Genomic DNA, 57,671 nt, shown 5'->3' on the forward strand with positions numbered 1-57,671 from the left:
AAGTGGCGCAGATTGCGCGCTCGATCGCGCGGGTTTTGGGGCTGGATGAGGATTTGGCCGAATGCCTTGCGCTGGCCCATGATTTGGGCCACCCGCCGTTCGGCCATAGCGGCGAAGAAGCGCTGCAAGAGGTGATGGCGCCCTATGGCGGCTTTGACCATAACGCGCAGACCCTGCGCATTGTTGAGGAGCTGGAGCGGCGCTATGCCGGGTTTAACGGGTTGAACCTGACATGGGAGACGCTGGAGGGGATTGCCAAGCATAACGGGCCGATTGTCGGTGAAGGGATTGATGCAGAGCTGCCGTGGGCGCTGACCGCGCTGGATGATTATCAGCGCCTCGAGCTGTCGACCTTTGCCGGGCCGGAGGCGCAGGTTGCCGCGCTCGCCGATGATATTGCCTATAATAACCATGATATTGATGACGGGCTACGCGCCGGGCTGTTCACGATAGATGATATAACGCGCGACGTGCCGTTTGTGGCGGCGGCGTTTGAGGCCGCGCGGGCGCGCTATCCGGATATATCGGAGAACCGCCTGATCCACGAGGCTGTGCGCGATATGATCGGCATTATGGTGGCGGACGTGCTGTCTGAGAGCCGCACGCGGCTGCAGAGATATAAGCCGCAAAGCGCGCAGGCGGTGCGCGAGCTGTCTGCGCCTGTGATCGCGTTCTCAGCGGGCTTTAAGGCGCACGAGGCGCCGTTGCGCAGTTTCCTGTTTGAAAATATGTACCGTCATTACAAGGTTAACCGTATGATGGGACAGGCGCGGCGCGTTGTGGCGGAGCTGTTCGGGCTGTATATTCAAAGCCCCAACCTGCTGCCCACGGCTATAGCGCGCCAGTGCAGCGGGCCGGAGACGGCAGGCAGTGCGCGCGTGATCTGTGACTATATTGCCGGCATGACCGACCAATATGCTGTGACCGAGCATGGAAAACTGTTTAGCGTAACTGGATATTTACGCGGTAATTGATAAAAGCGGTCTTGGCCGTCATGATAGCACTTATGGGGCAATGATTCGCGCGCGCTTAGCGCTGCCGAGCAGGGGACAGAGATGATGATAACAGAGCAGAACGGCGCGGATGACAGAGGCGGCTTTCCTGAAGATGACAGCAGCCCGATCTATTCGCCTGCCATGGAAGAACCGCAATTTGACGCGCGTCAGGCCGATAACCGCCGCGCTTTTATGCTGTTTGGCGGGGCGATTGCGGTTTTATTGATCATCGCCTTTCTGGTGCTGAAGGCTTACGGCTCCGGCACGCGCGGAGACGGCGAAGTGCCGCGCATTATCGCTGATACCTCGCCGTATAAATCCCAGCCGGATGATCCGGGCGGTAAGCAAACTCCTAATCAGGATATCAGCGTCTATGACCGCGTGAACGGCGAGCCTGCGCGCGAAGACGTCACCATTATCAAAGACAGCGAAGAGCCGGTGCAAATGCCCGCCAGATCCGACGCGCCCGGCATTAAAATCGGGATCCGCGGACAGGATGAGCCTGACGTACCGGCCTCCACACCCGAAGCCAAACCTGCCGCCAAGCCCGCCGCGACGCCGACGCCGACGCCTGCAGCTACCGCCAGCGGAGATTACGCCGTACAAGTGGCAGCGCTGCGCAGTCAGGCTGATGCCGAGACGCTCTGGACCGGGTTTACCGCCAAACACAGCGCGATCCTGCCGTCCGGCTATGCCCGCGATATTAACCGCGTTGACCGCGGCGAACGGGGTATTTTCTATCAGCTCCGCGTAGCCGGATTTAGCGCGCGTGATGAGGCCAAACGGTTCTGCGAACAGCTTAAAACACGCGGGCAAGACTGTCTTGTTGTGCGCCGCTAGATGTGGCCCGGACGCTGATGGGGCCGCGCGCCGTTATATTAGGGCTTGAAGGCTCGCGCCTGTCGGCGAATGAAGCGGCATTTTTCCGTGACGCCGATCCGTGGGCGTTCATCCTCTTTGCGCGCAATATCGAAACGCCTGCGCAAATGCGCCGCCTCTGCGCGGATCTGCGCGCTTCGGTAGGACGCGACGCGCTGATCTTTATCGACCAGGAAGGCGGGCGCGTACAGCGCATGGGCCCGCCGCATTGGCCAAAATATCCCGCCGCCAGCCGGTTTGCGGCGCTCGGACAAGACGCGCCGCGCGCGGCCTATCTGGGCGCGCGTCTGATCGCCCATGATCTACGCGATGTCGGCGTGACAGCCAATTGCGCGCCGGTTTTAGATATCCCTGTTGCAGACGCCGACCCGATTATTTCCGACCGCGCTTACGGCGACACGCCCGAAGGCGTGATTGCGCTCGCCCATGCGGTAATGGCAGGTTATATGTCCGGCGGCGTCGCGCCCGTGATTAAACATATTCCCGGTCATGGCCGGGCGACGGTGGACAGTCATAAGGCCTTGCCGCTGATTGAAACTGACCTCGCCACGCTGAAAAAAACAGATTTTGTACCGTTTAAAGCGCTCAATATGGCGCCGATGGCCATGACGGCTCATGTTACATTGGCGGCCATAGACAGCGCCGCCCCGCTGACATTATCTCCGGACGGAATGTCGCAAATCGTGCGCGGCGCGCTGGGCTATGACGGCCTTATCATGACCGATGATCTGGAGATGAAAGCGCTGTCGGGGAGTCTGACCAAATTGTCGTCCCGCGCTTTGTCTGCGGGCTGTGATATCGCGCTGCATTGCTCAGGCAATATGGCCAATATGGTAAAGGTCGTCTCCGGCGTGTCGCGTCTTCGCGGTAAATCGTTAGAGCGCGCCTGCATTGCTGATCTGAGCGCGTATAAACCTGATGCATTTGATGTGGAGTCCGGGCGGGCGGAATTTAACCGCTTGATGGGCGGGGCGGCCTGATGGCCGAGGTTTTCCAAGATGATCTGGACTTTCAAACTGCTGACGAGGCTTACGAGTCCGGCGAAGCGCTGATCCTCGATATTGACGGTTATGAAGGCCCGCTGCATTTGCTGCTGGAGCTGGCGCGAAAGCAAAAAGTCGATCTTGCGCGGCTATCGATATTAGAGCTGGCCGAGCAATATATCGCCTTTATCAAGGCCGCGCAAAATATGCGCATCGAACTGGCTGCTGATTATTTGGTCATGGCCGCGTGGCTGGCCTATTTAAAATCGCGTCTGATCCTGCCCAAAGACGACACAGATGCAGAACCTTTAGAAGAAGAGGTTTTGGCTGCGCATCTGGCCTTTCGCCTGCAACGCCTCGACGCGATGCGCCGCGCTGCGGACGCATTGTTTTCACTCCCGCAAATCGGGCAGAATATTCATTCGCGCGGCGCGCCGGAAGGCCTGCGCTCGCGCACCAGCCCGCTTTATGAAGCTGAGATATTTGATCTGCTCAAAGCTTATGGCGAGATTCGAAGCCAGAATGCGATCAAGAAAGTTACGCTGCGTAAACCTATCGTTTTTGCCCTTGAAGAAGCCCGTTCGCGCCTGTCGCGGGCTATCGGCAAAACGTTGGAATGGTTATCTCTGGACGCGCTATTGCCGACCGGCATTATGATAGGCGACGAGACCGTGCCGCGCCGCAGCGTGATGGCCAGTTCCTTTCTCGCCGGACTTGAACTTGCCAAAGAAGGCGAAATCGATATCCGGCAGAGCGGGGAATTCGCTCCTATATTTGTTCGTGCGCGCGTTAAATCGCCCGGGAAAGACGAGAGTTAAGTTATGGATCGAAATACGTCTGACCGCGTTAAACGCGCCGCCGATGCCATGGATGATGATGTTGTCCGTCTGGCTGACCGCCTGAAAGTCGAAGGCGATGGCGATGCTATGGACGCAGAGCTGCGCCTTCTCGAAGCGTTGATGTTTGCTGCCGCAGAGCCGATTGATGTCGAAACATTGCGCGAGCGCATGCCCGAAGACGCCGATGTTGGCGTATTAATCGCGCGCTTGGCCCGCAATTATGCGGGGCGGGGGATCAACCTTGTTAATGTGGCCGGCCGCTGGCGTTTTCAGACGGCGCCGGATTTGGAACATCATCTGGTCGATATCAAAGAGACCCCGCGAAAGCTGTCTCGCGCGGCGCTCGAGACCCTCTCCATCATCGCCTATCATCAACCCGTAACCCGCGCAGAGATCGAAGATGTACGCGGCGTAGCCGTGTCCAAAGGCACTCTGGATGTGTTGATGGAACTGAGCTGGATCCGTCTGCGTGGCCGCCGCCGCACGCCCGGTCGTCCCGTCACCTATGGCACAACAGAGGACTTCCTCGCCCATTTCAACCTGGAACAGATCACCGACCTTCCGGGCCGCGACGAGCTCAAGGCCGCAGGCCTTCTCGATAGCCGCCTGCCTAAAGATTTCGAAGTCCCGACGCCGATGATTTCCATGGCCACCGATGAAGACCCCTATGAGGACGAGTTTGAGGACCGTGAATTTGTTATGGACTTTCTGGCGGATGATGAGCGTGAGGATTAAATTTTTATATGCACTGTGACATTTAGAAGTTTACGATAATTACGTAGCCTTGAATGTTGAGGAGAAATGCTCGGCGTTTTATATATTTAAGGTTGTATTCATATACTAAATTAAAACCTCGTGAACTTTCGTGTTTTAAAAATAATATTACTCACATTTTACTCTTTTTGAATTCATTAAACTTAATTAATGTCTGCTTATTTGACATTGTGCGCCTCTCTTACAAATAATAAGGGGTTAACATAAGTTAACATATAATAAGTGTGGGGAAAGACTATGAGTAAAATATATACAGTTGAGGTATATACGGCAGATGAAAAAAATGCCGGTACAAATGCTGACGTCAAAATTAAACTTGTTGGCAAAGCAGGGCAATCTGGGCCGCTACATTTGGACCACCCCGATGGGACTCGTACTTGGTTTATGCCTTTTAAAGTCGGCGGCACCAATGATCACGAGCGAGATTCAGACTCAACATACTATTTTAACTTAGATGAAGATTTAGGGGGGGTCACAAAGATTCTCATTGGGCATAACAACAAGCGTAGCGCTGCAGGATGGAAAGTCGCTAAAGTAGTGATCACGTCCGGGGATTATGTCAGTAAAACTATTAAAATGGGATTGCCGCCTAAAGATTTTACATTTGATGATTTTGTTGTAACGGAGACTAATGTTTTCACCATGAACCAGTGGATCGCAAATGATGAACCCCCTTTCAAGGATACAGAAGCAGGATCGTCGAGTGCCTTACTCCTTCTGTGTTCTCCGAGCGCGGTGTTGGAATTTCGTCATGGACATCGCGAATGGTTTGATGATGAAGATAATCCGTTTTGGAAAGTCATGAGCAGCTAGACTATTGACCGCTAACCGTCATTTAACGGAGCCTCTGGCTCCGTTTTTTTATGGGATAACTGCGTGATTTGCCCAACCTGCTATTGCTGCGCGGCGGCCAAGGGGCTATCTATGAAAAAAATTTAAGAGGAGCGGGCTATGCCGCATTGGACCGGAATATTAATCGTTGTCGTGCTCATCCTGATTTTCTTCGGGGGCAAGGGCCGTATTTCAAACATTATGGGCGATTTGGGCAAGGGGATTACCTCTTTCCGGAAAGGTCTGAAAGAAGACCTTAAGGACTTGAAAGACGATACTGACGCTGCAGACGAGGCGATCGATATCACCCCGCCTAAAGAGACAGAAAAACCAAAAACCAAATCTAAAAAGTAAGGCCGGCTCCGCCATGTTACCTTCGCTCGGCATGTTCGAAATGCTGATTATCGGCCTTATCGCGATTATCGTGGTAGGGCCAAAAGACCTTCCGGCTATGATGCGCAAGATCGGTCAGTTTACACGCAAAATCCGTGAACTGGGCAATGAGTTTAAATCCGCATTTGACGATATTGGCCGCGAGACGGATTTGGACGATCTGCGTAAGGAGATCGCCGATCTGCGTTCGCTGGGCAAAATTGGAGAGCTGTCCGATAAAGCGTTTGAGTCCGAAATGCGCGCGCTGGATGCCGATATCCGCGAGGGCACATCGTTAAGCCATCCGCGTACGGCGCCGGCAAAACCTGCCGAGAGCGCCCCGCTAAAAGCTCAAACGCCCGTCATAGACACGCCCGATCCGGCTAAAGTCAAAGCCGCCTCAAAACCAAAGGCCAAACCTAAAACCAAGACGAGCGCAAAACCGAAAGCGAAGACTGCGGCGAAAGCTACAGCCAAGCCAAAGCCTAAATCTACTGGGACAGAGAAGACCGCGGCGAAACCCAAGCCTAAGCCTAAGCCTGAGGCCGGGTAATGGGACAGCCAAAGATCGGGCCGGACGCGGATAAGCTTAAGGCGCTCAAGAAAATTAAAACTAAAAAGGCGGTTAAACCCGCTGATGACGAAGAGGTTATGGAGGCCAGCCGCGCGCCGCTCCTGGACCATTTGCTGGAACTGCGCACGCGCCTGATTAAAATGGTTATTGCGGTTGCGATTACATTTTTGTTCTGTCTATTTTTCTCCGAGTTTCTCTTCAAACTTCTGCTGATCCCCTATGAAAAAGCGGTGTTTGAGCTACAAAAAGACGGCTTCGTCCCGACGGATTTAATCTTCACGCAGGCGCTCGGCGCATTTTTTGTAAAGCTCAAAATCGCTCTGTTCGGGGCCTTTGTGATCTCGTTTCCCATTATCGCGCACCAGCTTTACCGCTTCATCGCCCCCGGGCTTTATAAAAATGAGCGTATGGCCTTTTTGCCTTATCTGATTGCTTCTCCGGTTCTGTTTTTAGCCGGGGCGTCACTGGTGTTTTTCTTCGTCTTTCCGGTCGTTCTGACCTTCGGTTTGAAACAGCAATTTGCGACGGACACGACGGCGGTTGCGCCGTTGCTGAATGTCACTGACTATCTCTCGCTCGCCATGACCTTGTTCATCGTCTTCGGTCTTGCGTTTCAGTTGCCTGTCCTGCTGAGCCTGATGGGACGGGTCGGGATTGTCAGCGCGAAGGGCCTGCGTAAAGCGCGCCGCTACGCGATTGTCGGCATTGCCGCTTTCGGCGCAATCGCGACGCCGCCTGACCCGTTTAGCCAGCTTGGCTTGGGTCTGGCGCTATATATGCTATATGAGATTTCAATTATCTGCGTTAGCTTTGTCGAGCCGAAATTGAGCGCGGATAAAGACGACAAAGACGAGGACGACAACGAGGATAAGAAAACCGGCGGGGAGACCACATCATGAGACAGCTTCTATTCATTGGCGTAGCGATTACTTTAGCAGCTTGCGGATCCAAAGACGCCCCGACGGACGCGGTTGAGTCGCAGATAAAGCTACAGGCCTCGATCGAAGATCCGGCAAATCCTTACATCACGCAGGAAGCGGATTGCCCCGCCCCCAATCCGGACATTAAATCATCTGATGATATGGTCAAAAAGATTGAGTGTGGCGCAGATAAGACGTCGGAAATCCCTATCACCTTAGAGGCGGATTGCCCCGTGCCTAATCCCGCGATTAAATCCGCTGATGATATGGCGGTCGATATTAAATGTGACGCCAATAAAGGGTCTAGCGCAGCCATGATACTCACGCCGGAATTGTCGGACCGCTTTGCCCGTCTCGCGCTGGATTGCGTGCAGCGTGAATATCCTAATAAAATATCGCACACCATGAATGGCGACGCAGATGCCAAAACGCCGCGCGAGTTGCATCCGGCCTTTTACGGCTGTTTTGATTGGCACAGCTCCGTCCACGGGCATTGGCTGCTTGTGCGCCTGCTTAATGTCGGGTCGCAGGACGCGCCGTGGCGTGACGAAGCTGTGGCGAAATTGCAGGCCAATCTGACGCCGGAAAATATGGCCGCCGAGCGCACCTATCTTATGACCGAAGGGCGCGGCTCATTTGAGCGGCCTTATGGTTTGGCGTGGTTGCTCCAGCTCGGCGCTGAATTACGTCAGTGGGACGATCCGCGCGCAGCGGATATGCTTGACGCGCTGACGCCGTTAGAAGACGCCGTCATTGCCAAGACGCAAAGCTGGCTGCCAAATCTGGCTTATCCCATCCGTCTCGGTACGCATAACCAAAGCGCCTTTGGCTTTGCGCTGATGTATGATTACGCGGGTGTGGCGGGCCATGATGAGTTTGCCGCGCAGATCAAAGCCAAGAGCCTTGAGTTTCACAAGGGTGATGTGAATTGCCCGATCAATTATGAGCCGAGCGGGGAGGATTTCCTCTCGCCGTGCTTGCAGACCGCCGATCTCATGCGCCGTTTTATGAGCGCGGATGCGTATTCAAAATGGCTGGCCGCATTTCTACCCAATATTCCGCGGGACGGGGCTGGCGACTGGCTTGCGCCGGGCGTGGTCAAAGACGCGACCGACGGGAAGCTCGTGCATCTAGACGGGGTCAACCTGTCGCGCGCCTGGAATTTGGACGGCATGATAGCGGGCCTGCCCAAAGGCGATCCGCGTATTGCGTCACTCAAAGCGTCGCGGGACTTGCATTTATCGACCGGCACAGCCGCCGTGTCCGACGCGCATTATTCCGGCTCTCACTGGCTCGCCAGCTTTGCAGTTTACGCGGTGACGAAGCGGGGTGTGGAGTAGGCGAACTCTAGGGTGCGATATCGCCTTTATCGACCTTCTCCCTAATGGGAGAGGGTGCCCGAAGGGTGGGTGAGGGGAAAATAACTCACATTGCGCGCTATGAAATTGATAAAGATAGGTGAACAATATTTCATCCCATCAAGGTTTTCCCCCAACCGATTATTTAGCGCATTATATCCCCTCATCCGGCCTTCGGCCACCTTCTCCCGGCGGGAGAAGGCCGTTTCTTAGAATGTGTAATAAAAGTATAGTTTTCGGATATGCTAATAGTTTGGAATTGCCTTAGACCGTATTCACAGCTTTACCCAAATCCGTTGGCCCGCTATAGCGCGGCCAAAGCAAATTAAGGCGCTAAAATGCACGATATCAAAGCCATTCGCGAAAACCCGGACGCGTTCGATAAAGGCCTCGCTATGCGCGGCCTCGCGCCGATGGCCAAGTCCATTCTCGACCGTGACGCGATCATCCGCAAAGGCGTGCAGGTTCAGCAAGAGGCCGAAGCGGCGCGCAATGCCGCGTCCAAGAAAATCGGTCAGGCTATGGCCAAAGGTGATCGCGAGGAGGCTGAGCGCCTGAAAACCGAAGTCTCGGGCGCGAAAAACGTGATTGCCGCTATGGGCGCGCAGCTGGACGGCGAACGCGCTATTCAGGATAAAAAACTCGCTGAAATACCGAATATTCCGTTTGATGATGTTCCTGAAGGCGCGTCTGAGGACGATAATGTCGAGCTGCGCACCCACGGCACGCCGCGCACATTTGATTTTGCCCCCAAAGACCATGCCGATCTGGGCGAAGCGCTCGGCCTGATGGATTTTGAAACCGCCGCCAAAATGTCCGGCGCGCGCTTTGTGATTTTGAGCGGAAAACTTGCGCGCCTTGAACGCGCACTGGGCGATTTCATGCTCGACCAGCAAACGGAAGAGGGTGGGTTTACGGAGGTGAGTCCGCCATTGATGGTTCGTGAGAATGCCTTGTTTGGTACTGGGCAACTTCCGAAATTCGAAGAGGATTTGTACTCTACAGTTAGAAGTGAGCCTAAATCTGGTAGCGGTCAAAATGGTAAGTTTACTATCGATGACTTTTTGGAAAACACAGCCAACGATTTCATATTCCCAATGTCTGCTGTTACTATGAGCCCTGACGGTAATATGCCCAATGGTTCTTGGGACGTCGATGTTTCACAAGTTCAAGAAATTATACCAGGCAATTACCTTATCCCAACCGCCGAAGTGTCCCTCACCAATATCGTCCGCGAATCCATTGTCGAAGAGGCTAGCCTGCCGCGCCGCTACGTGGCGCGCACGCCGTGTTTTCGCAGCGAGGCGGGTAGTGCGGGGCAGGACACGAAGGGCATGATCCGGCAGCATCAATTTATCAAAGTCGAGCTGGTCAGTATTTCGAAGCCCGAGGAGTCAGAGGCCGAGCATACGCATATGCTAGGCTGCGCGGAAAATATTCTGCGCAAGCTCGATCTGCCTTACCGCGTGATTGAGCTATGCACAGGGGATCTGGGCTTTGGCGCGCGCCGCACATTCGATCTTGAAGTCTGGCTGCCCAGCCAAGACCGTTACCGCGAGATTAGCAGCGTCAGCAATTGCGGTGATTTCCAAGCCCGCCGCATGAATGCGCGCTATAAACACGGCCCCAAAGATAACCGCTTCGTCCATACGCTAAACGGCTCCGGCCTCGCGGTCGGCCGCGCGCTCGTTGCCGTGCTGGAGAATTATCAAAACGCCGATGGCAGCATTACCGTGCCGGACGCGCTCATCCCTTATATGGGCGGGATTACAACAATTGGATAGGGGAGCACCCCCTCCGTCATCTTCGCGCGGCTCAGATGACACCTCCCCCGCTAAGCAGGGGAGGAAAATCCGCATCGACACGAAACGGTCAAGACAATTTGCGAAGCATTTACGTAAAAATTTAACGGATGCAGAAGTGATATTATGGGGTGAACTAAAAAGCCGACGATTACAGAAGCACAGGTTTCGACGCCAACATCCCATTGGGCCTTATATTACTGATTTTGCCCATATGAAATCGAGATTAGTTATAGAGATTGACGGCGCGACACATTCCACGGACGCCGAACTCGCGCATGATTTGAAGCGAACGGACTATATGGAAGGCAAAGGCTGGCGCGTCATCAGGGTGCAGAATGATGACGTGTATAATCACATTGATGGCGTTTGCGACTTCATCTTGCAAAATATAGAGTGAACTTTCCTCCCCTGCTTGCGGGGGAGGTGACTTGCGACCTTACGGAGCAAGTCGGAGGGGGTGAGCCCAAGGCAATAGGAATTAATAATGAGTGCAGAAATTGAAAATCTATCCGCGCAAATCGAGCAGTCACTGGCGCTGCTGAGGAGGCGTCTTTGACCCTGAGCAATCCCGGCGGCGTTTGGCCGAATTAACGGCCCTTTCTGAACGCCAAGACTTTTGGGATGACCCCCAGGAAGCGCAAAAGCTGATGCAGGAACGCCAGCGTCTCTCCGACAGTTTTACCGTGATTGACGAGCTGCAAACCGAACTTAATGACGGACGCGAACTGGCCGAGATGGCCGAGATGGAAGACGCGCCCGGCGTTCTCGCTGACGCGGTGGCCACGATGAGCGCGGCGGCGCGGCGCGCGGCCAAAGCCGAAACCGCGGCGCTGCTCTCGGGCGAAGCCGACGCAAATAACGCTTTTGTTGAGATCAATCCAGGCGCAGGCGGAACGGAGGCGCAGGACTGGGCAGAAATGCTGCTGCGCATGTATACGCGTTGGGCCAATAGCGCGGGCATGAAAGTTGATATCATTGAAGAACAAGCGGGAGACGGCGCGGGCATAAAATCGGCAACGATCCATGTCAAAGGCGAGAATGCTTTTGGCTATCTGAAGACAGAATCCGGCGTGCATCGCCTCGTGCGCATCAGCCCGTTTGACAGCTCGGCTCGCCGCCATACATCATTTAGCTCCGTTTGGGTCTATCCTGAAATCGACGATACAATTGATGTTGATATTCCCGAGAGCGATGTGCGCACAGACACCTACCGCGCCAGCGGGGCCGGCGGGCAGCACATCAACAAAACTGACAGCGCCGTGCGCCTGACCTATACCCCGCCAGGCGAAACCGAGACTATCGTTGTCCAGTGCCAGAATGACCGTAGCCAGCACAAAAACCGCAAGCAAGCCTGGGATATGCTGCGCGCGCGGGTCTATGAGCTGGAGATGCGCAAACGCGAAGAGGCGGCGCAAAGCGTAAGCGATAATAAAGGCGAGATCGGCTGGGGCCACCAAATCCGCTCTTATGTCCTGCAGCCCTACCAGATGGTCAAAGATTTGCGCACAGGCGTCGAAACCTCGCAAACCGACGCCGTGCTGGACGGTGATCTGGACGCGTTCATGGCGGCCGCGCTCGCGCTGCAACTGGGTGAGGACGGGTAGGGCTGGTTATCTTTGACCGCGCGGCCTAGGCTACCCCTCAACCCGTCCGGAGATCCCTATGCCGCTTATCGTTACTGCCCATATCCATGCCATCCCTGAACAGCGCGACCTTGTTTTAGCTGAGCTAAAAAAGCTGCTGTCTCCGACACGCGCGGAAAATGGCTGCGAGAGTTACGTGCTTCATACCAATAAAACTGACCCCAACCACTTTGTCTTTATTGAGCGCTGGGCGGATAAGCCGTCTATGGATGCCCATATGAAACAGCCCCATATGGCGGCCTGTCAGAAAGCGATTTCTACTGCGGTCAAAAGCGTTGATATATTCGAGCTAAGCCCGTGTGACTAAGCCGTAGCGCGCGCCGCCCCTAACGTGTAGATGTCGCCAGGGAATTAATGAGTCGGCGCATGGCGCTGTTTGGGGATGAAGCCATTATGCCAATGATACCGGATATGCCCGGCGCGCTGCGTCCACAAACGCCTGATAAAGCGGCCCGGCCCTTTGCCCTGTCGCCGCGGCAAGTCTTGACTGTCGCGGTTGGCCTTTTGATGTTCGGCCTCGCCATCGCTTTCATTCATAATGAGATCAAAGCTTTTTCATTCGATCATATTGCGGGCGCGCTGTCGTCAATTTCACCGATACATATTGCATTTGCCCTTGTGATGACTCTGGTCAGTTTCAGCGCCGTCGCCTTTTATGATTTCTTTGCCTTAAAATATACAGAACGCGGCTTGCCACTGCGCCAAACGGCGATGGCCTCCGTGCTGGCCTACGCGATTTCCAACAGTCTCGGGTTTAGCGCGCTAACCGGAAACGCTGTGCGCTACCGCCTTTATACGGCGTGGGGACTGGCCGCCGTCGATGTGGCGGTTATTGCGCTGATTACCGCGCTGTTTATGGGGCTGAGCGGGCTGAGCCTGGCCTCGGCGGGACTGCTCCTGGAGCCTGGCGTCTTCGAGCGTGTGTTCCATTTATCACCCGCACTGACATATGCTCTGGGAATAGCCGGCGCGGCCAGCATCGCCGCTGCATTGGTTTATTTGCGCGCCGGAGGGGAGACCCGCAGCGTCTTTAACATTAGCTTTAACCGTCCGCCGGCCAGTCTGATGGCCCGTCAATGGGCGGCGGGTATCGTCGACTGGGCCGCAGCGGCAGCTGTGCTCTATATCTTATTGCTACCGTCTAATCCTGAATTTTCATTTGTCGCATTCGTTCCGTTATTCGTAGCGGCCCATTACGCCGGAGCGGCCAGTGGATTGCCGGGCGGTATCGGGGTTTTCGAAGCGATAATTTTGCTGCTTATCCCAACAGGCGATGTCGTTTTTGTTGCGGCGGCGCTGATCGCTTATCGGGCTATTTATTACTTTCTGCCGCTTCTGATCGCTGCGCTTGTGCTGGGCTTTCGCAGCACGGCAAAATCCAAAGACAGGCTGCTCAAGGGCGGCGAGCGCACGATTGATTTCTTCGAAGGCGTGGCCCCGATTACTTACGCGCTGCTCAGCTTTATGACCGGCGCGGCCCTGCTCATCGGCGCGGCGCTGCCCTTGACGCTGGCGCCGTTGGACTGGGCGAGCCGGCTGCTTCCTCCTGCCATAATGAGCCTATCGCATATATTGGCGAGCGCTGCCGGTACGATGCTGCTCCTTAGCTCTTTCGGACTGCGCCGCCGCCTGCAAAGCGCGTGGCTGACGACGGTCATTATGCTCATATTGGGCGCACTGTTCACATTCCTCAAAGGCGGAGATTTGCGCGGCGCGCTCATCTTGCTGCTGCTCAGCGCGGCGCTATTTTTATCGCGGGCCGCGTTTTACCGGAAAGGCCAGCTTGGCGCGGTGCGGCTTACTTTGCCGCGTTTAGGCGCGCTGCTTGCGGCAGGTGGATTTGCGCTTTGGATTGGATTTTATGCCAATATGGACAGTGTTTATTCGCACAAGCTTTGGCTGAATTTCAATGCGGACGCGGATGCTTCGCGGTTTTTGCGCGCCGCCCTTATTGCCGGACTGATATTTGCGGCTTATTTTGTCCGCCGCCTCTTCGCGCCCGCACCGCGTCTCGATAGCGCCGAACCGCCAGCGCAGATTATGGCGCGCGTTCAAGAGATTATCGCTAAGGCCCAAGGGGCAGGAGCCGAAGCTAATCTGGCCCTGATGGGGGATAAACAGTTTCTGTTTTCTGAGTCCGGTAACTCCTTCATCATGTATGGCATTAAAGGCCGTAACTGGGTCGCGATGGGCGAGCCTGTCGGATTGGCCGCAGAGCGTAAAGACCTGATCTGGACGTTTCGCCAACTCGCTGACAGCTGGGATGGATGGCCGAGTTTTTATTCGGTGCGCGACGATAATCTGACTGATTTTATCGACGTCGGATTGACGGTTCAGAAAATCGGCGAACTGGCCCTGGTGCCGATTGAGGGCTATACTTTGGACGGGCCAGCCAAGGCGCGGTTCAGACAGGCGAAAAGCCGGGCTGTGCGCGAAGGCTGCAGTTTCGAAATCATTTATCCGGCCAGAGACAGCGCGGATATGGAGAGTCTTAGGGCCGTATCTGATGCGTGGCTGGACATGCATCAAGGCCGGGAGAAAGGCTTCTCGCTCGGGCGCTTTGACGCAAATGTGTTTGACGGCAAGCCTGTCGCAGTTGTGCGAAAGGACGGCGATATTGTCGCCTTTGCCAATTTGTGGACGACAGCTGATAAACGCGAATTATCGCTGGATTTGATGCGCTATAAAGATGTCGGCGTGAACGCGATGATGGAGTTTTTATTTGCCGAAGTCATGTTGTGGGGGGCGGCTGAGGGCTACCGCTATTTCAGTTTGGGTATGGCGCCGTTAGCTGGACTGGACGCGCGTAAGTTAGCGCCCTTCATGTCCAAACTTGGCGCTATGGTCTATAAATATGGCGGACGGTTTTACGGTTTTGAGGGCTTGAGGGCGTTTAAATCGAAATTCAATCCCCAATGGGAGCCGGTCTATCTGGCCGCGCCGAGCCGAATGGTCATGCCGCTGGCACTGGGAAATCTGGCGCTGTTGAGCGGCGGCGGAATTCTGGGAATTATCCAGCGGGGCTAGGTCAACATCGTTCTGACGCGCCCCTAAAATGTTCAAACCCCGGGGTTTTGTAAGGCGTCTAAACGCTCACATATAAGCCGGGCGATTGTGTCATAATCCCCGTTGAGATCATGCCCGCCCGGCAAAGTGGTCAGCTTCAATTTATCATGCGGCGCTATAACTTCGCTGGGGCCGATATAGTCATCCTGTCCGCGCAGATAAAGCACAGGCAGCTTGTCTGAAAGCGCGGCAATTTGCGGCGCGACGGGCCGTGCATCGGGCGAAGATTTATTGAGCCAGCTTCGCAAAAGAAATTTGAAATCTGCATGGGCGGGCGGCGCGATCAGCACGGCCAGATCGACAGCGCCGATCATAGCGGGGCCCAGCAGATTGGCCGCAAAGGGGAGCGTTCCTGCGCCGAATGAATAGCCAATGAGTATGAAACGGCATTTGGGGCGCCGGGCGCGGCGCAGTTTCATCATCGCGGCAAGGTCTAGCATGAGCGTTTTGGGGGATTGCGCGGACCAAAAATAATGCAGAGATTTTATCCGGGTGCTTTTAATTCCGGCTAGCCCCAAGCCTTCTGATACGGCGGTCGCCAATGGCGTCCACAGTCCGTCACCGGTCAGGATGATCGCGAATGTGGGCGGAGGGCTCTTGAGCGCCCCGCTCTGTGGTGTGTGTGATTTAGACATAAGACTGATATTTGGAGACCCCGGGAACACTAAACTTCATAGACTATACCGCGCAAATACCGCCGAAAGATGTCCGGTGATTAAAAACTAGCCGGTTTTTATACATATACAATTTAATTTCGCGCTCTGCCCGGCCTGATGCAGTTTTGAGACTTCCGGCCGTGAGCGCGACATTTAAAGTCTCCTGAAAAGAGAAGGGGCTAGGCTTTTCATACAAGGTAAGGTAGATTGCATGAAACAGCTCTGCTGATCCACTCCGGATTTGCTCTATCGATTTGGTAATACCGGACAGCGCGTTAAGCGCAAAATAAAGCGTTTTGGCAAAAGCTTATGGATACCTGTAGACTTCATTCGAGAGAGGATGAAACTGCAGTGTGGGGCGCCATCGCGGTAATAGGGTTGACCTAGGTTGGACCTGTTACCGCGATGAGCCATAATCCCCGTTTTAAAATCATGAAATTTTTCGGCGTGACCTTTCCCTCTATTGTTAAGAACCATCTAATGCGTCATAATCAGCGTTATATAATAACGGAGACACATCCATGCGTATGACACCCCACACTTTACTCTTCAGTACGGCCCTCATGAGCGGCTTGATAATCACGCCTTTGGCCGCCGCAACAGAGGGAATGTATACCCCTGACCAATTACCGGAAATTGCTAAGGATCTGCGCAAAAAAGGTCTGAAATTAAATCCGAATCAAATTTCCGATTTGACCGGATTTCCGATGGGAGCAGTGGTGTCATTAGGCGGATGTACAGCGTCATTTGTATCCCCGCAGGGATTGGTTGTGACCAATCATCACTGCGCTTACGGGTCGATCCAATATAATTCGACCGAGGACAATAATTATCTGGATAACGGGTTTCTGGCTCAGGCGATGGACGACGAACTTCCAGCTGCGCCGGGCTCGCGTATTTATGTGACCACCGATCTGACGGATGTGACCCTGCGCGTGACAGGCGGTTTATCAGACGACCTAACCGGCGCGGATCGCTACGCGGCCATTGATGATAACCGCAAAGCTATCGTCGCCGAATGCGAAGCCGATGAAGGCCATCGTTGTAACGTGTCGTCATTTTATGGCGGCCTGCAATATAAATTGATTAAGAGCCTCGAAATTAAGGATGTGCGCCTCGTTTACGCGCCTGCCGGCCCGATCGGGAAATATGGCGGCGATATCGATAACTGGCAATGGCCGCGGCACACAGGCGATTTTTCATTCTATCGCGGCTATGTTTCGCCCGAAGGCAAGTCTGCTGATTTTGCCGAAGAAAATGTGCCTTACACACCGCCGCATATGCTCAAAGTGTCTGCGGGCGGTCTTGACGAGGGCGACTTTGTTATGGTGGCGGGTTATCCGGGACGCACGTCACGCTATGCCCGCTTAACCGAAGTCGAAAATACATTCGGATGGGAATATCCGACATGGATCACCATGCTCGAAGACTGGATTGGCGCGATTAAAGATACATCCGCCGAAGGCAGTGATGCCCGTATTAAATACGAATCACGTTTGGCGGGTTTAAATAATTATATGAAAAACTTGGGCGGCCAGATCGAAGGCGCGCGCCGCGTCGGACTTGTTGACCGCCGCAGGGCCCGTGAAGCCGCGCTCAATAGCTGGATTGCCGCAGAGGCTCCGGACGCCGGTTACGCCGAAGCGATTGCCGATCTGGATATACTGACGCGGGAAACAGCTTTTGCTAACCGCCAAAACCATTGGTACCGCAATGCAACGCGTCCGCAAATGCTGGGCGCAGCCAAGCGTCTCTACCGTTTGTCAAAAGAGAGCCAAAAGCCGGATGCCCAGCGCGAAACCGGATATCAAGAGCGTGATCTGGATCGTATCAAAGAAAGTCTAACCGCGATTGACCGCCGCTATGACGCTGCTGTGGACAAAGCCGAGTGGATGATGTTCCTCAAAGGCTATATGGCGCAGCCCGCTGAGCAGCGCGTGGCCGCATTTGACACCGCTTTAGGATTGAACGACGGGATGAGCGCGCAGGCCATATCGGATAAACTCGATATGTATTACGCCAATACAGCACTTTCGGATAAAGAGACGCGCCTCTCTTTGATGACAGCCACGCCTGAAGAGCTTGAGGCCAGCGCCGACCCGTTTATGACATTGGCAGTGGCTCTGTTCGAGCAGAATAAAGCCATGGAAGACGCGTCTAAAGCGCGCTCGGGCCGTTACGCCGTATTAGAGCCAAAATATATGGAAGCGATTATTGCATGGCAGAAATCGCAGGGCATGACAGCCTATCCTGATGCTAACTCTACATTGCGCGTAACTTACGGCAATGTGATGGGCGGTTCCCCTAAGGACGGGATGAGCTATATGCCTTTCACGACCGTTGAAGGTATTGTGGAGAAAGATACGACAGAGGATCCGTTCAATTCTCCGCAAAAGCAGCTCGATCTGATTAAGGCCCAAGATTACGGACGTTATGCGCTTAAGTCTATCGGGTCTGTTCCGGTCAATTTTCTCACAGATCTGGACTCGACCGGCGGCAATTCCGGTTCGGCGACGCTGAATGCCCGCGGTGAATTGGTTGGCCTGCTGTTTGACGGTACGATTGAGAGCGTGAATTCGGACTGGGATTTTGATCCGCGCACGACACGCTCCATTCATGTGGATAGCCGCTATATGCTCTGGGTTATGGAAAAAGTTGACGGTGCAGACCGTCTGCTCAATGAGATGGATATCGTCGGAAAATAGCTTTGATGTATATCCCGTGACAAAAGGCCGGGCATTGTCCGGCCTTTTTCATGCGCCCGGTCTGAATACTGATTTCAAGGCGCCGGTAGGCTTAATTCACTGTGTAAACAGCATTTTCACTATTTGTCCTTATCCCTGCCTAGAGATGGAACGGGAAGATCAATTTGACTTTAAATTCAGCTAAGCTGGCAGATACATCAAATCTTACGCTTCCGGACGACCCGGACAGCGCGACATTTCTTGAACAGCAAGACAAAATCATTCAGGCCAGTCAGTTTCACTGGATTCACTGGGTAATTATTCTGGCTTCGTTTCTAGTCACAATGGTGGCTTGGCAATACGCCAAGGTTCAAAATGACACACAGGTTGCTGAGCGATTTAACCGTGAAACCGGACAGGTTGTTGATTTGATCGCCGATCGCATGAAAAAATATGAAGATGTGTTATGGGGCGCGGTTGCGGCGACAAAATCCAGTCCTGACGGCATGACGCTTGACCGTTGGGAGCGGTTTAGCGCAGCGCTGAAAATCGAAATGGCCTATCCGGGCATTAACGGCATCGGCCTGATCGATTATCTCCGACCTGAAGACCTGGATGACTATCTGGCCCTGCAGCGGGATACACGCCCTGACTACAAAGTGTTCCCAGCTCATAATCGCGGCGAGTTTTTACCCATAACCTTTATCGAGCCTGTTGCCAGCAATAGCGCCGCCGTCGGTCTGGATGTGGCGCATGAGGATAATAGGTACACAGCTGCGATGAAGGCCCGCGACACAGGCGAGGCACAAATCACCGGACCTATTATTTTGGTGCAGGACGCCAGAAAAACTCCAGGATTTTTATTCTACGCACCCAATTACGCTGTGGATAATCCCACCACGCTAACGGAGCGTCGGGATACGTTCACCGGCATGGCCTATGCCCCGTTTATATTCGAGCGATTAATGGATGGCGCACTGGGCAATGAGCAAAGGCGCGTTGGCCTAACCATTCGCGATGGCGACGATGTATTATTTGATGAAAAAGTTACCGATCGCGAAGGCCGCAAAGGAGAGCCGGCTTACACAACAAGTGTGATACAGGACATGCACGGGCGGTCCTGGACATATGACATTTGGAGCCGGCCGGCTTTTGAAGCGACAGCCATTAATAACAAACCGCTTATCATCCTGGGCGGGGGTATCTTGGTGGAAATTTTGCTGGTCGGGTTATTTATATTGCTGACACGGTCTAACCGCCGCGCAATTCTTTTTGCTAATAAAATGTCCGCAGTGCAGCAGTCGCAGGCTAAGCGCCTAAATAACATTCTCGAAAATGCGGTCGAAGGGATCATGACGCTCTCGTCAGATGGAAAAGTGCTCAGCTATAACAAAGCGTGCGAGAGTATTTTCGGCTATGAATTTTCAGCTATTAAAGGCAAGGATGTCAAAATTCTTATCCCTCAATTCTGGGCATCCTATGCAGTGATTCAGGATAATAAGCGTAGCATATCAAATGATAACGACGGCAATAATGCGCATAAATCCTCGGAGGCCACAGGGCTTAAATTCGGTCGCACCCAAGTTCCGCTTGAGCTGTCTGTGAGTGAGATCACTGATGATGGCCAGATGATCTATAATGCGATTGTCAGAGATATTACGCGTCAGAAGAAAGCAGAAACCGAGCGAAATAGCGCCATGGAGAACTTACTGCTTACTAACCAAGATCTCGAAATGTTTGCTTATAGCGCCTCGCATGATCTGAAATCGCCGCTGCGCTCAATCGATAATCTGTCTCAGTGGATAGCCGAGGATATTGATGACAAGATTGATGATGAGACCCGCGAGCGTCTGGCTATGTTGCGTGGCCGGGTCAAACGTATGGAAGGGTTGCTTAATAGTCTGCTGCAATATTCGCGTGCGGGCAAAAATAAAATAGGCGGCGTAGAAATCATGGCAAATACACTTGTCGCTGATGTTTCCAATGCACTGGATATTCCTGACGGCATGACCCTTATAATTGACGACAGTCTGAGCGGTATTGATGTAAGGCGCATGCCTTTGGAACAAATTTTTCACAATCTTATCAGTAATGCCTTCAAGCACCACGACAAACCCAACGGAATTGTAACGGTCTCCGCCACGGTTACGGATGATAATTATATATTTAAGGTAAGCGATAACGGCCCGGGAATTCCTGTCGATTTTCAGGAAAAAGTTTTCGGCATGTTTCAAACGTTAAAGCCCCGCGATATGGTCGAAGGCACGGGTATGGGGCTGGCTTTGGTCAAAAAGCTCGTCCGCTACCACAATGGACATATTGATTTAATCTCTACGCCCGGTAAAGGTAGTGACTTTGTGGTCACGTGGCCAAAACTGTCGGCTGTGAAAGCGGCGGCTTAGAGCCAGTTCACATCAACCCCAAACTTTTAAAACTCACCGTATTATTGCGCCCGACAATAATATGATCATGGACGGATATGCCAATAGGCTTAGCGGCGGCCATAACGACATTGGTCATATCGATATCGCTCTGGCTCGGTGTGGGGTCACCGCTGGGATGATTATGGCATAATATGACAGCGGTGCTGCCCAATTCTAAAGCGCGCTTGATGATTTCCCGCGGATAGACGGGCGCGCGGTCGACCGTGCCTTTGCCGAGAACCTCATCCGCGACGAGGCGGTTTTTCTTGTCGAGAAACAGAACGCGAAACTGCTCATTTGTTTCGTATTGCATGGCTCCGCGCACATAATCGAGCAAGGCGGTCCATGATGACAGGATTGGACGGGAGAGAACATTTTCGCGGTTCAAACGCAAAGCCGCGGCGTGCAGAACTTTGATGTTGGCTGCCGTCACTGCGCCGACGCCTTTAACCTCAACCAGACGCTCTACAGGCGCGGTCATGACTTCGGCAAAGCTGCCGAATGTGTTAATCAAACGTTTGGCGAGCGGTTTGGTGTCTTTCTGCGGAATGCACTGGAACAGATAAAGTTCAAGCAGCTCATAATCGGGCAGGGCGTCCGCCCCCCCGTCCAAAAACCGCTCGCGCAGGCGCGGCCTGTGACCGGCATCTTTATGCTCAGGCTTAGGCAATGACACGCTTAAACATAAGGCGGCTTGTGAAGCCCCTTAGGCGAAAGTGTGAATATTTCGCAGCCTGTCTTTGTAACGCCAATACTGTGCTCGAATTGCGCCGTTAATTTCTTGTCGCGCGTCACAGCGGTCCAGCCATCGGAGAGGACTTTGACATCCGGCTTGCCGAGATTGATCATCGGCTCGACGGTAAAGAACATGCCTTCGCGCAATTCTTCGCCTTGACCGGGGCGTCCAAAATGCAAAATATTCGGGGCGTCATGAAAGACGCGGCCCAGGCCGTGGCCGCAAAAGTCCTGCACGACAGAGCAGCGCTCGCCTTCGGCAAATTTCTGGATAGCATGGCCGATATCGCCTGTCGTATTGCCCGGCTTAACGGCTGAGAGGCCCAGCATCAGACTTTCATAGGTAATATTAATCAGGCGCTCTGCACGGCGGTTGATCTCGCCGACCGGATACATGCGCGATGTGTCGCCGTGCCAGCCATCCACAATAACGGTGACGTCAATATTAACAATATCGCCGTTTTTCATGGGCTTGGGCGCGGGAATGCCGTGACAGACGACATGGTTGATGGAAGTGCAGATGGATTTGGGGTAGCCGCGATAATTCAGGCAGGCCGGCGTGGCGCCGTGATCGAGCACAAATTCGCGCGCCGCATCATCCAGCGCTTCAGTGGTTACGCCCGGCTTAACCATAGGCACAAGCATATCCAGACACTGCGCCGCCAGCCGTCCGGCTTTGCGCATGCCCTCAAAAGCCGCTTCATTATAGATTTTAATGTCATTTGAGCGGCCCGCAGGCGCAAGATCAGCGTCGATATAATTCATAGTCTTTCCTTTAATGCTTCATATAGCCATGACGCACGCGAAAGACTAGTATTTGTGTGAACAACGATATGAGTCATTTGTGAGCCAAAAGCCGCCGCCCATTCCCCGTGATAAAACCGACAATTTCACGCCTGAGATGATACAACAGCGTGATGATTTTATCACCGCGCAAACGGGGGTGTTGCCTAGGCATATTGACGGATGTGTCTATATGCCCATGGCGACGACCAAAGCCACGGTGCTGGCCGGTGAGATTTCGCTCTCCTCCGCCGTGGTTGGCGATTATGGGGTCGAGAGCCATGACGCGCATGGACGCAACAGGCCGTGAGTAAAGTCGTTTCTGCAGGCGTCATTCTGATCGGTGACGAGCTTTTATCAGGCCGCACCCAGGATACCAATCTGGGCACAATCGCCAAATGGCTGGAGCCGCTTGGCGTGCGCGTCATGGAAGCGCGCATTATTGCTGATAACGCCGATACGATTAGCGCTACGGTGAAAGATTTCTCCGCGCGCTTTGACTATGTTTTCACCACAGGCGGGATCGGCCCGACCCATGACGATATCACGGCGGATTGCATTGCGGCGGCCTTCGGGATGGGTATTAGCGAGAGAGAAGACGCGCTAGCGCAGTTGCGCGAACGCTATGACGAGTCCGAGCTTAACGCCGCGCGTCGCCGCATGGCCCGCATTCCGGATGGGGCAAGCCTGATTAAAAACCCGGTCAGTCAAGCGCCGGGATTTCAGACGCATAATGTATTCACTCTGGCGGGCGTGCCACAAATCATGCGCGGTATGCTGACCGATATCAGCTACCGCATTAAAGGCGGCGTGACGCTTAAATCCATTACCGTGACGGTTGAGGGGATAGGCGAGGGCGATGCCGCCGCGCCGCTCGCACACATTGAGAAAGAGCACCCGGGCGTTTCTATCGGCAGCTATCCATTTTTCAATGACGAGCTGCGCGGCGTGAATTTTGTCGCCCGCGCTGAGGATGAGGCGGTATTGGAGGCGGTGAAAGCCGCATTGGAAGACTTAGCGGCAAAATTAGGCGGCTAGAGTGCAAACAATACGACAACAGGCCTTATTGATGTCGTTATTGGATTGGATATAGTGGACAAATCATTACCGGAGGCCAGCATGAGACATTTATTACTAAGCGTAGCGGTTTTAGCTTTGGTCGCCTGTTCAACATCGGGCGATCAAAATAAAAACAATACGCAAGCTGATGAAATCGTAGTCACGGGCTCGCGTATTAAAGGTAAGCCATCTTCATATCCGTCGCCTGCCGTTGTCGCCCAACCTCAGATGATTGGCCGGGACGGATCAATGGGTGGAGCCCCGCTGCCGCCCCGTATTGATGGTTATTATCCTGAGCAAGATACGAGCGAATATGCCGATTATGATCCTTCTGCGTTCAAAGACGTCGCAGTCGAGCCTGTGTCTACATTTTCTGCCGATGTGGATACCGCCAGCTACGCGCTGACCCGTCAATATGTCGAGCGCGGCGAGCGCCCGCCGGACGGCAGCGTTCGCATCGAAGAAATGATCAATTACTTCGATTATGACTACGCGCTGCCCGAAAGTCTGAACGCGCCGTTTCGCCCGAACATTGCTGTGACGCCCAGCCCGTGGAATAGGGATACACAGCTGCTTCATATCGGGATCAAAGGCTATGACGATATTGCGGCAGACCGTCCGCCGCTCAATCTCGTCTTTTTAATTGATGTGTCCGGCTCTATGAATGCGCCGAATAAATTACCGCTCGTGAAAAGATCTATGGGGATTTTGGTTGACCAACTGCGCCCCGAAGACCGTATTTCCATTGTCACTTACGCCAGCGGGGAAGAGGTCGTGCTCAAAGCCGCGCGCGGTAGCGAGAAAGACAAAATCATGGCCGCCGTGAACGCACTGAACGCGGGCGGCAGTACGGCGGGCGCGGCGGGTCTGCAAAAAGCCTATGAGATGGCCGAACGCTATTTCAAACGCGGCGGCGTTAACCGGGTTGTTATGGCAACGGATGGCGATTTTAATGTCGGTATATCCGACCCCGAGGCGCTCAAAAATTATGTCACAGAAAAGCGCGAAACGGGCGTCTATCTGTCGATCTTTGGCTATGGCCTCGGCAATATCAAAGATAATCGTATTCAGGCGCTCGCTCAAAATGGGAATGGCACGGCGGGATATATCGACAGCGTGCGCGAGGCCCGCAAAGTTTTTGATGATGATTTCTCCGGCAATTTATTTCCCATTGCCAATGACGTAAAAATTCAGGTTGAATTTAACCCTGCCGTTGTCGGCAGCTACCGATTGCTGGGCTATGAGACCCGCGCGCTGGCGCGTCAGGATTTTAATGATGACAAGGTTGATGCCGGTGATATCGGCGCAGGCCACAGCGTCACGGCGATTTATGAGATCAGCCCGAACTCCACCGGACAGGGCGATGTCGACCCGCTGCGCTATAGCGAGGAACACTTACGCGCCGCTGATTTCCAAGGCGAAATCGCATTCGTCAAACTGCGCTATAAAAAGCCGGGCGAAGATGTGTCCAAACTGATATCGCGCCCCGTCACGGCCCGCGACGTGTACGCGTCCATGAATAACGCCCCTGAATCTGCGCGATTTGCCACCGCTGTTGCGGCATATGCAATGAAACTGCGCGGCGATGACAGCGTGACCGCGCTTAGTTGGGCGGACATTACCACTATGGCTAATAGCGCAAAAGGCGCTGACCCTTATGGCTACCGCGCCGAATTTGTTGCGCTGTCCCGCGATGCTGCGCTGATTAAAGAACCGGAAGGGAAATAGGCCTGTCAATAATGTGCCGCATTGTTTATTACTGCTTCTGTGACTAAGCTAAGTCTGTAGGAGAGACTATGCATAATAAGCAGAGCTTGATTAACAGGCTCAAAACGGGCGGCCCACGGCCCTTATGGATTCGATATTTTTTACTGATCGGATTTTTCTTTTTAATTATGCAAATGTTGCTGAGCAGCGTTTATGGTAAAACCGCTCTGGTTTATATTTTTGTACCTTACCTTGTCGGCGTTGCGATTTATCTTTTTATTCCGCAGCCTAAAGGGCTAAGTAAAACATCGCGGTTTGCTCGCCACATGCTCGCCGTTATTATCGTGATGCTCGGTACATCGGCTCTTCTGCGCGAAGGCATAATTTGCGTCGCCATGTTCTTGCCGATTTATCTGTTTTTCTCTGCGCTTTACTTTGCGATAGCGCCAGCCCGCCACGAGCCCGACGATCCGAAAACGGCGAGTGATGTTTTCAAATCCAGCGTTATTCCCCTAATTGTCGCTGTATTATCGCTGGAAGGCGTAACGCAAACGCTAAGCTTTGACCGCGAAGAAACCGTGTCTCGAACTATGGTGGTAGAGGGCAATGTCGACACGTTAAAATCCAATATGGCCATGCCAATCCATTTGGAAGAAGACCGTAGCCTTTTTCTGCGCCTCTTTCCTTTGCCCTATGATGTCGCGGCCGGAACGCTCAGTGAAGGTGACACGCATATAGCCAAATTTGCTTATCACCGATGGATGTTCACCAACACGCATTACGGCGAAACGCGTTTAAAACTTGCAGAAATTGGACCGCGCCATATCCGGACGCAAATTACGACAGACACGACTTATTTTTCAAAATATATGACTATTCATGGCACGCGTGTTGACTTCGAGCCGGTAACAGAGACGACAACACGGGTCACATTGACGATCAATTATCGTCGCGATCTAGACCCCGCATGGTATTTTGGACCGTTGCAACGCCGCGCCATGCGCGAGAGCGCGGACTACCTGATCACACAGGTTATTGCACGGCCAATCGCGGACAAGCCGTAATGCGGGACATCACAGACCGTGTTGTTGCCCGCCCGGATAGCAATTGCGCAGTCGGACATGTGCGATTTGATGTGGTAAAATCGCTGTGGTGGACGTCTATGATGGCTGGCGGAATTATTGGCATTATATACTTCACAACATGGACAAATGTCGCCGTGTTTTTAGGGCTTAGCGCTGTGATACTATGTGGAGGCCATAGTCTTGGCATGCATCGCAAACTTATTCATGACAGTTTTGATTGTCCGCTTTGGTTAGAACGGTTTGGCGTTTACCTTGGGACGCTTGTCGGCCTAGGCGGGCCATTTACAATAATGAAAACCCACGACCTTCGTGATTGGGCGCAGCGTCAATCTGCGTGCCATGCCTATCTGCGTCATGGACGCGCCATGACTATTGATTATTTTTGGCAAGTTCATTGTCGTCTTGATTTGGAGCGCGCTCCGGATTTTCGTTTTCCGAAAAAAATTATAGAAGATCCTTTTTTGGTTTTTATACAGCGCACGGCGATGGCGCAGCAAATCCCGCTCGCAATAATACTCTTTTTTATCGGCGGGTGGGGATGCGTTTTATGGGGTATATGTTTGCGGGTGAGTATATCGATATTCGGACACTGGCTCATCGGCTACTTCGCTCATAATCACGGGCCCCGCGATTTTCATAATGTCGGCGCAGCGGTGCAGGGGCATAATGTTCCGTTCTGCGGTCTTTTCACATTTGGAGAATGTTGGCACAATAATCACCACGCCTTTCCGGAGAGCGCGAAACTGGGATTAATGCCGGGGCAAAGCGATCCGGGATGGTGGGTGCTGAAGCAATTACGCGACATTGGTCTGGTCTGGAATATAAATCTACCCGACATATCCTCCCGCAAAGCCTAGCTGAATGATGAAATCACCGTAACACAGACTTGACTTTTACCCTTAACTTACCGATTGCGCGTGCACATTAACCCGGCGCGACAGACCGTTTATCTGCTCCGCGCCATAAGAGCCTAGATTACAGGCTGAGGACTATATTATGCATGCTTATCGCAGCCATACGTGCGGCCAACTTCGCGCTGACAATGTCGGTGAAACTGTAAAATTATCCGGTTGGGTTCACCGAAAACGTGAACATGCCAATGCGCTGTTTATTGATCTGCGTGACCATTACGGCATCACGCAGGTTGTCGTATACCCCACGGCTGATTTTTACGAAGATGCAAAGCGCTGTCCCTCCGAGAGTGTGATCACTGTCACCGGAGACCTTCTCGCGCGTGACGCCGAAGCCGTGAACGCAGAGATCCCAACTGGCGCAGTTGAGCTGCGTGCCGAGACCTTTCATATCGAAAGCGCGGCGGCGTCGCTGCCGCTTCCCGTCTTTGGAGAGCAGGATTACCCCGAAGAGATCCGCCTTAAGCACCGCTATCTGGATCTGCGCCGCGAGACTCTGCACAAAAATATCCTGCTGCGCGGTCGCGTGATTAACTCTCTGCGTCGCCGTATGATTGACCAGGGCTTTACCGAATTTCAAACGCCAATTCTAACAGCCAGTTCGCCCGAAGGCGCGCGCGATTTTCTAGTGCCGTCACGCCTCAACCCCGGTAAATTCTATGCGCTGCCCCAAGCCCCGCAGCAATTTAAACAGCTGATTATGGTGGCGGGGTTTGACCGTTATTTCCAAATTGCGCCGTGTTTTCGCGACGAAGATGCGCGCGCAGACCGTAGTCCCGGTGAGTTCTATCAGCTCGACGTGGAAATGAGCTTTGTCACTCAAGAGGACGTTTTCCAGGCGATTGAGCCTGTCATGGCGGGCGTGTTTGAAGAGTTTGCAGAGGGCCGCGAAGTTCAGACGCCGTTCCCGCGCATTCCCTATAAAGAGAGTATTGAGAAATACGGCTCCGACAAACCTGATCTGCGCATCCCGTTTGAGCTGACCGATGTGTCGGAATTTTTTACCGATGAAAGCAAGACCGGATTTGGTATTTTTGCTAAAATTACCAATGGCGGCGGTAAAGTCATTGCTATTCCTGCGCCGCAAGCGGCGGCCAGCCAGTCGCGTAAATTCTTCGACAATATGGACAAATGGGCGAAGAAAGAAATGCAGATGCCGGGCCTCGGATATGCGCGTTTGTCGCTGGATGATGACGGCAATGTCAAATCCCAGGATCCTGTGCTTAAAGGCTTCTCAAACGAATTTCTCAAAGAGCTGCTCACCAAAATGGGTCTCGGCGCGGGCGACGGCATTTTCTTCTCTGCGGGCAAAAAAGACGGCGCTTATAAACTTGCCGGCGCGGCCCGCAATAAAGTCGCCGCCGATCTTGATCTTATTCCCGAGGGCATATTCAAATTCTGCTGGGTTGTCGATTACCCCATGTATGAATGGGATGAAGACAATAAGAAAATTGAGTTCTCGCATAACCCGTTTTCCATGCCGCAAGGCGGCATGGCGGTGCTCGAAGCGGCCGATACGATCGAGAAACAGCTCGAGATTCTGGCTTATCAATATGATATCGTTTGTAATGGCGTCGAATTATCGTCGGGCGCGATCAGAAACCACAAAGCCGACATCATGTATAAAGCCTTCGAGATGGCAGGATACGGCCCCGAAGTTGTGGACGACAAATTTGCGGGCATGATCAATGCGTTTAAATTCGGCGCCCCGCCGCATGGGGGCATTGCGCCCGGTGTTGACCGTATTGTCATGCTGCTCGCCGGAACGGACACAATACGCGACGTGATCCTGTTCCCGATGAATGGACAGGCGCAGGATTTGATGATGAACGCGCCCGCACAGGTCGACACCAAAGCTTTGCGCGAGCTTCATATCCGCGTGGATATGCCGAGCGAGTAAACCCCGTTCGGATTTCGTTATTTTAGATTTGGCAGGGCCTGCGCAATGTCAGCTTTCAGGTCGGCGGCGTCTTCCAGCCCGCAGGCAAAGCGGATCAGCGGCCCGCCGAAACTCTCTGAGGTGGTGCGGTTAAGCTGTGGATCGCAATGAATACACAGACTCTCAAACCCGCCATAGCTATAGCCGATCCCGAAGAGGTTAAGGGCGTTGATAAAGGCCAGAACTTTGGCCTCGGCTACGGGTTTTAAAACAACGCCGAACAGACAGGCCCCGCCGGTAAAATCACGCGCCCAGATATCATGATCCGGGTGGTTTGGCAGGGCGGGGTGCAAAACCTGTTGCACCTCATCACAGTCCTCCAGCCATGTTGCGAGCATGAGCGCGCTCGCTTCGGCGCGGGCGAAACGCATATGCACCGTGCGCGCGCCGCGCAGGATTTGATAGGCGTCATCGGGCGATGTGTGGTGACCAATTTGTTTGCGCACAGCGGTAATGCGCTTGCCGATCTTTTCGCTAGAAGATACAACCGCGCCGAATACAATATCGCTATGCCCGCAGAAATATTTCGTGGCGGCGTGGACGGATATATCAATGCCCAGCGTGAGCGGTTTTAACGTGATGCCACCCGACCATGTGTTGTCGATCGCTGTGGTGACGCCTTTGGCCTTTGCGGCATGAGCGATAGCGGGCAGGTCATGCAGTTCGAATGTCAGGCTGCCGGGGGATTCGAGCCAAATGAGGGTGGTATTATCCTTAATAAGCTCAGATATGCCCGCTCCGGTCCGCGGGTTAAACCGCGTCGTCGTCACGCCCATGCGTTTTAAAAATGTGTCGGCAAAGCTGCGCACCGGGCCATAACAATTATCGGTGAGCAGGACGTGGTCTCCGGACTTCACGCAGGCCATGATGGCGAGGGTGCAGGCCGCCAGTCCGCTAGGCGCAAAGTCGCAGGCCTCGCCGAGTTCCAACTTGCAAAATATGGCGGCCAAGTCGTCATGAACCGCGCTGCCTTGACGCCCATAATTGCGAAAGTCGCTACTGTATAAATCTTCTGCCTTATCGAATAATAGCGTCGAGGCGCGGGTAATCTCGCGATTGACCGGCGTTCCTGTTCCGACCTTTGGACGGCCTGTATGGATAAATTTGGTCGAATCTTTCATGTCGCTATCCTACGGGCCAGTTTCGATCGGGTGCGAGCTTGCGCCATATTGGGCCCAGCTTCCGCTGTATACTGATACATCTTTTGCACCGAATACGTCGAAAATGAAGGCTAAGCCCGCAGCCGTAACGCCGGAGCCGCATGTTGTTATTATTGGCTTGGACAGATCAATTCCAGCTTTCGCAATCTTATGTTTTGTTTCGTCCGTGATACACTTTTTATCATTCAATAAATTACCAAGGGGAAGGTTTATTGAGCCCGGAATATGGCCACTTCTTAAACCTTTTCTTGGTTCAGGTTCAGTGCCGGAAAATCGTCCGTGACTTCGGGCATCGACGATTTGTGTGCCATTTTCTATCGCTATTAGCACCTCTTCAATCGTCACACCTTTTACCAATGGCGGACTTGGAATGTAGCCTTTCGATGGAGTGGGCGTTCTAAGTTTATCGGAAATAGAAGGTGAATATCCGCCCGCAATTATAGCAGGCAGACCACCATTAATAATCTCAACCTTTTTATGGCCAACAGATTTAAATGTCCACCAAACACGAGGGGCGGAAAACAATCCATTTCTGTCATACAATATAAGATGATCATCGTTACTGATGCCCATCGCATCAGCCATTTTCGCAACGTGATCTGCGGGCGGAAATGCCGCTCCTAAAGGCGTTAGGGTTTTAATTTTACCTAGGTCAAAAAATATTGCACCCGCCAAATACTTTACGGGAAGATTGTCTTCGGTGCCGGGTAGCTCCCAAGTCGCATCGATAAAAACCTCATTATAGGCCATCATCAACATCATGCGATGCGTGAGATCACTTCCACGATAATATCTTGTAGCTAACTCATCCATGGCGGGACAGGTAGGCCTTTTTCGCGTAAAAATTCGGGGTTATAGATTTTGGACTGATAGCGGCTGCCATAGTCGCACAGGATGGTCACAATCGTATGTCCGGGGCCCATTTCGCGCGCCATATGGATCGCTCCGCCAATGTTAATGCCGCTGCTTCCGCCCAGGTTCAGACCTTCGAGCTGCGTCAGCGCGAAGATAATCTGCAGCGCTTCTTTATCAGAAATTTGATAGGCGCGGTCGACTTGAATGCCTTCCAAATTCGCGGTGATACGGCCTTGGCCTATGCCTTCAGTGATGGAATTGCCTTCGCTCTCAAGCTGGCCGTGATCATAATAGGCAAACATTTTTGAGCCATAAGGATCAGCGACGCCGATCTGGATATTTGGATTGCGCTGTTTAAGCGCCATGGAGACGCCGCCCAGCGTTCCGCCCGAGCCGACAGCACAGATAAAGCCGTCGACCTTACCATCCGTCTGCTCAAAGATTTCAGGACCTGTCGTTTTATAATGGGCGTCGCGATTGGCGGTATTGTCGAACTGGTTGGCCCAGATGGCGCCATTAGGCTCGCTTTTCGCCAGTTCTTCGGCCAGACGGCCTGAATATTTGACGTAATTATCGGGATTGGCATAGGGTACAGCGTCGACTTCAATCAATTCCGCGCCGAGCAAACGGATAGCGTCTTTTTTCTCTTGGCTCTGCGAACGCGGAATGACGATCTTGCACCGATAACCCAACGCCGCGCTGACCATGGCCAGACCGATGCCGGTATTGCCGGCCGTGCCTTCGACGACAAACCCGCCGGGTTTTAACGCGCCGCTACGCTCTGCGCTGCGAATAATTTCCAATGCGGCCCTGTCTTTGACCGACTGACCCGGATTAAGAAATTCGGCCTTGCCGTAAATCTCGCATCCCGTCAGCTTGGACGCTTCGTGAAGGCGGATGAGCGGCGTATTGCCGATAAGGTCAAGAACGTTTTGAGCAGCCATTTGAGATCCGTAATTTGTTAGGGCTCATGCATAGAAGCGCGCGCGCTTGCGGGCAAGTCACACAATTGGAAAATCGTTTAAAATCAATATGCCTATTTTTGAATAATAACAGACTTTATATTCATGAATTCCTTAAGGCCAAAGCCGCCATGTTCGCGGCCATTGCCGGAATCTTTCACGCCGCCAAACGGCATATTGGGAACGGCGAGGCCGAAGCGGTTAATGAACACCATTCCGGTATCGAAATGCTCACTGGCGAGCTTGACCGCGCCGTCAACATCTTCGGATATGATACCGCCGCCAAGACCGAAACGGCTGTCATTGGCGATGCGCATGGCGTCATTAGCATTTTCAGCATGGATAAGCGATGCGACGGGGTCGAAAAGCTCGTCATCATAAGCAGGCTGCCCGGGCAGGACATTGCCAAGAACGGTCGCGGGATAGAAATAACCTCTGCGGTCCGGCATTTTACCACCGCATAGGATTTTAGCCCCGGCCGCAACGCTGTCCTTAACCTGTTTGTGCAAGGTTTCTCGCAAATCCTTGCGGGCCATTGGACCCATATCGACATCGTCTTTTGTCGGATCGCCGACGGTTAAATTAGACATAGCCTTGACGAAGGCAGCTTTAAAATCATCATAAATCTCATCGACAACGATAAAGCGCTTTGCCGCGATACAGGTCTCGCCATTATTATAGACGCGGCCCTGGACGCAGATTTCGACGGCTTTTTCCAGATCAGCATCGGCCAGAACAATATAAGCATCATTAGAGCCAAGCTCGAGAACAGTTTTCTTCAATACACTCGCGCATTTTTCGGCCACATAACGGCCGGCCTCGGAGCTGCCCGTCAGGGTTACGCCGCGTACGCGTTCATTGCGGATCACGGCGTCGGATTGTTCGTGTGAGATGATCAGGGAAGTAAACAAACCGTCCGGAAGTCCGGCCTCGCTGTAAATTTGAGCAAGCAACTGACCCGTCCCGGTGACGCAGGAGGCGTGCTTTAACAAAACGCCATTCCCGGCCATCAAATTGGATATAGAGTAGCGAATGACCTGATAAGTCGGATAATTCCAAGGCTGAATGCCATAAATTACGCCAATGGGCGAATAGGTGATGACGCCGCGCGTCTCTGAGTCCACATCGCGCTTCTCGTCTTCAAGTTGCCCGGGACCGTTTTGAGCCGTCCAGTCACATATTCCTGCGCAGAGCTGGACTTCCTGATGGCTTTGCGAGAGCAGTTTGCCCATCTCGTCAGTTATTAATTTTGCTAATTTGTCTTCGTTTTTTAGTAGCGCTTTGCCAATTTTACTGATGATTTTGGCACGGGCCTCCGGCGTTTCTTCGCGCCACTTTAAAAAGGCTGTATGACACTCCTCAACCGCCTGCGCGACTTCAAAATCATTCATCATCTTATGATGTGTAATCGGTTTTTCAGTATAGGGGTTGATCGTGACAATGGCGTTCATGGCGTGCTCCGCAAATAGGGGGTGTTGTCATATCAACGAGGGCTGCGCCCTTACGTTCCCATGCCGCTTATTTGACGCAGGGCGAAACAATAAAAAAGCCCGCCAAGATGGCGGGCTCTGAATTTATTAATGTTGCCGAAGCGGCAGGCGCTATTCTTCTTCTTCGCCTTTAGGCGCGCCAAGATCTTCAGCAGCTTGCGCGGCCAGAGCCTCTTCTTCAAACATTTCGGCATTGATTTCGCCGCGCTCTGAAATGGCGTCTTCCGCTTGTGCGCGGTCATCGTCCATTTGCGTCGCAATAACGTCTTCGCCTTTGGCTTGACGTTCAGCTTCTTCCTCTGTGCGGGCCACGTTGATTTCAACATTGACTTCGACTTCGGGGTGAAGCTTGATGCGAACAGGTGTTACGCCAAGCGCCTTGATAGGCTGCTCGAGTTTCACCATGCTGCGCGATACGTTATGACCAACAATTTCGGCAATATCGCGGGCTGTAACAGAGCCGTAAAGCATGCCTGTTTCGCCGGCCTTGCGGATAACGACAAAACTTTGTCCGTCAATACCGCCGCCTTCATTGCGGGCTTTTTCAGCGTTTTCGGCGTTGCGCTTTTCAAGCACTTCACGCTGCGCTTCAAAGCGGGCCATATTGCCGTCAGTTGCGCGCAAAGCTTTTTCGTTTGGCAGCAGGAAGTTACGGGCAAAACCCGGCTTTACTGAAACGACTTCGCCCATAGCGCCCAGATTATCAACGCGTTCGAGTAGGATAACTTGCATTGCTCAGTCCTCCTATGTGCCGGCGTAAGGCATCAGCGCCAAAAAGCGGGCGCGTTTGATGGCTTGGGCCAGCTCACGTTGTTTCTTGTGCGATACTGCAGAAATCCGGGACGGGACAATTTTGCCCTTTTCGGATGTGTAACGCTGCAAAAGCTTTGGATCTTTGTAATCGATTGTCTTGCCATTCTCGCCTGAGAAAGGACAAACCTTGCGGCGGCGGCGAAACGGAGTCCGTGACGGCAGGTTTTCGATTTTAATGTCGGATTTACGGGCCATGATTAATCTCTCCGATCACGTTTTTTACGCTCTTCGCGTTTTGCCAGGATCGGCGACTGATCATCATTGTGCTCTTCGACGCGAATGGTCAGATAGCGAAGAATGTCTTCATTAATGCGGTGCATACGCTCGACTTCGTGCAATGCGCCGGCCGGAGCTTCAACTTGAAGCAGGCTGTAATGGGCTTTGCGGTTCTTACGGACGCGATAAGCGAGGTTGCGTAAACCCCAATATTCAGTGCGGCCGACAGAGCCGCCCAGATCTGCGATTTTCGCAGTTAGGTTTTCGACAATTTCGTCAACTTGCGCAGACGAGATGTCGGGACGTGACATAACCACGTGTTCATATAATGCCATTTCGATGGCCCTTCTAATTGGATTGCGGCGCTGGGCAACCGAAGGGAAGCGCCGGCGATGGTTCTGACTCTGGATGTGCACCATGCACAGGGCCAAGACAGACCGCAATCGATCAAGACGCGCACATATATAGTGTTACCCTTGCAATGCAAGCCGTAACAGCATGGAATGCCGCCCGCCCGGCGTCTGCGGCGTTGCTCTGCTTTGGGCGATAGGCTAAGGCTTGGCGGACGGGAGTCTATCCCGCATTGCGCGCCCAAATTACACGAAAGAAGATTATGTCACTTGCCTTTATATTTCCCGGACAAGGAAGCCAGAACGTCGGTATGGGCGCGGAGCTTGCCGCCGCTTTTCCGGCAGCCAAAGACGTGTTTGACGCCGTCGATGATGCGCTGGGGCAAAAGCTATTTGCCCTGATGACCGAAGGCGCGATCGAAGATTTGACCCTGACCGAGAACGCGCAGCCTGCTTTAATGGCCTGTTCTGTCGCGGCCATGCAGGCGTTAAAGGCCGAGTTCGGCATTGATATTACGGCTGCTAAATACGCCGCCGGACATTCTTTGGGAGAATATTCTGCACTCTGCGCTGCAGGCGTTATTGGATTACAAGATACGGCTAAGCTGTTGAAACTTCGCGGCCAAGCCATGCAGGACGCCGTCGCGCCGGGGATTGGCGCTATGGCGGCGCTGCTGGGCGCATCGCCTGAGGACGCGCAGGCCGCCGCCGCCGCAGGCCGCAAGATCGGCGTCTGCCAGGTCGCTAATGACAATGCAGTGGGACAGATCGTGATCTCGGGCGAGAAAGCTGCCGTCGAGGCCGCGGCGCAGGCTGCGACCGATATGGGCGTCAAACGCGCCATGATGCTCCCGGTCTCCGCCCCGTTTCATTGTGACCTCATGGCGCCCGCCGCGCAGGTCATGAAAGACGCGCTGGCCAGCGTAACATTTAACGCGCCCGCTGTGCCGATTGTGAACAACGTCACGGCCCAGCCTGTGACTGATCCTGTGCAGCTTAAGGCCGACTTGGTAACGCAGGTCACAGGACAGGTGCGCTGGCGTGAATCAGTGCAATTTATGGCGGCGCAAGGCGTCACTGATTTGGCTGAGCCGGGTACAGGCAAGGTTCTGACAACGATGTTAAAGCGCATTACAGACGATCTGACGGGGCATAGACTGGACACGCCGGAGGCCCTTGAAGCTTTCGCGGCACATTTAAAAGGATAAATATGTTTGATCTGACAGGAAAACGCGCGCTGGTCACCGGCGCAACAGGCGGCCTTGGAGGCGCAATCGCGCGGCAACTTCACGCCGCTGGCGCGCATGTCGCTTTATCAGGAACACGGGCTGAAAAGCTGGAGGGTTTAGCGGAAGAATTAGGTAAGGGGGCGTTTGTAACCCCTTGTGATCTATCAGATGGTGATGCTGTCGATAATTTAGCGGCTCAAGCGTCAGAGGCGATGGGCGGTCATGTTGATATTTTTGTCTCTAATGCGGGCCTAACCCGCGACGGTCTGTTGATGCGCATGAAGCAAGAAGATTGGGATCTTGTTCAAAAGGTCAATCTTGAAGCTTATTTCCGCCTGACCAAAGCTTGTCTGCGTCCCATGATGAAAGCCCGATGGGGGCGCATAATCGGTATTACCAGCGTGGTCGGCGTGACCGGAAATCCGGGACAGGCCAATTACGCCGCGTCCAAAGCGGGCATGATCGGCTTTACCAAATCTATCGCGCAGGAAGTGGCGTCGCGAAATATTACAGCGAACTGTATTGCGCCGGGCTTTATCGGCTCTCCAATGACAGATGTTCTGACCGATGCACAAAAAGACGCGATTCTCGTCAAAATCCCGGCCGGTGCGTTGGGCACAAGCGATGATATTGCTGCCGCCGCGCTGTATTTGTCTTCGACTGAAGCGGGCTATGTTACGGGTCAAACGCTCCATGTGAATGGCGGCATGGCGATGATATAGGTTAATTGGCGGAGATAACCCTATGGCTCTGATAAAAATCAGAGACTTAGAGGCTGAATTTTTGTCAATAGCGCTTCTGGTCACCACGGATTTAATATGGTAACCCACGCGCTGAATCGGGGGGCGACTTGACTTTGTCAGTCTAAATCCCATTTAAGTCTCGGCGCTTGCGTCATAAATAGCGGTAAGCACTGTTTTACTGCGCCCACTAAAAAGGAATTACATATGTCTGATGTAGCAGCTCGTGTAAAAAAAATGGTTGTTGAGCATCTCGACGTCGAAGAATCAAAAGTGACTGAAAATGCTCACTTTATTGATGATCTGGGCGCAGATAGCCTCGATACCGTAGAGATCATCATGGCGTTCGAAGAGGAATTCGACATCGAAATCAAAGAAGACGAGTCTGAAAACATTCAGACTGTTGGCGATGCGGTGAAATTCATCTCTGCTAAAGTCTAAATTATAATGCGGCGTGTTGTCGTCACAGGAATTGGCCTCGTAACTCCTTTGGGTTGCGGGGCCAAAACCGTTTGGGAGCGCCTATTATCAGGTGCGTCAGGCGCAAACCGGATCACGGATTTCGAAACCGATGATCTGGCTTGTAAAATCGCGGCAAATGTGCCGCGCGTAGATGGCCGCGGCGGCGGCTCGCCTGATATGGCCGGGGTTTTTGATCCTGATTCTGTCATGAGCTCCCGCGAGCGTAAACGCGTCGACGATTTTATTCTCTATTCTATCGCTGCGGCCGATGAGGCGATTGCTGATTCAGGTTGGACTCCGGCCGAAGATGACCGCGAAGCGCAAGAGCGCACAGGCGTATTGTTCGGCTCAGGCATAGGGGGATTGCAGACCACCTATGACGCATCAATTACCCTTGCCGAGAAAGGCCCGCGCCGCCTCTCTCCTTTTGTTATTCCGTCCATGCTGATTAATCTGGCCAGCGGACAAATTTCTATTCGTCACGGTTTTAAAGGCCCCAACCATAGTGTTGTGACCGCCTGCGCGACCGGTGCTCACGCTATTGGCGATGCGGCCCGCTTGATCCAGCGCGGCGACGCCGATGTTATGATAGCCGGCGGCGGTGAAGCTGCTATTTGCCGTCTCGGTATTGCAGGCTTTGTCGCCTGCCGCGCTATGACGACGGCGTATAATGAAACGCCGGAGGCGGCGTCGCGACCCTATGATGAAGGCCGCGACGGTTTTTTAATGGGCGAGGGTGCAGGCGCGGTGGTGCTAGAAGAGTATGAGCACGCCAAAGCGCGCGGCGCGACCATATATGGAGAATATCTCGGCTATGGCCTGTCCGGCGATGCTTATCATATCACCAGTCCGTCGCCGGATGGTGATGGCGGTTTCCGCGCTATGAAAGCCGCGCTTAAAGACGCCGGAATCAGCGAGAGCGATATTGGCTATGTCAACGCGCACGGCACGTCCACGCCAGTTGGCGACGAAATCGAAGTGCGCGCGGTTGAACGCTTTTTCGGTGATCATGCTAAAAATGTGACCATGTCATCGACAAAAAGCTCTATCGGCCATTTGCTTGGTGCGGCGGGCGCGGTTGAAGCTGTGTTCTCTATTCTAGCGCTGCGCGATCAGATCGCGCCGCCGACGATCAATCTGGACAATCCGTCCGTGGATACCAAAATGAATTTGGCGGCGCACAAACCGGTTGCGTTTAAAAGCGATGCCGTATTGTCTAACAGTTTTGGATTTGGCGGCACAAATGCGGCATTGATCTTCGGTAAAGCGTAAATGCATAAGCCCAAGGCGCCATCCAAGAAGCTGCAATTTTCCACAGCGAAGACTCTCGAAACGCAACCTCCTAAACGTCCGGCGCCGCGGGCAAAGCTCCCCAAACGCAGTAAAATCGCGCTCTTTTTTATCGGGCTGTTTGCGCTGCTCACGATTGCCGCGGCGGGTATTTTGGGCAGCTATGCCGTGTTTCAATATCGCTATAACGCTGTGCCGGACGGAGAGCAGCGCAGCGTTGTCGTTGATGTCCCGCGCGGCACAGGATTATCGTCTATGGCGGAGCGTCTGGAAAATGACGGGCTGATAACAAGCGCGTTTATTTTCAAGTTTGTCCATAAGATCGAGGGCCGCGAGGCCGGCCTTAAAGCCGGTGAATTTGAAATCAAACTTCCCGCTAGTATGAAAAGTGTTTACGAGCAGCTGGCGAATGGCAAACCTATTCAATACGGATTTACGGTGCCCGAAGGCCGGACGACAGCGCAGATTATCGCTAAGTTAAACGCGGCGCAAAAGCTCACGGGACAGATAACAGATAGTCCGCCAGAGGGCCGTCTGTTACCCGAAACCTATCTTTATATGCGCGGGGACAGCAGGCAAAGCGTGGTCGATCAAATGCGTATCGCGCAGGATAAAACCATTGATGCGCTATGGGATAATCGGGCCCCCGATCTGCCCTTTACGACGAAACGCGAAGCGATCATTCTGGCCTCTATCGTTGAAAAAGAGACCGGACTTGACGGGGAGCGCGCCCGTGTGGCGGCCGTATTTGTCAATCGCCTGCGGCGCGGCATGCGGCTGGAATCCGATCCCACCATTATTTACGGTATTTCAAAAGGTGAGATATTGCTTGGGCGCGATGGCCGGCAGCGCGGTCTTCGCCGCAGCGAGATTGATCTTAAAACCGATTGGAACACTTATCAAATTGACGGCCTCCCACTCACGCCAATTGCCAACCCCGGCAAGGCCGCGATTGCTGCTGTTTTAAACCCGCCCGTTTCCAATGACCTGTTCTTTGTCGCTGACGGGACAGGGGGTCATGCCTTTGCCGGCACCTATGACGAGCATGTGCGCAATGTTGCGCAGTGGCGAAAAATAGAGCGCGACCGCGCGCTAGGCGGGCCATAATGGCAATCCGCTCTATGACAGGATTTGCCCGACGCAGCGGCGAATGTGACGGCATAGCGTGGCAATGGGAACTGCGCAGCGTAAATGGCCGGGGCCTCGATATCCGCCTTCGCCTTCCCGGTGGATCGGAGCTGCTTGAATCGCAGGCCCGGAAAATCGTCGCCTCCAAACTCTCGCGCGGTAACGTTCAGGGTGTGCTCTCGCTTTCGCGCGCAGGCGCGCCCGGTGATATGGAGCTGGACAGAGATTTACTGGGTGGCCTCGCGGCGGAGCTGGGGTATCGCGACCCTAAAGAGCTGCAGCCCATCGTTATGGCGCGACTGTTTACCGTTCCCGGCGTGGTGCGTCCAAGCCAAATACCCGCGCTGACAGAAGATGATATAAAGCTGCGCGATACGCTGCTTGCAGGTCTCAAGGACTGCGTCAAAACGCTAATCGGCGCGCGCGAGGCCGAGGGTGCGGCTTTGCGTGATGATGTGATGGCGATTGTCGATACCATGCGCAATCTAACGCACGATGCGGCGGAGCAGGCCGTATCGCGCGGGCTTCGGATCAAGGATGAATTACTGGAAAAATTTACGCAACTTCTCGGCGAAAACCTGGGAGAGGAGCGCCTTGCGCAAGAGGCCGCTTTGCTGGCGGTGAAAGCCGATGTTCGCGAGGAAATTGACCGTCTTGACGCCCATATCTCGCAGGCGCGGACGCATATGAATGACGGATCGCCTATTGGCCGCAAGCTCGACTTTCTGGCGCAGGAATTTAACCGTGAAATAAATACGCTTTGCAGTAAATCAGGTGACCTTGTCTTGACCCGAATCGGGCTTGATTTGAAAAGCGCCAATGAGCAATTTCGTGAACAAGTCGCCAATATAGAATAGGCCCTTGCGGGCTTTGGGAGAATATCATGTCAAAACGGCGTGGATTAATGATCGTCCTATCCAGTCCATCAGGCGCGGGGAAGACCACACTGACCCGCAAGCTGCTGGCGGAACATGACGACATGCAAATGTCAATCTCGGCGACAACTCGAAAACCCCGCACGGGAGAAACGCCGGGCAAGGATTATAACTTTATCAGCACGGGCGAGTTTGAATCCCTTCTCGCGGATAACGCTTTTTTAGAATATGCTAAAGTCTTCGATAATTATTACGGCACGCCTGCCGCGCCGGTTCAAGACGCACTGGATCAAGGCAAGGATATTATTTTCGATATAGACTGGCAGGGCGCGCAGCAATTAACGCAGGCCGCCGCTGATGATCTGGTTAAAATCTTTATCCTTCCGCCCAGCAAGGTCGAGCTTGAACGCCGCCTTAAGTCCCGCGCGCAGGATAGCGACGAAACCATCGCCAAGCGGATGAGTAAGTCCGAGTCTGAAATTAGCCACTGGGCCGAATATGATTATGTCATCGTCAATGACGATCTGGGGCAGTCTATGGATTTGATCCGCGCTATCGTCGCGGCTGAGCGCGCTAAACGTAAAAGGCAGCTTTGGCTTGGGCCTTTTGTGAACAATTTGGTTCAGGGCCGATAGCGATCACCGACACTATCGAAAAACCCAAATCGATTGGCCGTTTGTCAGAAGAGGCCAAGGATGTCCTGCGCCAGTTGCTCTCTGATGACCGCGCCCCGATTTTGCTGTCCGGCAAGGCGGGAACAGGCAAGTCGACACTTATCCGCTATATCCAGCGTCAGGACGCCTTTCCCAATACGGTGGTGTTAGCCCCGACCGGAATTGCCGCGTTAAATATTGGCGGACAGACCCTGCATAGTTTTTTTCGGCTGCCGCCGCGCATTCTGACCGACGCAGCCTTGCAGGGACAAAAACCCAATGGCATGTGGCGCAAAGTCGATTTGATCATTGTCGATGAGGTCTCAATGACCCGTGTGGACGTCATCGATGCTATGGATAAAATCCTGAAAAAAGCGCGCAAGAACACTGAACCCTTTGGCGGGTGCCGCATGTTATTTGTCGGCGATTTTTACCAGCTACCACCCGTCGCGCCGCGCGGCGAGGCGCAAATGCTGCATCAAATGGGATATGAGACGCCCTTTGCCTATAGCGCCCATGTGTTTCGCGAGCAGCCTATGGCGGTTTATTCGCTCAGCCAGGTTTATCGCCAGAATGAGCCGGAATTTCTCGATATTCTGTCTGATCTGCGCGGCGGCGAGGATGTGGAATATGCGCTTGAGCGGCTCAATACCCGTTGCGCCGGCCCGCATCGCGACGGCGTCACGCCGCTTTTGCTGACCGGGACGAACGCCACGGCGGCGCGTTATAATCAAGAAGGTTTGGAGCGTATTGATGCGCCAAGCCAAAATTTTGAAGGCCGCACAAAGGGCAAATTCAATGTTAATGCCGATCGTCTCGGCGCGCCGCCGCTCCTGCAGCTGAAAATTGGCGCGCGGGTGATGGCGCTTAAAAATGATATGAAACGCCGATGGGTCAATGGCTCAATCGGCACTGTCAAAGCGATGGAGCCGGGTAAAGTGACCGTCGAGTTTGATAACGGTAAAACCGGTCAGATTGAGCCGGATGATTGGGATACGATCCGGTATTCATGGGACGAGGCGGCGGGCGTGCCCAAGGCCGAAGTTATCGGCTCATACTCTCAAATTCCGCTATCGCTGGCGTGGGCAGTGACGATCCACAAAGCGCAGGGCCTGACGCTGGATGATGTGCGCGTTGATCTGGAACGCGGCGCCTTCGCGGCAGGCCAGGCCTATGTCGCGCTGTCGCGGTCCCGCACGCTGGACGGCCTGTCGCTCACGCGCCCGCTTGGCCCGCGCGATATAATGGTTGATGACCGCCATGCGGATGAACTGGCACGGTTGAGTCGTTAGGTTAAACTTTTTACTAAAATACAACCTTTGACTGATTAACTTTTTCATGATATGTATAATCTAAGGTAATTGAAATTAAAATTCATCCTTAATTGTAGGAAGCTATGCGAAATAGTATTCATTTAAATTCTAAAAATATGATTGGTTGTATTATTGTTAGCTGTCTGCTTCTCGTGAGTTGCGGAACTCAAAGCGGGTTAAAGAAGGGAAACTTTGTGAATCCTCAGTTGGCTGATCCGACAATAGATAATAGTGTAGCACAAGCATTAACTAGCGGGCATAAATATAAGATTACTCCAAAAGGTAAGGTGGACCTCACTGATATTAATGTAGTAATGGCTGTAGCTGCCTCAACGTCCAGTGATGCTGAAAGAGGCGCGCTCGGCGCGATGATGATTAAAGCCTCGGATGAAGCATGTTATATTTATTTGTCGCGAATCTCCACTACCGAAAAATCTATTACTTCATCTTTGGGACTCGCTGGAATTCTACTTTCTACTGCAGGCGGTATAGCTAGCCCAGTTAGAAGTGCGAATATTTTTTCTGATCTTTCAACTGCTTCACAGTCTGCCGGATCCTCTCTAAATTCAGCCATTTTGGGTGGAGATAATGGAGACTTAATTGTGCAAGCCGTACGCCGCGGCAGAAAGGTAGAACGAAAGCGTTTGACCAAATTACTATTTGGGGACCCAGATGTTTCATTGGGCGCTGGTGAGAATAATTTCAACCGCTTTGTAATTGAGTATGCAACCTATCACGATAGTTGTGGCATCAGTTATGGTCGCCAAGTACTTCGTGACTCTGTAAATTCAGCTACAACAACTGACACTTCGAAATCGGGCAACCTAAGCACTGCAACAAATAACTAATATTTTATTCTATTTTATATTCGACGCCAATGCCTGAAACTGCGCAGGTGTGACGGTTTCGGCGCGCTGGGTTGGATCAATGCCTGCGCCTGTGAGCCAGTCTTGCAAAATCAGGTCATGTTTTTTCGCAATGCTTTTGAGCGATTGGCGTAGCATTTTGCGGCGCTGGTTAAACGCGCCGGCTGTGATCTGGCCGAGGGTTTTTAAATCAGCGAAGCGCTCACCTTGCGGCAAAATATCCAGCACCACGACGGCGCTATCGACTTTGGGCGGCGGGCTAAAGCAATGGGCGGGGACGGTCATCGCGATATGGGAGCTTGCCACGGCTGCCGTCAAAATGGCGAGACGGCCATAAGCATTGTCACCCGGGCGGGCAACGACGCGCTCGGCGACTTCTTTTTGAAACATCAAGACCAAACGATCCCAGAAGGGCGGCTGCGCTGTCAGCCAATTGGTTAGCATTTTTGTCCCGACATTATAGGGCAGGTTCGCGGCGATGCGTGTCACGCCGAGAGTCGCGGGATCGACCTTTAGCCCGTCGGCTTCAATAACCGATAATCGATCACCGCTAACGCGCTGCACGTCCTGTAGCAGAGGTAAAAATCGGTTATCCATTTCAACGGCTGTAACTTTGCGCGCGCCGCACATGAGTATTGACCGCGTCAGCCCCCCCGGGCCGGGGCCGATTTCCATGACATGGACATCGGATATATCACCCGTCAGCCGCGCAATCCTGTCTGTAATATTGGCGTCGAGCAGGAAATGTTGCCCCAACCGTTTATCCGCGCGCAGGCTATAAGCGGCGAGCGTAGCCGTCAGGCTCGGCAGATCGGATAGCTCGCTCATGCGCCGCGCCTATGATCTGACATGGTGCGCGCAATTTTCAGCGCGGCGAGCAGGCTATCGGGACGGGCTATGCCTTTGCCTGCAATATCAAAGGCGGTGCCGTGATCGGGCGATGTGCGCACAATCGGCAAGCCCAGCGTGACATTGACGCCGCCGTGGAAATCCAAAGTTTTGACGGGAATGAGACCTTGGTCATGATACATGGCGAGCGCGGCGTCATAGCCCGCGCGCGCGTCGGCATGAAACAAAGTATCAGCGGGCAGGGCGTTTGTGAGATTAATCCCTTCCGCGCGTAGGGCCTCGCAGGCGGGGTTGATAATCTCGATTTCCTCGCGGCCAATGCCGCCCTTTTCGCCCGCATGGGGGTTGAGACCGCATACGGCAATGCGAGGATGCTTAATGCCAAAATCGCGTTTTAAGGATTGATGCAGCACGCGCGCACGGGATTTTATTAACCCGCCTGTTAGCGCCGCTGCAACTTTAGAAATTGGCGTATGGATAGTCACAAGCGCGACGCGAAGCCCTGCCGCAGTGAGCATCATAACCGGTCCGCGTTCGCCCTCCATGGCAATATTGCGGGTCAGTTCGCCCAAATATTCGGTATGGCCCGGATGGGCAAAGCCCGCCGCATAGAGCACGGATTTCGCGATTGGGTTGGTGACAACGGCTGCCGCTTCGCCGGATAGGGTTAGCTCTACGGCCTTTGCAATTGATCCGATGATAAGACCTGCGGCTGCGCTATCAGGGCGTCCCGGTTCGATGTCAGGGCCGGAGAGCGGCAGAACGGGCAGGGCGTGAGGGAATATATCAGCCGCTTGCGCGAATGAGCCGATGGCTTGCGGGTCAGGTAAATCCTGCGCGCGGCAGGCGCGGCGCGCGGCGTCAATGGTGCCAATCAACGCAAATATATTGCCTGCGCCGCGCATTGCGGCCCAGGCTTTCGCTGTAATTTCAGGGCCAATGCCCCCCGGATCGCCGAGCGTGACGGCGAGCGGAGGGATCATGATTAGCGCGACTCGATTGTCGCGCTGCGGCGGACATCCCGAAGGTAACGGCGAGAGCTTTGCGCAATTTGCTGGTCAATAATACGGTCTTCGACTTCGTCGCGGGTGGGTATTCCTGCGCCCTGAATTTTAAGATCACAGACCATCAATGCCATAACGCCATTTGGCGCCGCAATAGGGTCAGATACAGTGCCGACTTCGGTCTCTTCGAGAATTTTAAGAACCGGGCCGCCAACCTGACTTGATTTTATCACGCCCATATCGACAACTTCGGCGCTCTCAATCGTCTCCGCAGCGTCCTCGAGCGTGTCGCATGTCGGGCTTTGTGCCGCCATCTCGCGAATGGCGGTTTGGGCAAGGCCTTGCGCAGCTTCATTTTCAGCCGGAACGCGAATTTGTTTGATGGTGTAGACGCTCTCCGACTCAGAATCGCGTTTATCGCGCATGAGAATAATATAGACGCCGCCGGGCACGATGATGGGCTCGGAAATAGTCCCTTTTTCCAGACTTGGAAGCACGTTGCTAATTTCGCTGCGCAGTTCGCCTTCACGGGTCCAACCGACATCACCGCCTTTAGCTGAGGAGGCCCCGGATGAGAACTGACGGGCCAGAGCGGTAAAAGGCGCGTCCTGCTCAAACTGGGTAATCATGGCGCGCGCGCCTTCCAAGGCCCCGTCCATGCCGCCAATATCTTCAGTGGCTTCAATATAAATTTCAGAGATAAGATAGCTCGGCTTGCCGGCATTGGCAGACATGCGGCGCACGGTTTCGTCAATCTGCGTATCAGAGACGCGGATGCGCTGGCCAAACCGCCCATTGACAATGCGTTGCCACGCCAGCTCGGCGCGGACCTGGTCGCGCAGGGTTTCAATTGAGATACCGGCCTGCGTCATACGTTCGGTAAGTTGTTCCAGCGATAGATTATTGCCCTGCGCGAGACGTTGCAAAGCATTACCAACCTCTTCATCAGAAATTTCCAGATCGAATTTGTTCGCTTCTTGCATCTGCAGACGTTCGTCGATCAAAGCGCGCAAAGCCGTAAATTGCATGCGGCGTAAGCTATCTTCATCGGGCTTAACGCCCGAAGCCAAGACCATAAAATAAACGCGCTGTTGCAAATCATAAGTCGTTATGACGTCATCATTGACCGTGGCGGCAATGCCATAAGCGTCTTGCGCGGCTCCGGCCGGCGCAGCGAATATAAGCGCCGCAGGAATGGCGATAGCGCTCAGCAGGCGCGCAGCAAATCTAACAGGTGAAGCAGCCATAATGTCAGTCTCTTTCGTCGGCAAAGTGGCGGAAATCCTGTGAAGACCCGCGTTAAATTAGGAGGCACAATAGCCAATTTGCCCGTGCGCGCAATTGTCTGCATCACACGAAGTATGGCCTTACGCGTTAAGTTTCATCCATCTTCGATTGTGCATAAGCGGGCTAAACCGACCAATAGGACAAATATAGGGGTCGCCCACGCCGAGAGTAGAGCCGGCAAAACCCCGGTCTCGCCAAAGGCGCTCATCATATTATTGGCAAAGAAAACCCCAAAGCCCAGCGTGCTACCAAGAATGAGAAGTCTCAGCGTTCCGCCAAGACGGGTTAGTTGCATGGAAACGCCTGCCGCAATAATTGCCATGGCGATCAATGTAAAGGGAAGCGCGAGAAGGCGGTAAAACGTGATCTGCAAGGGGATGGCAGAAAATCCTGCGGCGCGAATTTTTTTAATCTCGGCGGGCAACTGCCAGAATTGCGGCGTTGAAGTCTCTCCGGCAGCGTCGCGCAATTGATCCCAACCCAGCGTGGTCGGGGCTGTTAGTATCTCGTAAGGCTGCGGCGCGGAGCCGGCTCGAGTTTCTATTACATTCGTTAGTGTCCATGTTCCAGATGTTGATAGTTGCGCCGTGTCGGCGTCATACCGGCTATCGAATACAGGGTCATTAGCGTCGTCAAATCTGTAGCGGTAAAAGGTTACGCCGTCGAGACGGCGCGCGCCAATATCGGCTTTGCGGGCAAATATAACGGTTTGGCCAGAAGCGCTTCCCTCTCTCATCCAAATATTACGTTTTTGGTTTTCATCATCCACAATAACTGCGCTTTGTGAGACTCCGCCGCGAATATTTCGAAATTGCGCATCCGCAGCAATGCTGACAGGATTCATCACAGCGGTCCAGAAGACCCCGATTAATCCCGCGACGAGAATGCCAGGGAGCAAAAACCGCCATGCGCTCATGCCTGACGCGCGCATGATAATGAGTTCGCTGCGGCGGTTCAGCTTATATAATGCATTCATGACACCGAACAAAACAACAAATGATAGTGTTTGTTCAATAAGTTGCGGCGCTTTGAGAAATGTCATGACGAGAATTTGGCTTATTCCCATGCCGCCGGAGCCCCCAAGGGTTCGCGAAAGCTCAACAAAATCAACAAGCATTATGACGCTGGTAATAACCAAAAAAGCCATCAAAATACCGACAAAAAACTGCCACGCGACATAGACGGCCAGTGTAGGGGCCATCCTCATGAGACAAGCTCCACTGTGTATTTGGTCTCACGCTTGCGCCAGCGTATGATATCCGCCGCACGTTTCTTACTAAACAGATAAAGCCCGCACGTAATAATTGTCAGAACGGGTATCCCGTATTGATAGGCGTTAAGCGCACTATCATCTTCTGCCGCGGCCGCAATCGCAAATCCGGCGAGGCGTATTATGAATCCCACGCCAGCCGCCATAGCGATGCGCTTGCCATATCCCAGACGCTGATAATCCCCCCGAACCAGAAAGCAAAGCGCAATCATAACCAGTGCTATATTGTAAAACGGTGTGGCCAAACGCGAATGGCCTTCCGCAAGATAAGATTCGCGAAATTGCCTGCGGGCATAATTATATGGATCGTCCAAAAATAGCTCGTGTAGATATTGGTCTGACGTTTTTAGGCGCAATACCGGATCAAGCGTCATGACTTCCGACAGATCAAATTGATAGTCGTCAAAGCCAACAATTTGTACAACGCCTTGCTGATCGGCATATTGCAGATCACCCTCACGCATGACCAGAACGGCCTCATCGCCGCGCCGGCCGATAACGGCGGATTTCGCAGTATATGTAGACGGTGTGTCGGCATCACGGCTGTCATAGATTAAAACATCGCGCATTTCCCCTGTGCGATTCAGGCCGGCAGTATACACTGTCAATCCGGGCGCAGGAGTATTGAACTCGCCTGGACGGACAAGCTGTGATGCTAAATCCGTGCGGACATCCAAAAGCGCTTCTCGCATTTCACGCTGTGAAAAAGGCTGCAAAAAAAGATTGATAAATAAATGCACAATCATGGCGTAAATAGCGACGCGAATCACCGGACTGGCGATTTGCCACGGACTGTATCCAGCGCCCTTCGCCACAACGATCTCGCTTTCAATATTCATCCTATTTAATGAAAACAAGGCGGCAATGAACACCGCAATCGGCATAATAATGCCCAAGAGTTGAGGCAAAATAAGCATCGTAATATAGATAAAAGTCAGCGCCGATTGACGGTTTTCGACAATAAGATCTATTGTCGTCAAGGACTGCGTCAATAACGCTAAAAATGACAGCGCAGAGATCGCGAGTACGAAAGGCACCAGAGTTTGATATCTGAAATATGATTGAATACGTTTCATTCGTGCCGCTTTAGGCAAAAGTGCGGAATTTAGCAAATTGCAAACCGCATAAAATCCTAAAACTTACGCAAGGTCAGCACGCCGCAATGATAAGGCTTGCCGCCACGCGCGCAGCGCCGCATAACGTAAAAAATATTGGAGTTTATTCATGAAAATTAGTTTCGTTTCATCGGCGCAGGCCAGCGGCGCTGCCGTCATTTTCTCAAATGATAAGGCTAATCTAACAGCCGGAGGCGCACATTATGACGGTGATGTTATTGCCGCCGCGATTCGCGCCGCAAAATTTACCGGCAAATCGAGACAGACTCTGTCTGTTTATGCGCCGAAAGGCACAAATACGACGCGGGCTTTGTTGATGGGTATTGCGGACGGCAAAAAATTTGATCCTGAAACGTCGACTGCGAATGCCGTAAAAACCTTGCTGCTGAGCGGCGAGACAAAATTAACCGTCCATCTTGAAGGGATGGGTATTTCGCCAGATGACCAGGCCCGGGCCGCGCTTGGCGGCCGTTTGGCGGCTTATAGATTTGATAATTACCGTACAAAACTCAAAGACGATCAGAAGCCAACCCTGAAATCCCTAAAAATTGCCTGCGATAGTCCGGCCAAAGCCAAAGCCGCTTATGACGCGTTTTACGGACCGGTCGGGGACGGAACATATACAGCCCGCGATTTGGTTTCAGAACCGCCCAATATGCTTCACCCAAAAACATATTCTGCGCGTATAAAAAAAATGACGGATATGGGTCTTAAAGTTGACGTCCTGGGTGAAAAGAAAATGAAAACGCTCGGCATGCACGCTCTGCTCGGCGTTGGCCTGGGGTCTGCGCATGAAAGCCAAGTCGCAATTATGCATTGGGAAGGCGGCAAAAAAGACGATAAGCCGATCTGCCTTATCGGTAAGGGCGTGACATTTGACTCGGGCGGTATCTCGCTCAAACCCGGCGCGGGTATGTGGGACATGAAAGGCGATATGGGCGGCTCAGCGGCCGTTGTGGGCGCCATGGAAGCGCTGGCCAAACGCAAAGCCAAGGCCAATGTTATCGGTCTCGTTGGCCTTGTCGAAAATATGCCTGATGCGCTGGCGCAGCGCCCCGGCGATATTGTAACTTCGATGTCAGGACAAACGATTGAAGTGCAAAACACAGATGCGGAAGGCCGTTTGGTTTTGTGTGACGTTCTGCATTATGCCCGTACGAAATACGACCCCCGGGTAATGGTTGATCTGGCGACACTCACAGGCGCCATTCTTGTGTCTCTTGGCCATGAACACGGCGGTCTGTTTTCCAACTCCGACGAGGTCGCAGACGGTCTTTTGGGCGCGTCTGTCGCATCGACAGAAAAGCTGTGGCGTATGCCGATGTCCAAAGCTTATGATAAATTACTGGATAGTAATTGCGCAGATATGAAAAATATCGGCGGGCGTCTTGCCGGGTCGATTACGGCGGCGCAATTTCTACAGCGTTTTGTTGGCGATACGCCTTGGGCTCATCTGGATATTGCCGGGACAGCCTGGAAAGGAACCAGTACGGATCCGCGGGAACCGGCTTGGGCAACAGGCTTTGGTGTTCGGCTTCTAAATCAATGGGTTAAAGATAAATTTGAAGGTTAATTAACACGGTGGAGTATTGGTTCTATCATCTCACACATGGCTCCTTGGAAGCTGTGCTGCCACTGCTGTTAGAGAAAACGCTTGAGCGGAACTGGACGGCGTCTGTCCAGTTTTCTGATCAGAACCGTATGGAGCACATGGATACATATTTGTGGACGTTTCGCGATGACAGCTTTCTGCCTCACGGCCGGGATGATCAGCCCGGCGCGGTGGATCATCCTGTGCGGCTAGGCGTTGGCAGCGATATTGACGGCGCGGATTTAATCTTCCTTACGGGTGAAGCCGTTATTGCGGATAGCGCCGTTGCCAAGAGGTGCATCACATTTATCGAGGATAATGATCCGGAGGGGCGTGACGTCGCGCGCGCGCGCTGGACCCAGCTTAAGGCAGACGGGGCCGATATTTCTTATTATCAGCAAGGTGAGGGTGGGCAGTGGATAAAACGATGACACATCACGTCATTTTCATAAGGGCCTCTCTCTTGGCTGCCGTTGTCATCTGTAGCGCCTGCGCGGGTCCGGGCACCGCGCCGCGTGACTACCAGCCGCAAGCCGGACAGGGTCAATATCAATATCCCGACTCTCTTCGGCCCGAGCCGCTTACCGTCACTCCGCGAACCGATACGTGCGGCGCGCGGTTGTATCAATCGCTTGTGGGACAAAATATTGGCGGCGTACATATCGCTGTGATTGCCGGTGATAAGCGTATCATTCAGCCTGCAGACACAGGAGACGCCGTCTCGGATTTCATCCCGGATATGCAAGAGGGGGCGCCTTTTGTCGATGTGACCGACCTTTTGGCGGGACAGCCGCTTTATGCGCCGACCATCCGTACAGGCGTTTATCGCGGACAATTAGGACCTGAACGCGCTGACCGCCTTACGCTGGAATTGGACGAGGACGGGTATATTCAACGGGTAGAGTGCCGGTAGGGAACGCAGACTGTGCCGCGTCTTTATTCATTCTGTTTTTAAAATTTAAAATTTCTTTATCAAAAACTGGGCCGAAAATGCCCATCAGCAAGTGTGCATAATCCGTCTGAATTTGTTCTAATGGGCATCCCTTGTGATGTAGGAAAAGCAGCGTACCACGTAGTGGAATGCCAGGGGGGCCTTTTTGTGAGGATCTCCTTGTGACTTGATCAAAGTAGGATTTTGTCAACTCATAAACCGGACCCAAACCCAAGAATGATGCGATGAATTCAGTGCGCTGCCGATAGGGTTTCTTTGTTGCATTAGCAGAAGTCACCGCTGCCATTTGGACAATATCGGTTAAAACTTGCGACATTCGGCATAATAAATATAACGGTTCACCCAGACGCGACGGTTCGTAATAGGCTACCGGCCGGCCATATATATCGGTATAATAGCGTTCCAGCGCATCATTATGGACGGGCTTATTAAGTTCGCGGTGCTCCGCCAATTTAGGCTTATCGCGTTCCAACCCTGTAGTCTGTATAGGATAATGCCGCATGTTTAAACGGCCCTGAAGATCAGAGAGAAAGGCCTCAACATAGTCCTTTTCGCCCTCAAACATCCGGCGCTGTGGAAAAGCAGCTAGAAATCCATTTTCGGGAATCAATAAGTCTGAATGTCTTGGTCCAATATCATCGCCGAATTGCGTCATCAGATCAGCAAAATAATCGCGCTCCCACGCTATATTCTGTGCACCCACACGATATTTATGTTTTGGCATTCCCCGCTCCCAAGCCCCACACTTAGGGTTACAGACTGACTCAAATATATAAATAATTAATGAAATCTCATTCAGATTTGTTATATTAATCCGCTTCGGATTGCGATTTCGCGGTTTCGTATCGCGCCGCTGCGACGAGCCATTTATCTTCTAGGGCCTCGATTTCGCGTAAATGTTTTGAGCGCTTTGAATTGATCAACGCCGCGCGCCGGGGATCATCTTGATATATATCCGGCTCAAGAAGGTCGGCCTCGCAGCATTTGACTTTAACTTTAAGCGTTGCGATCCGCGTCTCAATTGTTTCGGTGCTCTTTTTAAGTGGAGCGAGTTGCGCGCGTATGTCAGCAGCGGCCCGGCGCAGATCAGCTTTGCTCTGTATATCGGATTTTGCGGACTTCTTGGTGTCACTACGCTCACGGTCAAGCTGCTCGGCGCGGTAATCATCCAGGCTGCCTTCATAGCGTGACACAGTCCCGCCGCTAACCAGCCAGAGCCGATCAACAACCGCTTCAAGCATATTCCGGTCATGTGAAATCACAATTATGGCGCCCGCAAATTCATTTAATGAGCGGATAAGCTCTGCGCGGCTGTCCATATCCAGATGGTTGGCCGGTTCGTCGAGAACCAAAAGATGGGGCTTATGAAATCCGATCAAAGAGAATAACAAGCGCGCTTTCTCTCCTCCTGATAAATCTCCGGCGGGCGTTTCAGCCTGTGCGTGGCCAAGCCCGAATTGTGAAAGCCGCGAACGGCGTTGCGCCTCTGTCGCGTCGGGCATCAGCTCTACAATGTGGCTATAGGCGCTTTTATTAGGACTGAGGGCGTCAATTTGGTGTTGGGCGAAATAACCGATACGTAGTTTTTTATGACTGCGGATATGTCCGGTTTGCGGCGCTATTTCCCCAACGAGTGATTTGGCGAGCGTAGACTTCCCCTCGCCATTGCGGCCTAAAATACCGATGCGGTCATCCGGATCAATGCGCAGATTGAGACGTTTTAGAACTGATATGTCCGGCGCGTAACCGAGGGCGACATTGTCGAAGCGAAAGATGGGCGGGTTTAGCGGCCGCTTGGCACTGGGCAGGTGGATAGACGGGATCGGATCATCAATAATAGTTGCGACCGGCTTCATTTTTTCCAGGCGTTTCACCCGCGACTGGGCCTGCCTGGCTTTATTAGCTTGCGCGCGGAAACGGTTTACAAAAGCCTCAAGATGGCGGCGCTCATCATCCTGCTTGGCGCGCTGGGCATTGGACAGCCGCTGCTGCTCGGCTAGAATGGCTTCGAACTGATCGTAATTACCCGTATATCCGAATAATTTCCCGCTGCGCAAATGCGCGATATGACTCACGGCTGTGTTTAAAAACGAACGGTCATGAGAGATGATCAGCGCCGTGCCATTGTAGCTGCGAATATGATTTTCCAGCCAGACCGCACCCTCGACATCCAGATAGTTGGTAGGCTCGTCTAAAAGTAAAAGGTCAGGATTGGCGAAGAGCATAGCCGCGAGAGCTACGCGCATTCTCCAGCCGCCGGAAAAGTCGGAGCAGGGCAGCAATTGGTCAGACGCGCTAAACCCTAAACCTGCGAGGATGGAAGCGCCGCGCGCCTCAGCGCTATAGGCGGAAATATCGCTCAGGCGGGCGTAAATTTGCGCAAGGCGCGCGCCGCCTGTTTCGGTTTGCGCTTCCTGCAGCAAGGCGCTGCGTTCTGTATCGGCCGCCAGGACAGTCTCGATCAGGCTTTGCGGCCCGGAGGGCACTTCTTGGTCCACACATCCGAGGCGCATATTTTTTCGTAAATTCACACTGCCATCATCGGGCGCAATTTCACCTTTTATCAGGCGAAATAAGGTCGATTTGCCCGTACCATTCCGCCCGATAAGGCCGACTTTCTGCCCCTGCGTTACGGCCAAAGTCGCCTGATCGAACAGCATACGGCCTTCAATACGGTAGGTCAGGTCGTTGATATGGAGCATAGAAAATATCAGGGGGTTTGCGAGTATCGTCATGTGCTTAACACGACTTGTAGGCCGGGCCAACGCCCGTTATAGAGCGCGCGATATTCAAATCCCAACAGGAGTGCCCCATGGCTACCCAACGTACATTTTCAATTATTAAACCCGATGCGACACGCCGGAATTTGACCGGCGCGATCAACGCAAAAATCGAAGAGGCCGGCCTGCGCATTATTGCGCAAAAGCGTATTCGTCTGTCCGAAGAGCAAGCCAAAGGCTTTTACGCCGTTCATGCAGAGCGTCCGTTTTATAATGACCTTGTGAAATTTATGATGTCCGGCCCTGTGGTGGTTCAGGCTCTGGAAGGCGAAAACGCCATCGCGAAATACCGCGAAGTTATGGGGGCTACAAATCCTAAAGATGCGACTGCCGGTACTATCCGCGCAGAATTTGCAGAATCTATCGAAGCGAACTCCGTTCATGGATCCGACGCTGAAGAGACTGCAGCGCAAGAAATTCCGTTCTTCTTTACAGATGACGAAATCGTCGGATAAAGTCTTACTAATATTAATAAAAAAGGCCGGGCAATTGCCCGGCCTTTTTTGTATCTAATATCTGATCCTTATCGAATCTTCGAGAATGTCGGCTCCGATGCTGTCGAAGACCAGATCGAGAACCTGAGCATTTTCTGCATTCTTGAAATATTCTTCTCCAGAAGAGCAAGCGAGAAGCAAAGCGTTGGCGCGGTCAACATCCGCACGCTTCCATTCACTATCTTTTGCGTTAATCGTTAAAGCATATCCGACTGAGTAAATTTTTACGTCTTGAGCTTTTAAATCACCGCATGAGCTAATCGTTGCAGCGTCATAACTTGAGATTTCATCGCAAATGGTCTGTTCTTCCCAATATTGACCCCATTCATCATACTCGCGCGCCCAGACACGATACCATCCATCGGAATTACTTTTATTCTCATGGCTGATTGTCCAGCTATTCCAATGTAAATAGTGCCAATGCCCCATAGCTGCACGGCAATTTTCGTAATCAGTGACATTGTTTTGTCCGTCAGTCATGAAGACCACATATTTTAACGGCTCAGCACCGTTTTCACTCAGATGAATATCCTCTTCACCACCCATACGCGTGTTCATACGAGCCATTGCGCCGCTGGAATTGGTGCCGCCACTTGCAGCCATGTTGTCAATTGTAGAGTCGGGAATAACGGACCAATCAAATGCCCGCTCGGTAATGTGTTCGTAACTGCCGCTACTCCAGCTACTTTTTACGGCGTAGGTAAGCATATTCAGACGAACATATTTATTTTCCCCTGAGGGGTTTTCACCACGACCTTGATCTTCAAGAACGGCGCTGGCTATGACACCTTCCATTTCATCCATGAAACTTTTGACCGTCGTTTTCAATCCGGTCATACGGACGGTTCCGTTGCCGTCATCAAAAGACATAGAGCCGGAATTATCTAAAACTAATCCAATAGAGGCCGGGTCTTTTAAATCCTGTGTTTCATATGAAACGGTCGAACTGGCAGAAAAATCAATATTATCGACACCGACTATACCCATGAAAGCCGGACGTGTCTGGCCATATACATATGCAGTGACCATGCCGTTTTCCGGATAGTCATATTTTATTTTGAAATTAGGGGGCTCACGATCGGCCAGCTGACCTGCCTCGCCGCGCTGAGTCGCCATGCTATCGCCATATGTCCCAATGGAAATACCGATGTCTTCAAGATAATACTTGGTATCGTGTTTAAATCCCTCGGTGTTGTCAGACGGGGTCGCGCCATTATGATCACGGATGAAAACCGCCGCCGATAGAGCGAGCATATCCGCTGTCGCGACAGAATTAACGCGCGCCGTCGTGACTTCACTGTAATCATAAGCCGAGCCTACAGCGATAACGACAGCGGAGAGGGCCGTGGCCCACATAACAGCCATCGTCCCGTCAGCATTGGTATTAAAACGGTTTATAAATCGTTTTAAAGTGCTCTGATATCCCATATCTCGTACCCAGACAAAATCGAAGACCCCCAAAATGCGGAGTCTATTTGGATAAGAAAGTAGGGATAAGGCATAAATGTCGCCTCAAGAGAGGTGGTAAATATAGTCCTAAGTCTAAAGATTATTAATAAAAAGGCCGTTCGATTGCCCGGTCTATTTGTGTCTAATATCTGATCCTTATCGAATCTTCGACTATATCTTCGCCGATGCTTTCAAATGCAAGATTGAGGCTATTTGCATTTTGTGCGTCTTTGAAATATTCGGGCCCTGTCGCACATCCCAGTAGAAGGGCATTGGCCCGGGCCACTTCAGCGCGTTTCCATTCACTATCTGTGGCGTTAATTGTTAAAGCGTAACCTATTGAATAGATTTTTGAACCTTGCTCCTTTAACTCGCCGCATGAGCTAATGGTTGCGGCATCATAGCTTGATATCTCGTCACAAATCGTTTGCTCGCTCCAATATTGGCCCCATTCATCATACTCTCTGGCCCAGACACGATACCATCCATTGGAGTTGCTTTTATCCTCATGGCTGAGTGTCCAGCTATTCCAATGCAGATAGTGCCAGTGTCCCTGTGCAGCCCGGCAGTTGGAATTTGACGTGACGTTGTTAACGCCGTCCGTCATAAACAAGACATATTTTAGCGGGTTTCCCCCATTCTTCTTCTCATGCGTATCGGGCTCATCTTTCATACGGTAATTCATCAGAGCCATAGCACCGCTTGAATTTGTCCCGCCATCGGCGACCATAGCATCAATTTTACTGTCTGAAATTGTAGACCATTTGAAGCGCTCTTCATCAATATCTTGATAGCTCTGGCCGTTATTTTTGTTTTTAACGGCGTAAGTAATCATATTCGTTCGTAAATATTTATTCTGGTTCGTCGCATTGGCTTGTCCCTGTCCGGGATTGTCCTCAGCTGTCGCCATATCAATCACGTCGTCCATTTGTACCATAAAGCCTTTGACTGTCGTTTTTAAGCCCGTCATGCGAATAGTTCCTGTGCCGTCATCCCACGCCATTGAGCCGGAATTATCCAAAACCAGTCCGATAGAGGCCGGGTCTTTTAGATCCTGGGTTTCATATGAAACCGTAGACGATGCAGAGAAATCAACATTGTCAATGCCAACGATGCCCATAAAGGCCGGCCGGGTTTGGCCGTAGACAAAGGCGCTGACCATGCCTGTTTCAGGGTGATCATATTTAATTCTAAAGTTCGGTTTCTCTAAATCTTTGTTGCGCCCTTTTTTGCCTCGAAATTTGGCTTTGCGGTCAGCATAGGGCGTTATATCGATACCGATATCTTCAAGATAATAGCGTTGGTTATGTTTAAAACCTTCTTTATTCGTATTAGGGGTTTCTCCGTCATGGTCGCGAATATAAACCGCAGCAGATAGGGCGAGCATATCCGCCGTCGCGACAGACTGAACGCGCGCCGTCGTGACTTTGCTATAATCATAGGCTGAGCCCGCAGCG

The 57,671-nt window shown here is 52.8% G+C and carries 55 protein-coding genes (2 of these 55 only partly in view); 36 read left to right on the top strand and 19 right to left on the bottom strand.

Features of this window, described 5'->3' with window-relative positions; genetic code table 11:
- From H142_RS0101405 to mprF, 15 genes are all read left to right on the top strand, one after another.
- On the top strand, positions 1-974 hold the 3' portion of the coding sequence (locus H142_RS0101405) for a deoxyguanosinetriphosphate triphosphohydrolase (RefSeq protein ID WP_017930303.1). It extends 241 nt beyond the left edge of the window; only the last 974 of its 1,215 coding nucleotides appear in the window; its start codon lies off the left edge, out of view; it ends in the stop codon at positions 972-974.
- A gap of 81 nt (positions 975-1,055) precedes the next feature.
- Positions 1,056-1,835 (top strand): SPOR domain-containing protein, encoded by a 780-nt coding sequence (locus tag H142_RS0101410; protein ID WP_017930304.1) that lies wholly within the window; start codon positions 1,056-1,058, stop codon positions 1,833-1,835.
- A gap of 17 nt (positions 1,836-1,852) precedes the next feature.
- Positions 1,853-2,854 carry a beta-N-acetylhexosaminidase gene (gene nagZ / locus H142_RS0101415; RefSeq protein WP_017930305.1) on the top strand — a complete coding sequence of 334 codons (1,002 nt, stop codon included), beginning with the start codon at positions 1,853-1,855 and terminating at the stop codon, positions 2,852-2,854.
- Positions 2,854-3,675, top strand: coding sequence for a segregation and condensation protein A (locus tag H142_RS0101420; RefSeq protein ID WP_017930306.1), 822 nt, complete (start codon positions 2,854-2,856; stop codon positions 3,673-3,675). Before nagZ ends, H142_RS0101420 begins: the two co-directional genes overlap by 1 nt.
- A 3-nt stretch (positions 3,676-3,678) precedes the next feature.
- Positions 3,679-4,431, top strand: a complete 753-nt coding sequence (scpB, locus tag H142_RS0101425) for an SMC-Scp complex subunit ScpB (protein ID WP_017930307.1) — start codon at positions 3,679-3,681, stop codon at positions 4,429-4,431.
- Positions 4,432-4,707: 276 nt separating this feature from the next.
- Positions 4,708-5,283, top strand: a complete 576-nt coding sequence (locus tag H142_RS0101430; RefSeq protein WP_017930308.1) for a PLAT/LH2 domain-containing protein — start codon at positions 4,708-4,710, stop codon at positions 5,281-5,283.
- A gap of 138 nt (positions 5,284-5,421) precedes the next feature.
- The gene (locus tag H142_RS0101435) at positions 5,422-5,655 is read left to right on the top strand and encodes a twin-arginine translocase TatA/TatE family subunit (protein WP_017930309.1); all 234 of its coding nucleotides are present in this window, start codon (positions 5,422-5,424) and stop codon (positions 5,653-5,655) included.
- Positions 5,656-5,668: 13 nt separating this feature from the next.
- Entirely contained in the window at positions 5,669-6,226 is a 558-nt protein-coding gene (tatB, locus tag H142_RS13895) for a Sec-independent protein translocase protein TatB (RefSeq protein WP_083898901.1), read from the top strand.
- A complete protein-coding gene (gene tatC / locus H142_RS13900; RefSeq protein ID WP_017930311.1) occupies positions 6,226-7,146 on the top strand; it encodes a twin-arginine translocase subunit TatC in 921 nt (306 codons plus the stop codon). The genes tatB and tatC overlap by 1 nt, the downstream gene beginning before the upstream one ends.
- Positions 7,143-8,507, top strand: coding sequence for a DUF2891 domain-containing protein (locus H142_RS13905; protein WP_017930312.1), 1,365 nt, complete (start codon positions 7,143-7,145; stop codon positions 8,505-8,507). Before tatC ends, H142_RS13905 begins: the two co-directional genes overlap by 4 nt.
- Before the next feature lie 356 nt (positions 8,508-8,863).
- Positions 8,864-10,309: a serine--tRNA ligase gene (gene serS / locus H142_RS0101455; RefSeq protein WP_017930313.1), complete on the top strand. Its 1,446-nt coding sequence runs from the start codon at positions 8,864-8,866 to the stop codon at positions 10,307-10,309.
- Entirely contained in the window at positions 10,245-10,727 is a 483-nt protein-coding gene (locus H142_RS16600) for an endonuclease domain-containing protein (protein WP_083898902.1), read from the top strand. The genes serS and H142_RS16600 overlap by 65 nt, the downstream gene beginning before the upstream one ends.
- 87 nt (positions 10,728-10,814) lie before the next feature.
- Positions 10,815-11,934 (top strand): peptide chain release factor 2 gene (gene prfB / locus H142_RS0101465; RefSeq protein ID WP_156811849.1). Its coding sequence is split into 2 segments (ribosomal slippage): positions 10,815-10,883 and positions 10,885-11,934, totalling 1,119 coding nucleotides; the frame shifts between segments, so codons are not numbered across the junction.
- A 58-nt stretch (positions 11,935-11,992) separates the two neighbouring features.
- Positions 11,993-12,280: a putative quinol monooxygenase gene (locus H142_RS0101470; protein ID WP_017930316.1), complete on the top strand. Its 288-nt coding sequence runs from the start codon at positions 11,993-11,995 to the stop codon at positions 12,278-12,280.
- A gap of 47 nt (positions 12,281-12,327) precedes the next feature.
- Positions 12,328-15,000: a bifunctional lysylphosphatidylglycerol flippase/synthetase MprF gene (gene mprF, locus H142_RS13910; protein WP_017930317.1), complete on the top strand. Its 2,673-nt coding sequence runs from the start codon at positions 12,328-12,330 to the stop codon at positions 14,998-15,000.
- A gap of 32 nt (positions 15,001-15,032) precedes the next feature.
- Here mprF and H142_RS0101480 read toward each other — a convergent pair whose 3' ends face one another.
- Entirely contained in the window at positions 15,033-15,674 is a 642-nt protein-coding gene (locus H142_RS0101480; protein WP_017930318.1) for an AcvB/VirJ family lysyl-phosphatidylglycerol hydrolase, read from the bottom strand.
- A gap of 542 nt (positions 15,675-16,216) precedes the next feature.
- On the opposite strand from H142_RS0101480, the gene H142_RS0101490 reads away from it, so the two are divergent.
- Both H142_RS0101490 and H142_RS16030 read left to right on the top strand, forming a co-directional pair.
- Positions 16,217-18,400, top strand: a complete 2,184-nt coding sequence (locus tag H142_RS0101490; protein WP_156811850.1) for a S46 family peptidase — start codon at positions 16,217-16,219, stop codon at positions 18,398-18,400.
- A 164-nt stretch (positions 18,401-18,564) separates the two neighbouring features.
- Positions 18,565-20,781, top strand: a complete 2,217-nt coding sequence (locus H142_RS16030) for a CHASE domain-containing protein (protein WP_017930321.1) — start codon at positions 18,565-18,567, stop codon at positions 20,779-20,781.
- Between the two features lie 7 nt (positions 20,782-20,788).
- On the opposite strand, the gene radC is transcribed toward H142_RS16030, so the two are convergent.
- Both radC and map read right to left on the bottom strand, forming a co-directional pair.
- The gene (radC, locus tag H142_RS0101500; RefSeq protein ID WP_017930322.1) at positions 20,789-21,472 is read right to left on the bottom strand and encodes a RadC family protein; all 684 of its coding nucleotides are present in this window, start codon (positions 21,470-21,472) and stop codon (positions 20,789-20,791) included.
- 8 nt (positions 21,473-21,480) lie between these two features.
- Complete coding sequence (gene map / locus H142_RS0101505; protein ID WP_017930323.1) at positions 21,481-22,302, bottom strand: type I methionyl aminopeptidase; 822 nt, start codon at positions 22,300-22,302, stop codon at positions 21,481-21,483.
- 79 nt (positions 22,303-22,381) lie between these two features.
- Between map and H142_RS0101510 the strand changes: the two genes are divergently transcribed.
- The 6 genes from H142_RS0101510 to aspS all read left to right on the top strand — a co-directional run bounded on the left by H142_RS0101510 (position 22,382) and on the right by aspS (position 28,982).
- A complete protein-coding gene (locus tag H142_RS0101510) occupies positions 22,382-22,630 on the top strand; it encodes a hypothetical protein (protein WP_026147705.1) in 249 nt (82 codons plus the stop codon).
- Positions 22,627-23,358, top strand: coding sequence for a competence/damage-inducible protein A (locus tag H142_RS0101515; protein ID WP_017930325.1), 732 nt, complete (start codon positions 22,627-22,629; stop codon positions 23,356-23,358). Before H142_RS0101510 ends, H142_RS0101515 begins: the two co-directional genes overlap by 4 nt.
- Positions 23,359-23,439: 81 nt before the next feature.
- Positions 23,440-25,107 carry a vWA domain-containing protein gene (locus H142_RS0101520; RefSeq protein ID WP_017930326.1) on the top strand — a complete coding sequence of 556 codons (1,668 nt, stop codon included), beginning with the start codon at positions 23,440-23,442 and terminating at the stop codon, positions 25,105-25,107.
- Between the two features lie 68 nt (positions 25,108-25,175).
- A complete protein-coding gene (locus tag H142_RS0101525; RefSeq protein WP_017930327.1) occupies positions 25,176-26,150 on the top strand; it encodes a hypothetical protein in 975 nt (324 codons plus the stop codon).
- Positions 26,150-27,028 (top strand): acyl-CoA desaturase, encoded by an 879-nt coding sequence (locus H142_RS0101530; RefSeq protein WP_017930328.1) that lies wholly within the window; start codon positions 26,150-26,152, stop codon positions 27,026-27,028. Before H142_RS0101525 ends, H142_RS0101530 begins: the two co-directional genes overlap by 1 nt.
- Before the next feature lie 139 nt (positions 27,029-27,167).
- Positions 27,168-28,982, top strand: a complete 1,815-nt coding sequence (gene aspS / locus H142_RS0101535) for an aspartate--tRNA ligase (protein WP_017930329.1) — start codon at positions 27,168-27,170, stop codon at positions 28,980-28,982.
- A gap of 17 nt (positions 28,983-28,999) precedes the next feature.
- On the opposite strand, the gene metC is transcribed toward aspS, so the two are convergent.
- The 7 genes from metC to rpsF all read right to left on the bottom strand — a co-directional run bounded on the left by metC (position 29,000) and on the right by rpsF (position 34,852).
- A complete protein-coding gene (gene metC, locus H142_RS0101540) occupies positions 29,000-30,142 on the bottom strand; it encodes a cystathionine beta-lyase (RefSeq protein WP_017930330.1) in 1,143 nt (380 codons plus the stop codon).
- Positions 30,143-30,151: 9 nt separating this feature from the next.
- Entirely contained in the window at positions 30,152-30,994 is an 843-nt protein-coding gene (locus H142_RS0101545; protein WP_083898903.1) for a sulfurtransferase, read from the bottom strand.
- A complete protein-coding gene (locus H142_RS0101550; RefSeq protein ID WP_017930332.1) occupies positions 30,982-31,980 on the bottom strand; it encodes a cysteine synthase A in 999 nt (332 codons plus the stop codon). The genes H142_RS0101545 and H142_RS0101550 overlap by 13 nt, the downstream gene beginning before the upstream one ends.
- A 92-nt stretch (positions 31,981-32,072) precedes the next feature.
- Positions 32,073-33,449 carry an NAD-dependent succinate-semialdehyde dehydrogenase gene (locus H142_RS0101555; RefSeq protein ID WP_017930333.1) on the bottom strand — a complete coding sequence of 459 codons (1,377 nt, stop codon included), beginning with the start codon at positions 33,447-33,449 and terminating at the stop codon, positions 32,073-32,075.
- 150 nt (positions 33,450-33,599) lie between these two features.
- Positions 33,600-34,220, bottom strand: a complete 621-nt coding sequence (rplI, locus tag H142_RS0101565; protein WP_017930335.1) for a 50S ribosomal protein L9 — start codon at positions 34,218-34,220, stop codon at positions 33,600-33,602.
- Positions 34,221-34,232: 12 nt separating this feature from the next.
- On the bottom strand, positions 34,233-34,496 hold the full coding sequence (gene rpsR / locus H142_RS0101570) for a 30S ribosomal protein S18 (RefSeq protein WP_017930336.1): 264 nt from the start codon (positions 34,494-34,496) through the stop codon (positions 34,233-34,235).
- A gap of 2 nt (positions 34,497-34,498) precedes the next feature.
- Positions 34,499-34,852 (bottom strand): 30S ribosomal protein S6, encoded by a 354-nt coding sequence (gene rpsF / locus H142_RS0101575; protein WP_017930337.1) that lies wholly within the window; start codon positions 34,850-34,852, stop codon positions 34,499-34,501.
- Between the two features lie 278 nt (positions 34,853-35,130).
- On the opposite strand from rpsF, the gene fabD reads away from it, so the two are divergent.
- From fabD to H142_RS16745, 9 genes are all read left to right on the top strand, one after another.
- Positions 35,131-36,075 (top strand): ACP S-malonyltransferase, encoded by a 945-nt coding sequence (gene fabD / locus H142_RS0101580; RefSeq protein ID WP_017930338.1) that lies wholly within the window; start codon positions 35,131-35,133, stop codon positions 36,073-36,075.
- Positions 36,076-36,077: 2 nt separating this feature from the next.
- Entirely contained in the window at positions 36,078-36,818 is a 741-nt protein-coding gene (gene fabG / locus H142_RS0101585) for a 3-oxoacyl-[acyl-carrier-protein] reductase (protein WP_017930339.1), read from the top strand.
- 225 nt (positions 36,819-37,043) lie between these two features.
- On the top strand, positions 37,044-37,277 hold the full coding sequence (locus H142_RS0101590; RefSeq protein WP_017930340.1) for an acyl carrier protein: 234 nt from the start codon (positions 37,044-37,046) through the stop codon (positions 37,275-37,277).
- A 6-nt stretch (positions 37,278-37,283) separates the two neighbouring features.
- Positions 37,284-38,570, top strand: coding sequence for a beta-ketoacyl-ACP synthase II (fabF, locus tag H142_RS0101595; protein ID WP_017930341.1), 1,287 nt, complete (start codon positions 37,284-37,286; stop codon positions 38,568-38,570).
- Entirely contained in the window at positions 38,571-39,695 is a 1,125-nt protein-coding gene (gene mltG / locus H142_RS0101600) for an endolytic transglycosylase MltG (RefSeq protein WP_017930342.1), read from the top strand.
- Entirely contained in the window at positions 39,695-40,573 is an 879-nt protein-coding gene (locus H142_RS0101605; RefSeq protein ID WP_017930343.1) for a YicC/YloC family endoribonuclease, read from the top strand. The genes mltG and H142_RS0101605 overlap by 1 nt, the downstream gene beginning before the upstream one ends.
- A gap of 26 nt (positions 40,574-40,599) precedes the next feature.
- Complete coding sequence (gmk, locus tag H142_RS0101610; RefSeq protein ID WP_033314785.1) at positions 40,600-41,226, top strand: guanylate kinase; 627 nt, start codon at positions 40,600-40,602, stop codon at positions 41,224-41,226.
- Positions 41,184-42,536: an ATP-dependent DNA helicase gene (locus H142_RS0101615; protein ID WP_017930345.1), complete on the top strand. Its 1,353-nt coding sequence runs from the start codon at positions 41,184-41,186 to the stop codon at positions 42,534-42,536. The genes gmk and H142_RS0101615 overlap by 43 nt, the downstream gene beginning before the upstream one ends.
- A gap of 104 nt (positions 42,537-42,640) precedes the next feature.
- Positions 42,641-43,405, top strand: a complete 765-nt coding sequence (locus H142_RS16745) for a hypothetical protein (protein WP_156811852.1) — start codon at positions 42,641-42,643, stop codon at positions 43,403-43,405.
- Between the two features lie 9 nt (positions 43,406-43,414).
- On the opposite strand, the gene rsmA is transcribed toward H142_RS16745, so the two are convergent.
- The 5 genes from rsmA to H142_RS0101640 all read right to left on the bottom strand — a co-directional run bounded on the left by rsmA (position 43,415) and on the right by H142_RS0101640 (position 48,909).
- Positions 43,415-44,251: a 16S rRNA (adenine(1518)-N(6)/adenine(1519)-N(6))-dimethyltransferase RsmA gene (gene rsmA / locus H142_RS0101620; protein ID WP_017930346.1), complete on the bottom strand. Its 837-nt coding sequence runs from the start codon at positions 44,249-44,251 to the stop codon at positions 43,415-43,417.
- Positions 44,248-45,255 (bottom strand): 4-hydroxythreonine-4-phosphate dehydrogenase PdxA, encoded by a 1,008-nt coding sequence (gene pdxA / locus H142_RS0101625; protein ID WP_017930347.1) that lies wholly within the window; start codon positions 45,253-45,255, stop codon positions 44,248-44,250. Before pdxA ends, rsmA begins: the two co-directional genes overlap by 4 nt.
- A gap of 2 nt (positions 45,256-45,257) precedes the next feature.
- Entirely contained in the window at positions 45,258-46,523 is a 1,266-nt protein-coding gene (locus H142_RS0101630) for a peptidylprolyl isomerase (RefSeq protein WP_156811853.1), read from the bottom strand.
- Between the two features lie 134 nt (positions 46,524-46,657).
- Entirely contained in the window at positions 46,658-47,764 is a 1,107-nt protein-coding gene (gene lptG / locus H142_RS0101635; protein ID WP_033314786.1) for an LPS export ABC transporter permease LptG, read from the bottom strand.
- A 2-nt stretch (positions 47,765-47,766) separates the two neighbouring features.
- Positions 47,767-48,909, bottom strand: coding sequence for an LptF/LptG family permease (locus H142_RS0101640; protein WP_017930350.1), 1,143 nt, complete (start codon positions 48,907-48,909; stop codon positions 47,767-47,769).
- A 148-nt stretch (positions 48,910-49,057) separates the two neighbouring features.
- Between H142_RS0101640 and H142_RS0101650 the strand changes: the two genes are divergently transcribed.
- Genes H142_RS0101650 through H142_RS0101660 form a run of 3 tightly spaced genes read left to right on the top strand, consistent with a single transcriptional unit; the run spans position 49,058 to position 51,452 of the window.
- On the top strand, positions 49,058-50,521 hold the full coding sequence (locus H142_RS0101650) for a leucyl aminopeptidase (RefSeq protein WP_017930351.1): 1,464 nt from the start codon (positions 49,058-49,060) through the stop codon (positions 50,519-50,521).
- A gap of 8 nt (positions 50,522-50,529) precedes the next feature.
- Positions 50,530-50,970 (top strand): DNA polymerase III subunit chi, encoded by a 441-nt coding sequence (locus H142_RS0101655; RefSeq protein ID WP_033314787.1) that lies wholly within the window; start codon positions 50,530-50,532, stop codon positions 50,968-50,970.
- Complete coding sequence (locus H142_RS0101660; RefSeq protein ID WP_017930353.1) at positions 50,967-51,452, top strand: hypothetical protein; 486 nt, start codon at positions 50,967-50,969, stop codon at positions 51,450-51,452. Before H142_RS0101655 ends, H142_RS0101660 begins: the two co-directional genes overlap by 4 nt.
- On the opposite strand, the gene H142_RS0101665 is transcribed toward H142_RS0101660, so the two are convergent.
- Together H142_RS0101665 and H142_RS0101670 are read right to left on the bottom strand one after the other, a co-directional pair.
- The gene (locus H142_RS0101665) at positions 51,400-52,215 is read right to left on the bottom strand and encodes a hypothetical protein (RefSeq protein ID WP_017930354.1); all 816 of its coding nucleotides are present in this window, start codon (positions 52,213-52,215) and stop codon (positions 51,400-51,402) included. The two genes, H142_RS0101660 and H142_RS0101665, sit on opposite strands and share 53 nt — an antisense overlap.
- Positions 52,216-52,300: 85 nt before the next feature.
- The gene (locus H142_RS0101670; RefSeq protein ID WP_017930355.1) at positions 52,301-54,193 is read right to left on the bottom strand and encodes an ABC-F family ATP-binding cassette domain-containing protein; all 1,893 of its coding nucleotides are present in this window, start codon (positions 54,191-54,193) and stop codon (positions 52,301-52,303) included.
- 110 nt (positions 54,194-54,303) lie between these two features.
- Here H142_RS0101670 and ndk point away from each other — a divergent pair, with 110 nt between their 5' ends.
- Positions 54,304-54,726 carry a nucleoside-diphosphate kinase gene (ndk, locus tag H142_RS0101675; RefSeq protein WP_017930356.1) on the top strand — a complete coding sequence of 141 codons (423 nt, stop codon included), beginning with the start codon at positions 54,304-54,306 and terminating at the stop codon, positions 54,724-54,726.
- Positions 54,727-54,780: 54 nt separating this feature from the next.
- Here the strand turns inward: ndk and H142_RS0101680 are convergent, their stop codons facing one another.
- The gene (locus H142_RS0101680) at positions 54,781-56,019 is read right to left on the bottom strand and encodes a vWA domain-containing protein (RefSeq protein WP_233341538.1); all 1,239 of its coding nucleotides are present in this window, start codon (positions 56,017-56,019) and stop codon (positions 54,781-54,783) included.
- A gap of 337 nt (positions 56,020-56,356) precedes the next feature.
- Positions 56,357-57,671 carry the 3' portion of a Tad domain-containing protein gene (locus tag H142_RS0101685; RefSeq protein WP_017930358.1) on the bottom strand. 104 nt of this gene lie beyond the right edge of the window, so only the last 1,315 of its 1,419 coding nucleotides appear in the window; the start codon falls outside the window, past its right edge; it ends in the stop codon at positions 56,357-56,359.

The sequence above is a fragment of the Robiginitomaculum antarcticum DSM 21748 genome (assembly GCF_000365025.1).
In the GTDB taxonomy this organism is placed as follows: Bacteria; Pseudomonadota; Alphaproteobacteria; order Caulobacterales; family Maricaulaceae; genus Robiginitomaculum; species Robiginitomaculum antarcticum.

Bases quoted from the DNA above. Each gene is read 5' to 3' on its own strand.
- H142_RS0101410 (WP_017930304.1), top strand. From the start codon at position 1,056: ATGATGATAACAGAGCAGAACGGCGCGGATGACAGAGGCGGCTTTCCT.
- nagZ (WP_017930305.1), top strand. From the start codon at position 1,853: ATGGGGCCGCGCGCCGTTATATTAGGGCTTGAAGGCTCGCGCCTGTCG.
- H142_RS0101420 (WP_017930306.1), top strand. From the start codon at position 2,854: ATGGCCGAGGTTTTCCAAGATGATCTGGACTTTCAAACTGCTGACGAG.
- scpB (WP_017930307.1), top strand. From the start codon at position 3,679: ATGGATCGAAATACGTCTGACCGCGTTAAACGCGCCGCCGATGCCATG.
- H142_RS0101430 (WP_017930308.1), top strand. From the start codon at position 4,708: ATGAGTAAAATATATACAGTTGAGGTATATACGGCAGATGAAAAAAAT.
- H142_RS0101435 (WP_017930309.1), top strand. From the start codon at position 5,422: ATGCCGCATTGGACCGGAATATTAATCGTTGTCGTGCTCATCCTGATT.
- tatB (WP_083898901.1), top strand. From the start codon at position 5,669: ATGTTACCTTCGCTCGGCATGTTCGAAATGCTGATTATCGGCCTTATC.
- tatC (WP_017930311.1), top strand. From the start codon at position 6,226: ATGGGACAGCCAAAGATCGGGCCGGACGCGGATAAGCTTAAGGCGCTC.
- H142_RS13905 (WP_017930312.1), top strand. From the start codon at position 7,143: ATGAGACAGCTTCTATTCATTGGCGTAGCGATTACTTTAGCAGCTTGC.
- serS (WP_017930313.1), top strand. From the start codon at position 8,864: ATGCACGATATCAAAGCCATTCGCGAAAACCCGGACGCGTTCGATAAA.
- H142_RS16600 (WP_083898902.1), top strand. From the start codon at position 10,245: ATGGCAGCATTACCGTGCCGGACGCGCTCATCCCTTATATGGGCGGGA.
- H142_RS0101470 (WP_017930316.1), top strand. From the start codon at position 11,993: ATGCCGCTTATCGTTACTGCCCATATCCATGCCATCCCTGAACAGCGC.
- mprF (WP_017930317.1), top strand. From the start codon at position 12,328: ATGAGTCGGCGCATGGCGCTGTTTGGGGATGAAGCCATTATGCCAATG.
- H142_RS0101480 (WP_017930318.1), bottom strand. From the start codon at position 15,674: ATGTCTAAATCACACACACCACAGAGCGGGGCGCTCAAGAGCCCTCCG.
- H142_RS0101490 (WP_156811850.1), top strand. From the start codon at position 16,217: ATGCGTATGACACCCCACACTTTACTCTTCAGTACGGCCCTCATGAGC.
- map (WP_017930323.1), bottom strand. From the start codon at position 22,302: ATGAATTATATCGACGCTGATCTTGCGCCTGCGGGCCGCTCAAATGAC.
- H142_RS0101520 (WP_017930326.1), top strand. From the start codon at position 23,440: ATGAGACATTTATTACTAAGCGTAGCGGTTTTAGCTTTGGTCGCCTGT.
- H142_RS0101525 (WP_017930327.1), top strand. From the start codon at position 25,176: ATGCATAATAAGCAGAGCTTGATTAACAGGCTCAAAACGGGCGGCCCA.
- H142_RS0101530 (WP_017930328.1), top strand. From the start codon at position 26,150: ATGCGGGACATCACAGACCGTGTTGTTGCCCGCCCGGATAGCAATTGC.
- aspS (WP_017930329.1), top strand. From the start codon at position 27,168: ATGCATGCTTATCGCAGCCATACGTGCGGCCAACTTCGCGCTGACAAT.
- metC (WP_017930330.1), bottom strand. From the start codon at position 30,142: ATGAAAGATTCGACCAAATTTATCCATACAGGCCGTCCAAAGGTCGGA.
- H142_RS0101545 (WP_083898903.1), bottom strand. From the start codon at position 30,994: ATGGATGAGTTAGCTACAAGATATTATCGTGGAAGTGATCTCACGCAT.
- H142_RS0101550 (WP_017930332.1), bottom strand. From the start codon at position 31,980: ATGGCTGCTCAAAACGTTCTTGACCTTATCGGCAATACGCCGCTCATC.
- H142_RS0101555 (WP_017930333.1), bottom strand. From the start codon at position 33,449: ATGAACGCCATTGTCACGATCAACCCCTATACTGAAAAACCGATTACA.
- rplI (WP_017930335.1), bottom strand. From the start codon at position 34,220: ATGCAAGTTATCCTACTCGAACGCGTTGATAATCTGGGCGCTATGGGC.
- rpsR (WP_017930336.1), bottom strand. From the start codon at position 34,496: ATGGCCCGTAAATCCGACATTAAAATCGAAAACCTGCCGTCACGGACT.
- rpsF (WP_017930337.1), bottom strand. From the start codon at position 34,852: ATGGCATTATATGAACACGTGGTTATGTCACGTCCCGACATCTCGTCT.
- fabD (WP_017930338.1), top strand. From the start codon at position 35,131: ATGTCACTTGCCTTTATATTTCCCGGACAAGGAAGCCAGAACGTCGGT.
- fabG (WP_017930339.1), top strand. From the start codon at position 36,078: ATGTTTGATCTGACAGGAAAACGCGCGCTGGTCACCGGCGCAACAGGC.
- H142_RS0101590 (WP_017930340.1), top strand. From the start codon at position 37,044: ATGTCTGATGTAGCAGCTCGTGTAAAAAAAATGGTTGTTGAGCATCTC.
- fabF (WP_017930341.1), top strand. From the start codon at position 37,284: ATGCGGCGTGTTGTCGTCACAGGAATTGGCCTCGTAACTCCTTTGGGT.
- mltG (WP_017930342.1), top strand. From the start codon at position 38,571: ATGCATAAGCCCAAGGCGCCATCCAAGAAGCTGCAATTTTCCACAGCG.
- H142_RS0101605 (WP_017930343.1), top strand. From the start codon at position 39,695: ATGGCAATCCGCTCTATGACAGGATTTGCCCGACGCAGCGGCGAATGT.
- gmk (WP_033314785.1), top strand. From the start codon at position 40,600: ATGTCAAAACGGCGTGGATTAATGATCGTCCTATCCAGTCCATCAGGC.
- H142_RS16745 (WP_156811852.1), top strand. From the start codon at position 42,641: ATGCGAAATAGTATTCATTTAAATTCTAAAAATATGATTGGTTGTATT.
- rsmA (WP_017930346.1), bottom strand. From the start codon at position 44,251: ATGAGCGAGCTATCCGATCTGCCGAGCCTGACGGCTACGCTCGCCGCT.
- pdxA (WP_017930347.1), bottom strand. From the start codon at position 45,255: ATGATCCCTCCGCTCGCCGTCACGCTCGGCGATCCGGGGGGCATTGGC.
- H142_RS0101630 (WP_156811853.1), bottom strand. From the start codon at position 46,523: ATGGCTGCTTCACCTGTTAGATTTGCTGCGCGCCTGCTGAGCGCTATC.
- lptG (WP_033314786.1), bottom strand. From the start codon at position 47,764: ATGGCCCCTACACTGGCCGTCTATGTCGCGTGGCAGTTTTTTGTCGGT.
- H142_RS0101640 (WP_017930350.1), bottom strand. From the start codon at position 48,909: ATGAAACGTATTCAATCATATTTCAGATATCAAACTCTGGTGCCTTTC.
- H142_RS0101650 (WP_017930351.1), top strand. From the start codon at position 49,058: ATGAAAATTAGTTTCGTTTCATCGGCGCAGGCCAGCGGCGCTGCCGTC.
- H142_RS0101660 (WP_017930353.1), top strand. From the start codon at position 50,967: ATGACACATCACGTCATTTTCATAAGGGCCTCTCTCTTGGCTGCCGTT.
- H142_RS0101665 (WP_017930354.1), bottom strand. From the start codon at position 52,215: ATGCCAAAACATAAATATCGTGTGGGTGCACAGAATATAGCGTGGGAG.
- H142_RS0101670 (WP_017930355.1), bottom strand. From the start codon at position 54,193: ATGCTCCATATCAACGACCTGACCTACCGTATTGAAGGCCGTATGCTG.
- ndk (WP_017930356.1), top strand. From the start codon at position 54,304: ATGGCTACCCAACGTACATTTTCAATTATTAAACCCGATGCGACACGC.
- H142_RS0101680 (WP_233341538.1), bottom strand. From the start codon at position 56,019: ATGCTCGCTCTATCGGCGGCGGTTTTCATCCGTGATCATAATGGCGCG.